This window comes from Enterococcus sp. DIV1298c (assembly GCF_017316315.1).
Classification (GTDB): Bacteria; Bacillota; Bacilli; order Lactobacillales; family Enterococcaceae; genus Enterococcus_B; species Enterococcus_B mangumiae.
This window is the reverse complement of sequence record NZ_JAFLWG010000003.1, coordinates 1-57,671: the sequence shown is the minus strand read 5'-3', so window position 1 is coordinate 57,671 and position 57,671 is coordinate 1. Positions and strand designations below refer to the sequence as shown.

General features: G+C 39.9%; 52 protein-coding genes (1 of these 52 running past the window's edge). 35 read left to right on the top strand and 17 right to left on the bottom strand.

The window, feature by feature from the left end; translation table 11 throughout:
• The 6 genes in view from JZO83_RS00740 to JZO83_RS00715 are tightly spaced (at most 25 nt apart) and all read left to right on the top strand, a layout consistent with a single transcriptional unit that may run on beyond the window.
• Nucleotides 1-1,564, top strand: partial view of a PTS sugar transporter subunit IIA gene (locus JZO83_RS00740; RefSeq protein WP_206856795.1) — the 3' portion only. The gene continues 518 nt to the left of window position 1, outside the view; only the last 1,564 of its 2,082 coding nucleotides appear in the window; its start codon lies off the left edge, out of view; its stop codon occupies nucleotides 1,562-1,564.
• Nucleotides 1,565-1,582: 18 nt separating this feature from the next.
• Nucleotides 1,583-1,885, top strand: a complete 303-nt coding sequence (locus JZO83_RS00735) for a PTS sugar transporter subunit IIB (RefSeq protein WP_206856788.1) — start codon at nucleotides 1,583-1,585, stop codon at nucleotides 1,883-1,885.
• A 25-nt stretch (nucleotides 1,886-1,910) separates the two neighbouring features.
• A complete protein-coding gene (locus JZO83_RS00730; protein WP_206856786.1) occupies nucleotides 1,911-3,200 on the top strand; it encodes a PTS sugar transporter subunit IIC in 1,290 nt (429 codons plus the stop codon).
• 19 nt (nucleotides 3,201-3,219) lie between these two features.
• Nucleotides 3,220-3,612: a tetratricopeptide repeat protein gene (locus JZO83_RS00725; protein WP_206856852.1), complete on the top strand. Its 393-nt coding sequence runs from the start codon at nucleotides 3,220-3,222 to the stop codon at nucleotides 3,610-3,612.
• A 23-nt stretch (nucleotides 3,613-3,635) separates the two neighbouring features.
• Nucleotides 3,636-4,505, top strand: coding sequence for a class II fructose-bisphosphate aldolase (locus JZO83_RS00720; RefSeq protein ID WP_206856784.1), 870 nt, complete (start codon nucleotides 3,636-3,638; stop codon nucleotides 4,503-4,505).
• Complete coding sequence (locus JZO83_RS00715; protein ID WP_207114767.1) at nucleotides 4,489-5,127, top strand: AAA family ATPase; 639 nt, start codon at nucleotides 4,489-4,491, stop codon at nucleotides 5,125-5,127. Before JZO83_RS00720 ends, JZO83_RS00715 begins: the two co-directional genes overlap by 17 nt.
• A gap of 111 nt (nucleotides 5,128-5,238) precedes the next feature.
• On the opposite strand, the gene JZO83_RS00710 is transcribed toward JZO83_RS00715, so the two are convergent.
• On the bottom strand, nucleotides 5,239-6,063 hold the full coding sequence (locus JZO83_RS00710; protein ID WP_207114766.1) for an alpha/beta hydrolase: 825 nt from the start codon (nucleotides 6,061-6,063) through the stop codon (nucleotides 5,239-5,241).
• Nucleotides 6,038-7,630 carry a PucR family transcriptional regulator gene (locus JZO83_RS00705; RefSeq protein ID WP_207114765.1) on the bottom strand — a complete coding sequence of 531 codons (1,593 nt, stop codon included), beginning with the start codon at nucleotides 7,628-7,630 and terminating at the stop codon, nucleotides 6,038-6,040. The genes JZO83_RS00710 and JZO83_RS00705 overlap by 26 nt, the downstream gene beginning before the upstream one ends.
• Before the next feature lie 121 nt (nucleotides 7,631-7,751).
• Between JZO83_RS00705 and fdrA the strand changes: the two genes are divergently transcribed.
• The 10 genes from fdrA to JZO83_RS00655 all read left to right on the top strand — a co-directional run bounded on the left by fdrA (nucleotide 7,752) and on the right by JZO83_RS00655 (nucleotide 20,540).
• Nucleotides 7,752-10,763 (top strand): DUF1116 domain-containing protein, encoded by a 3,012-nt coding sequence (gene fdrA, locus JZO83_RS00700; RefSeq protein ID WP_207114764.1) that lies wholly within the window; start codon nucleotides 7,752-7,754, stop codon nucleotides 10,761-10,763.
• Complete coding sequence (locus tag JZO83_RS00695) at nucleotides 10,756-11,613, top strand: DUF2877 domain-containing protein (RefSeq protein WP_242542330.1); 858 nt, start codon at nucleotides 10,756-10,758, stop codon at nucleotides 11,611-11,613. The genes fdrA and JZO83_RS00695 overlap by 8 nt, the downstream gene beginning before the upstream one ends.
• Nucleotides 11,600-12,844 (top strand): MFS transporter, encoded by a 1,245-nt coding sequence (locus tag JZO83_RS00690; RefSeq protein ID WP_207114780.1) that lies wholly within the window; start codon nucleotides 11,600-11,602, stop codon nucleotides 12,842-12,844. Before JZO83_RS00695 ends, JZO83_RS00690 begins: the two co-directional genes overlap by 14 nt.
• Before the next feature lie 22 nt (nucleotides 12,845-12,866).
• The gene (gene arcC / locus JZO83_RS00685; protein ID WP_207114762.1) at nucleotides 12,867-13,805 is read left to right on the top strand and encodes a carbamate kinase; all 939 of its coding nucleotides are present in this window, start codon (nucleotides 12,867-12,869) and stop codon (nucleotides 13,803-13,805) included.
• Between the two features lie 6 nt (nucleotides 13,806-13,811).
• A complete protein-coding gene (locus tag JZO83_RS00680) occupies nucleotides 13,812-15,026 on the top strand; it encodes a dicarboxylate/amino acid:cation symporter (protein ID WP_207114761.1) in 1,215 nt (404 codons plus the stop codon).
• A gap of 543 nt (nucleotides 15,027-15,569) precedes the next feature.
• Nucleotides 15,570-16,508 carry a 2-dehydropantoate 2-reductase gene (locus JZO83_RS00675; RefSeq protein ID WP_207114760.1) on the top strand — a complete coding sequence of 313 codons (939 nt, stop codon included), beginning with the start codon at nucleotides 15,570-15,572 and terminating at the stop codon, nucleotides 16,506-16,508.
• A 13-nt stretch (nucleotides 16,509-16,521) separates the two neighbouring features.
• Complete coding sequence (locus JZO83_RS00670) at nucleotides 16,522-17,574, top strand: PTS sugar transporter subunit IIC (RefSeq protein ID WP_207114759.1); 1,053 nt, start codon at nucleotides 16,522-16,524, stop codon at nucleotides 17,572-17,574.
• 143 nt (nucleotides 17,575-17,717) lie between these two features.
• Nucleotides 17,718-18,455, top strand: a complete 738-nt coding sequence (gene truA / locus JZO83_RS00665) for a tRNA pseudouridine(38-40) synthase TruA (RefSeq protein ID WP_207114758.1) — start codon at nucleotides 17,718-17,720, stop codon at nucleotides 18,453-18,455.
• Nucleotides 18,456-18,588: 133 nt separating this feature from the next.
• The gene (msrA, locus tag JZO83_RS00660) at nucleotides 18,589-19,404 is read left to right on the top strand and encodes a peptide-methionine (S)-S-oxide reductase MsrA (protein WP_207114757.1); all 816 of its coding nucleotides are present in this window, start codon (nucleotides 18,589-18,591) and stop codon (nucleotides 19,402-19,404) included.
• 143 nt (nucleotides 19,405-19,547) lie between these two features.
• Nucleotides 19,548-20,540, top strand: a complete 993-nt coding sequence (locus JZO83_RS00655; protein ID WP_207114756.1) for an aldo/keto reductase — start codon at nucleotides 19,548-19,550, stop codon at nucleotides 20,538-20,540.
• A 120-nt stretch (nucleotides 20,541-20,660) separates the two neighbouring features.
• On the opposite strand, the gene JZO83_RS00650 is transcribed toward JZO83_RS00655, so the two are convergent.
• The 6 genes from JZO83_RS00650 to JZO83_RS00625 form a co-directional block, all read right to left on the bottom strand.
• Complete coding sequence (locus JZO83_RS00650) at nucleotides 20,661-21,044, bottom strand: hypothetical protein (RefSeq protein WP_207114755.1); 384 nt, start codon at nucleotides 21,042-21,044, stop codon at nucleotides 20,661-20,663.
• 138 nt (nucleotides 21,045-21,182) lie between these two features.
• Nucleotides 21,183-21,503, bottom strand: a complete 321-nt coding sequence (locus tag JZO83_RS00645) for a hypothetical protein (RefSeq protein WP_207114754.1) — start codon at nucleotides 21,501-21,503, stop codon at nucleotides 21,183-21,185.
• A 232-nt stretch (nucleotides 21,504-21,735) separates the two neighbouring features.
• Nucleotides 21,736-22,434, bottom strand: a complete 699-nt coding sequence (locus JZO83_RS00640) for a pilin N-terminal domain-containing protein (RefSeq protein ID WP_207114753.1) — start codon at nucleotides 22,432-22,434, stop codon at nucleotides 21,736-21,738.
• Nucleotides 22,427-27,391 carry a SpaA isopeptide-forming pilin-related protein gene (locus tag JZO83_RS00635; RefSeq protein WP_207114752.1) on the bottom strand — a complete coding sequence of 1,655 codons (4,965 nt, stop codon included), beginning with the start codon at nucleotides 27,389-27,391 and terminating at the stop codon, nucleotides 22,427-22,429. Before JZO83_RS00635 ends, JZO83_RS00640 begins: the two co-directional genes overlap by 8 nt.
• Before the next feature lie 23 nt (nucleotides 27,392-27,414).
• A complete protein-coding gene (locus JZO83_RS00630; RefSeq protein WP_207114751.1) occupies nucleotides 27,415-29,136 on the bottom strand; it encodes a SpaH/EbpB family LPXTG-anchored major pilin in 1,722 nt (573 codons plus the stop codon).
• A 347-nt stretch (nucleotides 29,137-29,483) separates the two neighbouring features.
• The gene (locus tag JZO83_RS00625) at nucleotides 29,484-30,410 is read right to left on the bottom strand and encodes a helix-turn-helix transcriptional regulator (protein WP_207114750.1); all 927 of its coding nucleotides are present in this window, start codon (nucleotides 30,408-30,410) and stop codon (nucleotides 29,484-29,486) included.
• 614 nt (nucleotides 30,411-31,024) lie between these two features.
• On the opposite strand from JZO83_RS00625, the gene JZO83_RS00620 reads away from it, so the two are divergent.
• The 4 genes from JZO83_RS00620 to JZO83_RS00605 all read left to right on the top strand — a co-directional run bounded on the left by JZO83_RS00620 (nucleotide 31,025) and on the right by JZO83_RS00605 (nucleotide 33,487).
• A complete protein-coding gene (locus JZO83_RS00620; protein WP_206855584.1) occupies nucleotides 31,025-31,345 on the top strand; it encodes a PTS sugar transporter subunit IIB in 321 nt (106 codons plus the stop codon).
• Between the two features lie 19 nt (nucleotides 31,346-31,364).
• Nucleotides 31,365-31,682: a PTS lactose/cellobiose transporter subunit IIA gene (locus JZO83_RS00615; protein ID WP_019723249.1), complete on the top strand. Its 318-nt coding sequence runs from the start codon at nucleotides 31,365-31,367 to the stop codon at nucleotides 31,680-31,682.
• 28 nt (nucleotides 31,683-31,710) lie between these two features.
• Complete coding sequence (locus JZO83_RS00610; RefSeq protein ID WP_206855586.1) at nucleotides 31,711-32,964, top strand: PTS sugar transporter subunit IIC; 1,254 nt, start codon at nucleotides 31,711-31,713, stop codon at nucleotides 32,962-32,964.
• A 121-nt stretch (nucleotides 32,965-33,085) separates the two neighbouring features.
• A complete protein-coding gene (locus JZO83_RS00605) occupies nucleotides 33,086-33,487 on the top strand; it encodes an MmcQ/YjbR family DNA-binding protein (RefSeq protein WP_207114749.1) in 402 nt (133 codons plus the stop codon).
• Between the two features lie 124 nt (nucleotides 33,488-33,611).
• On the opposite strand, the gene JZO83_RS00600 is transcribed toward JZO83_RS00605, so the two are convergent.
• Entirely contained in the window at nucleotides 33,612-34,340 is a 729-nt protein-coding gene (locus tag JZO83_RS00600) for a class I SAM-dependent methyltransferase (RefSeq protein ID WP_207114748.1), read from the bottom strand.
• Nucleotides 34,341-34,535: 195 nt separating this feature from the next.
• On the opposite strand from JZO83_RS00600, the gene JZO83_RS00595 reads away from it, so the two are divergent.
• Nucleotides 34,536-35,000, top strand: coding sequence for a GNAT family N-acetyltransferase (locus JZO83_RS00595; protein WP_206855595.1), 465 nt, complete (start codon nucleotides 34,536-34,538; stop codon nucleotides 34,998-35,000).
• A gap of 159 nt (nucleotides 35,001-35,159) precedes the next feature.
• On the opposite strand, the gene JZO83_RS00590 is transcribed toward JZO83_RS00595, so the two are convergent.
• Nucleotides 35,160-35,474 (bottom strand): YrhK family protein, encoded by a 315-nt coding sequence (locus JZO83_RS00590; RefSeq protein ID WP_206855597.1) that lies wholly within the window; start codon nucleotides 35,472-35,474, stop codon nucleotides 35,160-35,162.
• Between the two features lie 25 nt (nucleotides 35,475-35,499).
• A complete protein-coding gene (locus tag JZO83_RS00585) occupies nucleotides 35,500-36,633 on the bottom strand; it encodes an alcohol dehydrogenase catalytic domain-containing protein (RefSeq protein WP_207114747.1) in 1,134 nt (377 codons plus the stop codon).
• Between the two features lie 245 nt (nucleotides 36,634-36,878).
• Here JZO83_RS00585 and JZO83_RS00580 point away from each other — a divergent pair, with 245 nt between their 5' ends.
• The gene (locus tag JZO83_RS00580) at nucleotides 36,879-37,706 is read left to right on the top strand and encodes a hypothetical protein (protein WP_207114746.1); all 828 of its coding nucleotides are present in this window, start codon (nucleotides 36,879-36,881) and stop codon (nucleotides 37,704-37,706) included.
• A 117-nt stretch (nucleotides 37,707-37,823) separates the two neighbouring features.
• On the opposite strand, the gene JZO83_RS00575 is transcribed toward JZO83_RS00580, so the two are convergent.
• Complete coding sequence (locus JZO83_RS00575) at nucleotides 37,824-39,548, bottom strand: oleate hydratase (protein ID WP_277990886.1); 1,725 nt, start codon at nucleotides 39,546-39,548, stop codon at nucleotides 37,824-37,826.
• A gap of 18 nt (nucleotides 39,549-39,566) precedes the next feature.
• Complete coding sequence (locus tag JZO83_RS00570; RefSeq protein ID WP_206855610.1) at nucleotides 39,567-39,695, bottom strand: methanol dehydrogenase; 129 nt, start codon at nucleotides 39,693-39,695, stop codon at nucleotides 39,567-39,569.
• Nucleotides 39,696-39,918: 223 nt separating this feature from the next.
• Here JZO83_RS00570 and JZO83_RS00565 point away from each other — a divergent pair, with 223 nt between their 5' ends.
• The 3 genes from JZO83_RS00565 (at nucleotide 39,919) to JZO83_RS00555 (ending at nucleotide 41,150) form a co-directional block, all read left to right on the top strand.
• Nucleotides 39,919-40,170 (top strand): AbrB family transcriptional regulator, encoded by a 252-nt coding sequence (locus JZO83_RS00565; protein WP_207114744.1) that lies wholly within the window; start codon nucleotides 39,919-39,921, stop codon nucleotides 40,168-40,170.
• Nucleotides 40,171-40,431: 261 nt separating this feature from the next.
• Nucleotides 40,432-40,794, top strand: a complete 363-nt coding sequence (locus JZO83_RS00560) for a DUF1622 domain-containing protein (RefSeq protein WP_207114743.1) — start codon at nucleotides 40,432-40,434, stop codon at nucleotides 40,792-40,794.
• Nucleotides 40,794-41,150, top strand: coding sequence for a DUF1622 domain-containing protein (locus JZO83_RS00555; RefSeq protein ID WP_207114742.1), 357 nt, complete (start codon nucleotides 40,794-40,796; stop codon nucleotides 41,148-41,150). Before JZO83_RS00560 ends, JZO83_RS00555 begins: the two co-directional genes overlap by 1 nt.
• A 201-nt stretch (nucleotides 41,151-41,351) precedes the next feature.
• On the opposite strand, the gene JZO83_RS00550 is transcribed toward JZO83_RS00555, so the two are convergent.
• The 3 genes from JZO83_RS00550 to JZO83_RS00540 are packed head-to-tail and all read right to left on the bottom strand — an operon-like array spanning nucleotide 41,352 to nucleotide 43,287.
• Nucleotides 41,352-42,347 carry a PTS glucitol/sorbitol transporter subunit IIB gene (locus JZO83_RS00550; protein WP_207114741.1) on the bottom strand — a complete coding sequence of 332 codons (996 nt, stop codon included), beginning with the start codon at nucleotides 42,345-42,347 and terminating at the stop codon, nucleotides 41,352-41,354.
• A 26-nt stretch (nucleotides 42,348-42,373) separates the two neighbouring features.
• The gene (locus JZO83_RS00545; protein ID WP_207114740.1) at nucleotides 42,374-42,895 is read right to left on the bottom strand and encodes a PTS glucitol/sorbitol transporter subunit IIC; all 522 of its coding nucleotides are present in this window, start codon (nucleotides 42,893-42,895) and stop codon (nucleotides 42,374-42,376) included.
• Entirely contained in the window at nucleotides 42,895-43,287 is a 393-nt protein-coding gene (locus JZO83_RS00540; RefSeq protein WP_207114739.1) for a transcriptional regulator GutM, read from the bottom strand. The genes JZO83_RS00545 and JZO83_RS00540 overlap by 1 nt, the downstream gene beginning before the upstream one ends.
• 264 nt (nucleotides 43,288-43,551) lie before the next feature.
• Between JZO83_RS00540 and JZO83_RS00535 the strand changes: the two genes are divergently transcribed.
• The 7 genes from JZO83_RS00535 (at nucleotide 43,552) to JZO83_RS00505 (ending at nucleotide 50,884) form a co-directional block, all read left to right on the top strand.
• Complete coding sequence (locus tag JZO83_RS00535; RefSeq protein WP_207114738.1) at nucleotides 43,552-44,793, top strand: SAF domain-containing protein; 1,242 nt, start codon at nucleotides 43,552-43,554, stop codon at nucleotides 44,791-44,793.
• Nucleotides 44,794-44,876: 83 nt separating this feature from the next.
• The gene (locus tag JZO83_RS00530) at nucleotides 44,877-45,830 is read left to right on the top strand and encodes a sugar-binding transcriptional regulator (protein WP_207114737.1); all 954 of its coding nucleotides are present in this window, start codon (nucleotides 44,877-44,879) and stop codon (nucleotides 45,828-45,830) included.
• A 31-nt stretch (nucleotides 45,831-45,861) separates the two neighbouring features.
• Nucleotides 45,862-46,863: a thiamine pyrophosphate-dependent dehydrogenase E1 component subunit alpha gene (locus JZO83_RS00525; RefSeq protein WP_207114736.1), complete on the top strand. Its 1,002-nt coding sequence runs from the start codon at nucleotides 45,862-45,864 to the stop codon at nucleotides 46,861-46,863.
• 9 nt (nucleotides 46,864-46,872) lie between these two features.
• The gene (locus JZO83_RS00520) at nucleotides 46,873-47,856 is read left to right on the top strand and encodes an alpha-ketoacid dehydrogenase subunit beta (protein ID WP_207114735.1); all 984 of its coding nucleotides are present in this window, start codon (nucleotides 46,873-46,875) and stop codon (nucleotides 47,854-47,856) included.
• Between the two features lie 10 nt (nucleotides 47,857-47,866).
• Complete coding sequence (locus JZO83_RS00515; protein WP_207114734.1) at nucleotides 47,867-49,078, top strand: dihydrolipoamide acetyltransferase family protein; 1,212 nt, start codon at nucleotides 47,867-47,869, stop codon at nucleotides 49,076-49,078.
• Between the two features lie 15 nt (nucleotides 49,079-49,093).
• The gene (gene lpdA, locus JZO83_RS00510; protein WP_207114733.1) at nucleotides 49,094-50,485 is read left to right on the top strand and encodes a dihydrolipoyl dehydrogenase; all 1,392 of its coding nucleotides are present in this window, start codon (nucleotides 49,094-49,096) and stop codon (nucleotides 50,483-50,485) included.
• Nucleotides 50,486-50,527: 42 nt separating this feature from the next.
• Nucleotides 50,528-50,884, top strand: coding sequence for a PTS glucitol/sorbitol transporter subunit IIA (locus JZO83_RS00505; protein ID WP_206855637.1), 357 nt, complete (start codon nucleotides 50,528-50,530; stop codon nucleotides 50,882-50,884).
• A gap of 123 nt (nucleotides 50,885-51,007) precedes the next feature.
• On the opposite strand, the gene JZO83_RS00500 is transcribed toward JZO83_RS00505, so the two are convergent.
• Nucleotides 51,008-52,438: a DNA-binding protein gene (locus JZO83_RS00500; RefSeq protein WP_207114732.1), complete on the bottom strand. Its 1,431-nt coding sequence runs from the start codon at nucleotides 52,436-52,438 to the stop codon at nucleotides 51,008-51,010.
• A gap of 499 nt (nucleotides 52,439-52,937) precedes the next feature.
• Here JZO83_RS00500 and tdc point away from each other — a divergent pair, with 499 nt between their 5' ends.
• The 3 genes from tdc to JZO83_RS00485 all read left to right on the top strand — a co-directional run.
• On the top strand, nucleotides 52,938-54,773 hold the full coding sequence (gene tdc, locus JZO83_RS00495; RefSeq protein ID WP_207114731.1) for a tyrosine decarboxylase: 1,836 nt from the start codon (nucleotides 52,938-52,940) through the stop codon (nucleotides 54,771-54,773).
• 27 nt (nucleotides 54,774-54,800) lie between these two features.
• Nucleotides 54,801-56,255 carry an amino acid permease gene (locus tag JZO83_RS00490; protein ID WP_207114730.1) on the top strand — a complete coding sequence of 485 codons (1,455 nt, stop codon included), beginning with the start codon at nucleotides 54,801-54,803 and terminating at the stop codon, nucleotides 56,253-56,255.
• Nucleotides 56,256-56,466: 211 nt separating this feature from the next.
• A partial coding sequence (locus tag JZO83_RS00485; protein WP_242542329.1) for a transposase occupies nucleotides 56,467-57,671 on the top strand: 1,205 nt, incomplete at its 3' end.

Below are 57,671 nucleotides of genomic sequence, written 5' to 3'. Positions count from 1 at the left end.
TTTTTCAGCAAGAAATGACACGAAAGTCACAGCAGCTCAAAAAATTTTCCATCGCTATTTTCCGCTGTCAGAAATCAAAAAATTAGAAGCAATCTATACAAACACTATGGTGAAACAAGAAGATGATATTTATAAAAATCAGTTACTGTTGTTTACGATGATTTGGATACAACGAGTCAGAAAGCATGAATTGATCTCAGCTATCAATTGGAAAAATCTCGCTGATGAGGAAAATCGTTTTTCTGAGTTTATTGAGCAGGTCATTGTTGACTTTGAATTGACGGACATTCCCCCTGTTGAACGAAACTATCTACGCTTTACGATTGAGACATTTAGCACAAAAGATATCAACAATTCTCTTGAATGGGTCCAAGCCCAATTGTTAACGATCCAACTGATCAAGTTCGTGGAGGAACAAACCCATATTCCGTTTCATTTGAAAGAAGAAATACTGTGTGAAAATCTTTATAAACATATGACGGCTCTGATTGTTCGAATCAAACATCGCATCCAAGTGACGAATCCATTGAAAGAAAATATCCGAGTGAATTACGGTCCAATCTATGATGCCGTTGCTCTATTTGTGCCAACAATCGAAGAAGTAGTTGGTGGGCGGGTGATTGACGATGAACTGGCTTTTCTAGTCATCCATTTTTCAACGATCGCAAGCTCGATCAAACAGAATATTACGTATATTTATAAATCAGTGGTGGTTTGTAACCATGGAGTGGCGACAGGCAATCTATTAGCAGAAAATTTAAAAGAGAAATTCCCGCAGATTGAAGTTGTTGCTGTATTGAGTTCAAAAGAAGCGGAGTTAGTCGATAAGTTAGATGTCGACCTGATTTTCAGTACGTTTCAATTGTCTGGTCAGAATAAACCGCTGCTTGTGTTGGAGCCTATTTTAACCGATGCGAATCGACCAATCGTCGCAGAATTTTTGTCCCTTCATCAAAAGGTCCAGCGGATGATTCCAACAGAAAATGGACAAACGGAACTATTCGCCAATGTTTTACGAATCGTGGAAGAAAGCGGCGGCAAGATCGATCGTCCAATCTATACCAAACTAGAAACATTATTTGAGCAAAATCATTTAGAAATCAATAAAAGGGAGATCCAACCAATGCTAAAAGACATTTTGACAGATAACCATATATTGATCCAAGAACACGCGGAAAATTGGCAAGAAGCTATTGAACGAGTGGCTAAGCCATTACTGAAAGAAAACATCATTGAATCGAGTTACGTCGATGCGATGGTCCATGCAGTGGAAGAGTATGGGGCCTATATCGTCATCGGTAAACACCTGGCATTAGCGCATGCGAGACCAGAAGATGGTGTCAATAAGTTAGGGGTGAGTGTCGCTACGATCCGTCAGCCTATCGCTTTTGGAAATGACGAGATGGATCCAGTAAAAATCATTTTCTGTTTAGCAGCAGTCGACTCGTATTCCCATCTGACGATCATGAAAGAGCTGATCGAGTTGATCAACGATGAAACGAAATTGAATCGTTTGATCGAAAGTTCGAATGTGGATTCATTTAAACAACTACTATTTAAGTAGATAGAAGGAGAGAGTGAAATGAATAAATTGAATATTTTATTTGTATGTGGAGCAGGACTAGGAAGTAGTTTTGCGGCTCAAATGTCAGCCGAGGATGTATTGAACAAACTAGGGGTAACAGCCAAGCTGGATCACTGCGATATTTCTTCAGCGGTTTCAATGAAACCAGATGTGATCATTACCGCTGAGAATTTCCGTTCGCAATTTGAAAAATTTACGATTGATCCGACAACAGCCATGGTTTATTTAAAAAATATCGTGTCAAAAGTTGAGATCGAAGAAAAATTAACACCCGTTTTACAAAGTAAAGGAGCCATTTAATTAAGAAAAATTAGGGGGAGAGACTATGGGCGTTATCAATTTCATCATTGAGAACATTCTGACACAAGCGTCAATCACGATTGCTTTGATTGCAATGTTAGGGCTGATTCTACAAAAGAAGTCAACTGGTCAAATTATTTCAGGTACGTTGAAAACATTGTTAGGGTTTCAAGTTTTAAGTGCCGGTTCAAGTATCATTGTTGGTAGCTTGACGTATTTTGGACAAATTTTTACAGAAGGATTCCAAATGGAGGGGATCATTCCATCCATTGAAGCCATCAACGGTCAAGCGATGAATGAATTAGGCTTAGGTAGAGATATCGCATTAACATTTTTAGCTATTTTTGTCTTTAATATTCTACTTGCTCGTTTTACTCGATGGAAATATATTTTCTTGACTGGCCAGGCAATCTTATGGATGGCAACTATGACTACAGTATTTGGGTATTTCGCCGGCTTACGTGGCTTGGTCTTGATTTTAGTTGGTGGTTTTGTTGGAGCGGTTTTTGCTGTGGCGATGCCAGCAATCGCTCAACCAATCATTCGTAAGGTCACTGGTTCAAATGATATCGCTTTGGGGCATTTTTGTACGATCGGTTATTTATTTGAGGCTGGAGTAGCGAAAATCTTTGGTGAAAAAGGCGAGAACAAGAAATCGATTGAAGATATCAAGTTACCGGCTCATTTTGAATTTTTACAGGACACGTATTTATCGGTCATGGTGGTGATGGTGCCACTTTATATCGTGACAGTATTGTTTGCGGGTGAGACGTTTGCCGCGGAGTTATCTGGTGGTCAAAACTATATCATGTTTGCCTTCTTACAAGCCATCCAGTTTGTTGTAGGTGTCTATGTATTGCTTTCGGGTGTCCGTTTATTATTAGGTGAAATCGTGCCAGCATTTCGTGGAATTGCGATGAAACTAGTTCCTGATGCCATTCCAGCGTTGGACTGTCCTGTCTTTTTCCCATATAGTCCGAACGCAGTGATTTTAGGATTCATCACCACTACGATCGGAACGGTCATTGCAATGTTTGTGTTACCAATGTTTGGTCTAGCGATGATTCTTCCAGGTATGTTGACGAATTTCTTTGCTGGTGGAACTGCAGGTATTTTCGGTAATGCAGTTGGTGGACGACGAGGGGCAATCATCGGTGGTATCGCTCATGGATTCTTTATCACGTTGTTGCCAGCGTTACTGGTAACGATCTTCAATTCGATGGGTTTTGTCAGTGCTACTGCAACGGATGTCGATACGGTAGTGGCGGCGTTACTTTACGCTTGGATCTTGAGTCCGATTTTAAAAGCATTCTAAAATGAAAGTGGGAATCATGATGTTTGGCTTCTTAAAAAAGAAAAAAGAGCAACCAGTAGAAATCGAGGAGCTTTCAATTGAAGAGAAAGAAGCGCTTCTTGCCGCAATCGAACAATTGAAAAAAGAAATCGATCAGACAGAAGAAATAGACCGATTAGCTAAATTATTCGAGGAAGTTGGGCTTAAATCCGCTGAGTTGGGGGACAAAGACCAAGCAATCGAGCAATTAGAAAAAAGTTTGTCATTGAAAAAAAGTATCAATGACGGCTATAAGAAATTGATGTCTTTATACAATGAAAAAAGAGCAGAAGCTGCGCGAGCAGGAGATGACCAAGGGATTGATCGCTACATGAGTAAAATGGACGACATGCGACAAATCGCTAAAAAACTAACGATTACTGGAAATAAATAAGAATAAAGGTGGCTATATAAGAGATGTATACGACATTAAAAGAAGTAACGAAAACAGCAGAAGCATTGAATTTCACAGTGGGGGCATTCAACACCCATAATTTAGAGATGTTGCCGGAAATGTTACGGGCAGCAAAAGAAATGGGTGCGCCGATCATTATTCAAACAAGCGTGGATACGGCAAAATATATTGGGATGAATGTTTTAGTCAATGTGGTTAAAACGATTGCTGAGGAAGAAATGGTTGACGCTGTCCTTCATCTGGATCATGCACGTGATTTCTCTGATATCAAACAAGCAATCGACAGTGGGTATACTTCGGTGATGTATGATGGTTCGCATCTGCCTTTTAAAGAGAATATCCTGAAAACAAAAGCGGTGGTTGAGTATGCCCATGCACACGGTGTATCAGTAGAAGGAGAACTAGGAACGATCGGTGGGACAGAAGAAGGAATCCATGTAGCAGAAGATGATAAAGTCTATACGAAGCCTGAAGATGCAGTGGAATTTGTGGCAGCAACTGGGGTAGACGCATTGGCGATTGCCATTGGAACGAATCATGGGCAATTCAAATCAAAAACAGAAGTCAATCTTCCACTATTGAAAGAAATCAACGCAGTGGTGGATGTTCCTTTAGTGATCCATGGCGGTACTGGTGTGAAAGAGGAAGATTATCCGGAGTTGATCAATCATGGCATCCGCAAATTCAATGTTGGGACAGAGTTGCTAGTCAATTGGACCAAAACAGCAAAAGAAAGCTTTGGTGAAACGGAAGTCAGCAAGTCGTTGCGACATAATGTGATTCCAGCCAACGAAGCAGTAAAAGCAATCATTAAGCACAAGATAGGACTGTTTTTGAATACAGGAAGTGAGATTTATGCAGGAAAGAGCTAATAAGAAAAAATACTTGCTTCTTTTGGCAGGAAGTCCTGGGACAGGGAAAACCTATTTGATGGAACGACTCTTCGAACGGTTTCCGACGATGTATCGTCTTACTTTAGATGAAATCAAGGAATATTATGCCGAATCTCTTGGTTTTGATGATCTAGCTGAACGAGCAGAGCAGGAAAAAAAGAAGGTGTATCCATTCTTTTATCAGGCGTTGGAGTTATATATGGAAGCAGGAAAGAAAGTGATTGCTTCTGAGTATCCATTTAGTGAAAAACAAAAAGGTCCCTTACAAGCACTAGCTGAAAAATATGGTTATGAAGTGATTACGATTCGTTTGCATGCAGACTTTGATGTATTATGGCAACGACGTTACAAAAGAGATCGTGATCCAGAGCGTCATTTGAGCTATATCATGGACCATTACCATTACGGAGATACCTTAGCAGATCGATCGTTAGGAACGAATCATATTACGAAAGAAGAGTTTCGCGCGATCATCGATAAACGGCAATATGAACAATTTGAATTGGGGACGCTCTATACATTCGATGTGACTGATTTTAGCAAAGTAGATTATACGCCGTTGCTAGATAAGTTAGAATGGCAAGTGAAGAATGACCAATAACAATTAATGTCTAGTTGATTGATACAAGGTTTAAATAAAGCGTAAAAAGAGAAAGCCTATCCTGTTTATTGAGGGATAGGCTTTTTTATTCCTAGCTTGATGTGAAATTGGTCAAAATGATTCTTTGGCGGATAACCAATCGGATAACTCCTTTAAGACTGTCTGGACTTGTGGTTCGCTTGTTTGTTTCAAAAAATCATGTTCTAAATCATAAACAGGTTTGAATCGACTATCCGGGATCTGTTTGCTCAACCTCTTACTCGAAGCAAAAGGGACTTCTTGATCTGTGGTGCTGGCTGTACTAAAGCAAGGGGGAAAATCAGCGAGTTCCTCTTCACGGATGGCATAATTTGACCAATCCTGTGATTTTGGTAACCCATAGTAGTCGGCTAAGATACCTTGTTGTTGACCATAATGATAAAGTAAGGCACGAGTCATCAATGGATCATCTGCCAGTGGTGTTTCTTGATCGATTCCAGTAAGGACTTCAGCTGTCAATGTTCTCTCTGTGGGAGAAGGGGCTTTTTTCAAGAATTCAAAATCAGTATAACCATAAAAATTGATCAAGAAATTTGGTGTGATTTCTTTATTCCTACCTAAATGTTTGGTTAAATGGAACATCAAATAACTCCCAGCAGAACGCCCACAAATACCAAAGGGCTGTTCTTGGATGATCATTTTTCCTAAGACCGAAAAACTTTTATTCAACGTTTCAATGATCTCTGCTACCGACGTATTTGGAGCCAATAAGTAATCAAGAGATAAAATCGTATAGCCTTGATCTAGAAATCGATTTTTTAGCGCATGTGGTAAATCGTTTTTTGATCCATAAATAAGTCCGCCACCGTGCAGGTAAAGGATATATTTTGGGGTATTGCTTTGAGCGTGTTCGATCGTTACCGTAATGTCATCAAGTAATTGTTTGGTTTCTTTCATTTGCTTGTCTCCTCATCTTGATAATATAAGCACCAATCTCATGATTGACCATTTGTAACGGATTCGTTAAATCGATGGATAAATAGTCTGAAATTTTTTGGAGACGATAACGAATCGTTTTGGCATGTAAAAACATGGCTTCTGCTGTTTGTTTGTAGTTACGATTGTGTTGTAAAAAACAATAAAAAGTTTCAAATAAGTCGTGGTCTGTTTGGGCTAGTTGCTCTAATCTCGCAGGGATTGCTTCTTGCAATGTCGCTAGCTTGTTTTCTCGAATAAAATGTTTGAATATACCAATATCTTCGGATATCACGATTGGTCCGTTGTAGAAGGAGGTGTTGAATTTCAAAATATCCAAACACTCAATTAACAATTCCTTGATTTCTTGTCGTGGCTTTGATTGGCTGATGGCAAATGTTACTTGTTCATTTTCTGCAAGAATCTCTGTCATTAGATGTGCAAGCTGACTTTTAGTGATTGATCCTTCCGTTTGATCAAAGTTATATAAAACAGCAGAATACTGGTGTTGGTCAAAAAAGATTGCTTCTTTTTTCAATGTCCGCAACAGTGTAAGGATGCGATTTTTCATCAACTGTGTTGGTATTTCTTTTGTTGAAAAAACAATTGTTTGATAGGAATCTTTTGACTGCATATGCGCTTCTTGCAACAAGCTATCGAGTTCTTCGGGATTGCGTGGGGTATTCTGTAAGATGGCATCAGCCAAATTATTCAGTCGTGTATAACGCTCTTTCTTCAATAAACTTTCTGTATTGAATTTTTCTTGTAATGCATCAATGGCATTTTCGATGATGACTAAGTCAGTTTCTTTGACTTGCTGATCGTTTAGATAAACAAGCAACAAACAGTTGAGAGAATAGTTATTGAAGATAGTGATCTCTAATGCGTAATATTTCCGCGAGTCTGTTTGAGAATAAAGTGTTAGTAAAGAGTAATCATTTTTCATGAAATCTGTCTGTAGAAGAATCTCCCTTGAGAGTACGATCGCATTCGTAGGAATCGGACCGTCACTGATTTCGATTTCTTTATCAAGTAATTTTAAGGAAAAAGGAAGTTTGATGATTTGATAAAACTCTTGCATGATTGTTTCTAAAGAAGAAAACTGTTTTTCTAAGCGATTGAATCTCTGTCTTGCTTCATAATAAGTTCGCAAAGTACGGGCATGTGCATTGAGTAAGGGTTCATAAATCGTTAATAGGATTTTTTCATAGCTGATTTCTTGACTGATCTTGATCAAGGGGATTTCATATTTGAAGCACAACTTAATAAACCATTCGGGAATCACTTTAATGAACCGATCTGTTTTTAAGACAAGTCCACTGATTCCGATTTGACACATCTTGATAAAAAAATCTTCTAATTCTTTTTCTGCCAAGTCATTCAATGCATAAAACGAGGTTAGTATCAGTTGATTTCGTTTACTCCAATTTTCGATGTCAATGGCTTCCAAGACCATCGCAGTCTCAACTTCATTATCCAAACCAATCTCGTTAGTTAGGATCTTACCTTTTTTCAGCTCCCCTAGCGACAATAACTCCCTTAATTTCATCGTATTCTCCTTTTTTCCTTTTATGGATAAAAAGTATAGCATTATTTTAGAAATACGTCCGATGTAAACGCTTTCTTATTCTTCTACAATGAGAATGTAAGAATGATTAAGGAGGTCTATTATGTTAGAAACGGTTGTTTTACCCAATAATTATCAAGATTCCATCAACTTGATGCTATTGACCAATCAAATCAATTCTCTTGAAGAAGTCAATATGAGTCAGATCATGATGGGAACAGATGCCAATAAAGATATTTTGAATAACACGTCACTCCTAACCGAAAAAGCCAAGACTGCTTCTGCAAACGATCTGATGATCGTTGTAGAGAGTGAAGATAAGGCGATTATGGAGAAGGTACTGCCGATGATCGATGATTTTTTAGCGGATCTATCGGCAAAAGAAACGGCACAAACGAAAAAGTCAGTAACGACTTGGAAAGAAGCACTAGAAGAATTGCCAGATGCTAATGTAGCTTTGTTTAGTATTCCAGGAGAATACGGCGCATCAGAAATGGAACGTGCGCTGAAAAACAATCTACATGTATTTTCCTTTACGGATAATATCGCAATCGAGGATGAAGTACGTCTAAAAAAATTAGCCCACGAAAAAGGGTTGCTGATGATGGGACCGGATTGCGGGACAGGAATTTTATCCAGTATTCCGATTGCATTTACAAATGTTGTAGCACCAGGGAATATTGGTGTGGTTGGTGCATCTGGTACAGGAATCCAAGAAGTGACGACGATCATTGATCGCCTTGGTGGCGGCGTGGTCCATGCCATTGGTACAGGCGGTCGAGACCTTAGTGATCCTGTGGGGGCAATCACCATGAAAGATGCCATCATCGCACTTGAAAAGCATGAACCTACAGATGTGATTTGTGTGATCTCTAAGCCACCTGCAAAAGAAGTACGAGATGAAGTCGTGCAATTGTTACAAAGTATTTCGAAGCCGGTCGTCGCTATTTTCTTAGGAGAAAAACCAACGAATCACGAAGGAAAGGTTTATCTCGCGCATACATTAGAGGAAGCCGCACATATTTCCGTTGATCTAGCAAATGAAGCAACAGTGAAAAAGAATTATTTTGAACCAATGGAAAAGCCAGACACTGTCACACTTGCTGAAAGTAAAGTTGTTAAAGGCTTGTATTCAGGTGGGACACTTGCTGCTGAAGCAGGGATGTTGATTTCTGAAGTATTAGATTTGGGTGGGTTGGTCAAAGCGGATGGGTTCATCCTAAAATCTCAAGGATACGAAGTGATCGATTTAGGGGATGATCGTTATACGCAAGGTAAACCACATCCAATGATCGATCCGGAAGTCCGTATCCATAAAATCGAAGAGTATGCCAAGCAAGAAGAAACTGGTGTGATTTTGTTTGATGTTGTTTTAGGGTATGGTGCCCATGAGGATATGGTTGGTGCATTGTTGCCAGCGATTAAGGCTGCGCAGTCACAAGCAGAAATGGCAGGGCGTGAACTTTATTTTGTAGCGACCGTGTGTGGAACGAAGAATGATCCACAAGACTATCAAAAATCGGTCGATCGTCTGAAAGAGGCGAGAGTTTTTGTTGCAGAAAGCAATGCAAAAGCTGTTCAATTGGCGCTGTTGTTGAAAGGAATCACTTTGTCGGAAGAGGATAAAGAGGTTATTCCATACAAAGGAGAGACAGTAACTATTCCTCAGCCAAGTGAGCGTGTAATAGAATTATTGACGACGAAACCTCGTGTTATCAATATTGGTTTGAAAAGTTTCACTGAATCGATTGATACTTACGGTGGACAAACTGTCCAGCTGGATTGGCGTCCTCGTGCGAGTGGAAATAAGAAAATGATCAAAATCTTGGATGCATTAGAAGAATATCAAGACAACATTGAAGAAGAGAATCAGAAAGTGACAGAGAAAATCAAGAATGCACAGCCATTTCTGACGGATGTAGTTCCTGCAAAAACTGTGATACCAGAATTAAATGATCCGAAGCAAAAAACACTTTTACATGCAGGTCCGCCAATCTCATGGGCTGAAATGACCGGTCCGATGCGTGGCGCGTGTCTAGGCGCGGCATTATTCGAACGGTGGGCAGAAACGGAAGACGAGGCAATGGCACTTTTTGAAGCAAATAAAGTCCGTTTTATTCCTTGCCATCATGTGCAAGCAGTTGGGCCAATGGGAGGGATCACTTCGGGTGAGATGCCTGTCTTTATTGTTAAGAATCGTAAAGAAGGGAATCAAGCATACTGTATTTTGAATGAAGGTATAGGGAAAGTCTTACGTTTTGGTGCGTATTCACAAGAAGTCGTTGATCGTTTGGATTGGATCAAAGATGTCTTAGGTCCAACAATCAGTCAAGCCTTGGCATTAACAGAGGAGGGATTGAATCTGAATGTTTTGATTGCCCGTTCGATTACAATGGGCGATGAGTTTCATCAAAGAAACATTGCGGCCTCACTGAATTTCTTAAAAGAAATCGCCCCACTAATCATTAAAACGGAGATTGCAGAAGAACAAAAGTATGAAGTAATCAAGTTCTTAGCAGATACCGATCAGTTCTTCTTGAATATTATGATGGCAACTGGTAAAGCAATCGTTGATGGTGCGCGTAAAGGGACTAAAGGTACGATCGTCACTACGATGACACGTAATGGTGTTGACTTTGGTGTTCGAATCGCAGAAACAGGCGATACATGGCATTGTGCGCCAGTAAATACTCCGAAGGGATTGTATTTTACAGGCTTTAATGAAGAAGACGGCAATCCAGATATTGGTGACAGTGCCATCACAGAAACGGTTGGTGTAGGTGGTATGGCTATGGTGGCAGCCCCTGGAGTAACACGCTTTGTTGGCGCAGGTGGCTTTGAAGACGCATTAGCAACATCGAATGAAATGGCCAAAATCTGTGAAGGGCATAACCCAACTTTTTCCATACCGACTTGGGATTTCCAAGGCACTTGTTTAGGGATCGATATACGAAAAGTTGTCGAAACAGGAATCACGCCGGTCATAAACACTGGCATTGCACATAAAAATCCTGGGGTAGGTCAAATTGGTGCGGGGACGGTCCGAGCGCCATTGGCATGTTTCGAGAAAGCACTAGAAGCCTATGCGAAAGAACTAGGAATCAATGTTGAGTAAAAAAGAAATCTACCTGAGCGAGTATCTTGTCCCTCTTCAACAATTTGGAAAAACAGGTATGATCCACAGCGTATTCGATCGTTCATTCAATCTTGAAATCAATGGGCAATTGATTAACATTGCATGTTTTCACGATTATCTGTCCAGCTTTGGAATCAATCTTCCTGAGGAGCGATTCCAATCTCTTTCCCCGTTTGTTCAGATAGGAAATCGAGTAAAGATAAGTCAAGACATGTTGATGATCTACAGCACACAAGGTGTAAAAAAAATCGCGCTTCAACCGTATCAGTCGGTTGCGCTAAATATATTCTCACTAGGTATAGCCAAAAAGCAATTACTCGTGTTGAAAAAAAAGTTGGCGAAAAAAAACTTGCAGGCAAAAATCGGTTTGCCAGTGGATCACCGTGCAAGTACCTTGTTTACCAATATGGCACAGTCAGATAAAGAGTGGACACCAACTGAGTGGCAAGAAGTCGTTAGCTATTTATTAGGAAGAGGGAAAGGCTTGACGCCTAGCGGTGATGACATATTGATGGCTTATCAGCTTGTTTTAGGGGCACTTTCAGATCCTAGAGGAGCAGCGTTAACTGTTGCTCTAGGAGAAGTGCAAACGGGAACGACCGCTATTAGTCAAGCCTACTTGACCTGTGCAATAAAAGGATATGCTAACTCTTTAGTATATGGATTATTTGCAGATTTAGCACAAAATAAAGAAGAAAAAATAGATGAACAGTTGGAGAAAATCATGCAGATTGGACATTCTTCGGGAAAGGATCTGGCTTTTGGCATCTGGTTGGCGTTACAAGCAATCGAAGGAGAAGAAAGTGGGGAAAAACATGGAAGCGAGTAAACAGAAACAAGCAGTAAGGGTCAGCAATACTTATTGGATCAAAGTAGTGGCAATCTTTTTTATTGGTTGGGTTTTGATGTATGCTACGCGGACGATATTCAACCCGATCATGGGTGTCGTAGGCGAAGAATTTGGTTTAAGCAATACACAATTAGGATTAGCAAATAGTATTTTCTTTCTGACCTATGCGATTGCTCAGATTCCTTTTGGGATCATTGGCGACAAAATCGGTAGAAAATTAGTGATCACAGTAGGTTTTCTGCTTTTAGCAGTAGCTACTTATTTCACTGGATTAGCCACAACTTTTATTCTATTTTTAGTCATTCGCGCGATTGCTGGGATTGGTCAAGGTGCCTATTATGGGCCACAGTTTGCGTTATCAACAGAAGCAATCCCAAAAAGTAAACGAACGATCGGGAATGCTATCATCAACAGCGGTATGGCATTTGGAACATCAGGAGGCTATCTTCTATCAAGTAAATTAGTCTTGGAAAATGGGGATGATTGGAGTCGCCCTTTCTACCTTATGGCGATTCCCACATTGATTGTCGGGATTTTATTCTATGTGTTACTGAAAGAAAAAGTGATCCGTCCGGGTGAAGAAGCAGAAGTGGAAGAAGGTCCAAAAGAAAAGATTTCTTTAAAGCAGATTTTTACGAATCGCAATTTGGTTGCAGCCTTTATTTTATGTTTTACCAGCATTTATGCTAATTTTGTGATACTTACTTGGCTGCCGCAGTTTTTGATTGCAGAACGTGGATTTACTGGAGCGAGCGTCGGCTTTATCTCCTCTTTAGTACCTTGGGCATCGATTCCAGGAGCCTTACTCTTTGCACGAATCAATGATAAAACAGGGGCAACGAAAAAATTGGTCTTTCTTCTGGTGCCATTAGCAATCGTTTCGGTTTTTGCCATTGCTTTTGTCACTGATCGAACGTTATTGATCACGGTGTTGATCCTTTATGGATTAACTGGGAAGTTGGCGCTTGACCCGATCATGGTGACATTTGTTACAAAACATGCACCAAGAGCAGCATTAGGGACGACGTTAAGTGCATATAATTTTATCGGGATGTCAGGTTCGATTTTGGCTCCTTACGTTACTGGTTATTTAGCAGATACTTCAGGATCGATGCAAGTTGGTTTTTACCTTTCTTGTGTCTTGTTGATTATCGGTTTGATTCTCTTTGCAATATTGGCAAAAGAAGAGCACAAACAAACGATAGAATAATGAAAAGAGGTGTAACAAAGAGATGAGTTTAAATGTGATTGCTTTGGGTGGGAATGCTATTTTGGAAACAGATCCCACCGATAAAGGACAAAAAGCAGTAGTGGAACAGGCGGCGGAAGCCATTGCGGCTTTCGTTGAACAAGGGGAACAAGTCATCCTTTGTCATGGCAATGGTCCGCAAGTTGGAAATTTATTGTTGCAACAACAAGCAGCAGTAAGCGAAAAAAATCCTCCGATGGATTTGGATACATGTGTAGCGATGACGCAAGGAAGTATTGGCTATTGGCTGCAACAAGCATTGACCAACGCTTTTATACATCGTGGAATCAAACAACCGGTTGTCTCGATTGTGACACAAGTGCAAGTCGATCCAAACGATCCCTCGTTTCGTAAGCCAACAAAACCAATTGGCCCATTTTATACAGAAGAAGAGGCAAAAAAAGCGTTACAACAGGATGGTGGGAAATTCGTTGAAGACGCAGGACGTGGCTATCGTAAAGTCGTCGCTTCTCCCCAACCCCAAAAAATCGTTGAAAAAGAAGCCCTACAAGCTTTGGTGGCAGCCAATGTTGTGACGATTTGTGCAGGTGGCGGTGGGATTCCGGTGATCAATGAATCGGGAAATTATCAAGGTGTTGAAGCAGTCAATGATAAAGACTTTTCAGCCGCCCTATTAGCAGACACTATTGGTGCTGATCGTTTGATTATTTTGACAGGTGTTGATTCTATCTATATCAACTATGGGAAACCGGAAGAACAAGCTCTACAGATGATAACCCCGGAAGAAGCAAAAGAATATGTGAAGGCGGGTCATTTTGCCGCTGGAAGTATGTTGCCGAAAGTAGAGGCAGCAATTCGTTTTGTTGAAAAAGATGTGAGGTGCCAAGCGATCATCACTTCTATTGAACAATTGAACCATCTGACTGAAGGCGTGGGGACAGTGATTCAACAAACGAGGTAAATAGAGATGAAAAAAAATGCCATGATTATTCAAATTAGTCTTGCGTTGGTTTTTGGTATTCTGGTTGGAACATTTCTGCCGATGAGTGGTCCTTTGTTAAAACCAATTGGGGAAGTATTTTTACGATTGATGCAAATGACGATTCCAATATTGATTCTTGGTCAAATCGTTCAAGCTTTAGGTAGCATTGATTTGAAAGAACTAACAAGTATTGGGACCCGCACATTGCTCATCTTCGGTATCTCCTCTTTATTAGCAGCCTTGTGGGGCGTATTATTCGCCGTGCTGTTTGCCCCTGGCACAGGGATGGAACAAATGGATCGTTTAAGCCCAGTAATCGAGGTACAGGAGTTGTCACTGCAAGAAACTTTCCTCCAATTTGTACCTGACAATATTTTTGACTCTCTTACGCAAGGTTCGATTATTCAAATCATCGTTTTTGCTATTTTTTTCGGACTGGCACTCAATCACTATACACAAAAACAGCCTGAATCGCAGTTGTTTCAACTAATTATTGATTTCAACGAAGTGATCATCAAAGTTATCAACTATGTGATGCGTCTTGCACCTATTGGAATATTTGCATTAGTGAGTAGTAGTATCAGTCAACTAGGAACGCAAGTCATTTTGCCAATGGTGAAATATCTATTAGTCTACACATTAGCCACACTATTGTTTTTATTAGTATGGTTAATCATTGTCAGTATTTACGGTCGATTACATCCATTAAAACTGATAATAAATATGAAGAATATATCGATCATGGCCCTTGCAACGACTTCTTCAGCAATCACATTACCCATCGAACTAGAAGAATCGCAATATAAATTAGGTTTGAGTAAGCGAATCAGCCACTTAGTCTTGCCATTAGGGATGTCACTGAATAGTAACGGGTCAGCAATGCACATGGCGCTCACCGTAATAACAATTGCCCAGATGTACCAAATCGATTTCAAATGGACGACCATGATCTATCTTGCAATCTTGGCCACTTTTATTTCCTTAGCCAATGCAGTAGTTCCTGGCGCAGGATTAGTTTCTTTAGCCATTATTGTCCCACAAATGGGGTTACCCATCGAAAGTATTGCTATTTTTGGTGGCGTCGAATGGCTAGTAGGGATGCTGCGGACAATCTTGAATGTCAATTCTGACGTCTATTCCGCAATCTTAGTGGCGAAATCAGTGGATGAAATTGATTATGAGGTTTTTGAACAGACATGAGTACGAAGAGATGATAAAAAACTATTAAAATAGATAAATATGTAAAAAAAATTATTCTGTAGTTAAACCCCTTGTGTTAGTTCCAAAATCTAACCTAGGGGTATTTTTGAAATGAGTCGTATGGGCTCGCTTTTTATTCGTAAATAAAATTCATCCCACCCCCACCATGAATTAAAAACAATATCGTTCAAATATTCACATCTCGGTCAACAAAATTATATAACTGTACCAATTTAAAAAATTAACTAAAATAATCTCTGTTATATATGAAAAACTACTGGATTTTAGTGTATAATGTTGCTTAGTGCAATACGAGATTCCTTGAGTACCATGCTATAAATAAAAGATAACGCTTTTATTCGTGAATTTTCAATCAGAGTATTTGAAATAACGACAGGTAAATGGGAAAATGAAGCAAGGAAATGATTTAAATAATCGATAAATCATGGATAGTCACTAGATATTGTGAATGTTTGAATTATTTTATTTAGAAAATTTTTTGTGGATTGTTTGTATTGTCAAAAAAAGGGGGAGAACAAAGAAATGAAGATAGCAATTGCTGGAGCAGGTGCAATGGGGAGTCGTTTTGGACTCATGTTGCAAAAAGGTGGAAATGATGTAACGTTGATCGATGGGTGGAAAGACCACGTAGAAGCGATCAAAGAGAACGGATTGAAAGCAAACTTTAACGGAGAAGACATCGTTGTTGATATTCCAGTTGTCCTTCAATCAGAAATCAATGATGCAGAAAAAGTTGATTTGATCGTCTTATTCACTAAAGCAATGCAATTAGAAAAAATGCTGGAAGATATTCGCCCAATGATCAAAGACGATACAAAAGTTCTTTGTTTATTGAATGGGATCGGCCATGAAGATATTATTGAGAAATTTGTACCAATGAAAAATATTTTCATCGGGAATACGATGTGGACAGCAGGCTTAGAAGGTCCTGGTCGCGTGAAATTATTCGGTAGTGGTTCAGTAGAACTACAAAACTTAGGAGATGGACAAGAAGACGCTGCGAAAGCATTGGCTGATACGTTAGCTGAATCTGGGTTGAATGCGAAGTATTCAAGTAATATCCATTACTCGATTTACCGTAAAGCATGTGTCAACGGAACGATGAATGGCTTGTGTACGATTTTAGACGTCAATATGGCGGGACTTGGCAGCACTTCTACCGCTCATGAGATGGTTGTTGCAATCGTAAACGAATTCGGTCAAGTAGCTAAAGCAGAAAATATTGATCTAGATGTGGAAGAAGCAGTCGCACATTGCGAAACTTGTTTTGATCCTGAAACGATTGGGATGCATTTCCCATCTATGCACCAAGACTTGATCAAAAACAATCGTTTAACAGAAATCGATTATATTAATGGAGCAATTTCTCGTAAAGGGAAAAAATATGGAATTGCCACTCCTTATTGTGACTTCTTAACAGCGCTCGTTCATGCAAAAGAGCAGATTTTAAAGGCGAAATAGGAGGAACATAAGAATGGAAACGACAAGCAAATTAACCCCAAAAATTTTCTTGAATAAAGTATTAGCCGGAACAGCAACTGGAATCATCGTAGGGTTGATCCCGAATGCTGTACTTGGAGCAATTTTAAAGTATTTTAGTGATTATCCTGTTGCAGTAACAATTTCACAACTTGCTGTGATTTTCCAATTAGCGACTCCTTTGATTATCGGCGCATTGATCGGTTTACAATTTGGATTGAACCCGATGCAAATGATGGTTGTGTCAGGAGCAGCGTTTGTCGGATCAGGTGTTGTACGCTTTATGCCTGATCTTGGCGAAGGTGGCGTTTATGTCGGCTCTGGAACTGGTGATATCATCAATACGATGATCACTGCTTCGATCGCTGTTGGGATGATCTTATTGATCGGAACGGCCTTTGGTTCAGTAGCAATCGTCTTAACACCGATCGTTGTTGGTGTAGGTGCAGGTCTGATCGGTTTCTATTTATTCCCGTTTGTGACATCTATCACATCAGCGATTGGTGAAGGAATCAACAACTTTACGACATTACAACCTATTTTGATGTCAATTTTGATCGGTTGTTCATTTGCTTTCTTGATTATTTCACCAATTTCTACCGTGGCGATCGGATTGGCGATCCAATTGAATGGCGTTTCTGCCGGAGCAGCAGCGATGGGTGTTGCTGCAACAACATTTGTCTTGATTGTTAATTCTTGGCGTGTCAACAAATCAGGCGTGACGATCGCTATTGCGTTAGGTGCAATGAAAATGATGATGCCTAACTTGTTCCGCAAACCGATCATTTTAGTACCATGTCTGATCAGTGCGGTCATTACTGCAATCCCTGTAGCAGTGTTTGAAGTTTCAGGAACACCTGCTTCAGCTGGATTTGGTATAGTTGGCTTGGTAGGACCCTTAGCTTCTTTAGATGCTGGATTGAATATCGTGATGGTACTTGTGTGCTGGTTAGTTATACCAGTAGCAGCTGCATTATTCACACAATTTTTATGTGAAAAAGTCTTGAAACTTTATGACCGTGAAGAAGTCTTTAAGTTCTTAGGATAATCAAAAAAAAGATCAAATAAGAAAGCCGCAAAGCAGAGAAATTTCTGCTTTGCGTTTTTTTCTTGAGAAGGATCTGCTGTAATCTGCTATACTGTCACTAAATGAAAGCAATGGATGAATGGGTCCAGTAAGAAGGAGAACACATGAGAAATATAAAATTAACGATCGAGTATGATGGGAAAAGATATTCTGGTTGGCAACGACTAGGTAATGACGAAAAAACGATCCAAGGAAAAATTGAAGCAATCATTTCGCAAATGACGGGTGAAACGATTGAAATCATTGGTTCTGGCCGTACAGATGCTGGCACACATGCAAGAGGACAAGTGGCTAACTTTAAGACAGCTAGTACGATGAGTCGAATGGAAATGTTAGATTTCCTTAATCGTTATTTGCCTAGAGATATCGTGGTGAAAGAAGTGGAAGAAGTGCCTGAACGCTTCCATGCCAGATACAATGCAAAAGGCAAAAAATATAGTTATTATGTCTGGAATGCACCAATCCCAACAGTTTTTGAGCGGAATCACAGCTTTGATTATCCAAAACACCTTGACCTGCAAAAAATGGAAGAAGCTTGTCAAAAACTAGTAGGCAAACATGACTTTATTGGTTTTTCAGCATTGAAGAAAACAAAAAAATCAACGGTACGTACGATTGAAGAACTGTCGATTCAACAAGAAGGCAATATGCTTCATTTTACATTCGTGGGGGATGGTTTTTTATATAAAATGGTCCGGATATTGATGGGCACGATTTTAGATATCGGTTCAGGCAAAGCAGAGTTGTCATTGATCGATACGGTTTTTGAAACGAAAATCAGACAGCAAGCAGGCGAGACAGTTCCCGCACACGCACTTTTTTTAGATGAAGTGTATTATTAAGATAAGCTAACAACAATTCAAGCCAGATGAGGTTGTATTTGGAATACCATTCAAGCAATTGGGCTTCCGATCGGACGAATGTCACAACCTCTCTCTTGGATAGATAGCGGACGCTTTGAGAGGGGGAAACCCGATGAAGAAAGATGAGGAAATCACGACGCTCTATAATTTGATTTTAAACCCTAATACACGCGACTGGGAGCGAGAACAGCTAATCAAGGCGAAAGAAGAATTAGCAACTTCTGGTTCTTTGAAAGAAGTTCTTGACCGATTAGAAGTCTCTTTCCGACCATTGGCATTGCGACAAAATCTGACGCCAGACGTCATGGATTTTTATTTGCGTATGGTAGGTGATCCGTTAGGTGAAGCGCAGTATGATTTTGCTCAACATGAGATAACCGATGCGACTGTGCAAGAACGAGCAGTATTTGCTGGCGGTTGTTTTTGGTGTATGGTGGAACCTTTTGAGACACAAGAAGGGATTATTTCTGTCTTATCCGGCTACACAGGAGGGGATGTAGTACAGCCAAATTATGATCAAGTCAGTGGTGGTTACACTGGACATGTCGAGGCTGTGGAAATCATTTTTGATACTCGAAAAATCAGCTATCAGGACTTGGTCGAGATTTATTGGCAAGTGACTGATCCTACAGATGAATTTGGCCAATTCCAAGATCGTGGCGCACAATATCGTCCAATCATCTTTGTCCAAAATGAAGAGCAACGAAAAATCGCTGAAGCATCAAGACAAGCGCTGAGTGAATCTGGGCGGTATGCAAAGCCGATTGTTACATCTATCTTGCCTGCACAACCTTTTTGGCCAGCAGAAAATTATCATCAGCAATTTTATCGTAAGCAACCAAAACGCTACAAAAAAATAAAACAGACACGCCATCAATTAGCAGTTATGCAAAAATTAACGAAGGTGTGGAGAAAACCAAAGAATTGATGCAAAATGTAGTACAATTATGATAGCGTTTTCTAATCATTAGAGATTGTGTCTCTGAAAGAGAAGCTGTGCCGTATAAGCTATAAAATAGCAGAAAGTTATGGGATGTACTTTATTGATTTATTATAAAAGGAGTGAATGCGATGTACGTGGCGGATAAAACACGTTATGAAAACATGCAGTATCGAAAAAGTGGTCAATCAGGCTTGAAGTTGCCCTTACTATCATTAGGATTATGGCAAAATTTCGGCGACTATGATCCAATCAGTAAGCAACGTGAAATATTGCGAGGAGCTTTTGATTTAGGGATCACTCATTTTGACTTAGCCAACAACTATGGTGGACCTGCTGGGGCAGCGGAGAAAAACTTTGGGCAGATTTTTAAAGAGGATCTCAAACCATATCGTGACGAATTGATCATTTCGAGTAAAGCTGGCTATTATATGTGGGAAGGACCATACGGTGATTGGGGCTCTCGCAAATCGATCATTGCCAGCTGTGATCAAAGCTTGCAACGGATGGGCTTAGAATATGTTGATATTTTCTATCATCATCGCCCAGATCCGGAAACACCCTTGGAGGAAACTGCTGAGGCGTTGATGCAATTGGTCCGCCAAGGGAAGGCACTTTATATCGGTATCTCTAACTATAATGGGGCTGATACACAACGTATGACGGAGATTTTACGTAAGAAAGATGCGCCATTTGTCATCCATCAAATGCGCTACAATATGTTTTCTAGAGAATTGTTAGAAAACGATTTAGCGCCAGTTCTTGAAGAAAATGGTTTAGGAGCGATCACGTTCAGTCCATTAGCACAAGGCTTATTAACGAATCGCTACTTACATGGTATTCCGGAAGACTCGCGCGCGCACCGGAAAGAAATCCCATTTCTTTCAGAGGAACAAATCGAGCCGACCTTACGAAAAATCAGTCGCCTGCAAGAAATTGCAGAGGCGAGAGGACAAACATTGGCACAAATGGCATTGGCTTGGAATGTCCGACAACCATCCGTTACGAGTGTATTAGTTGGCGCAAGCCGTCTCACTCAATTACAGGAAAGTGTCAAAATGATGGACTGTCTAGGATTTTCGACTGAAGAAGAAGCAAAAATCGAAGCAATTCTAGCAGAGTAATTAGAAAAAAATGAAGTCGGTCAACAAGAGAGAAAAAAGACACTAGCCTAAGTCCTTAGACTTTGGCTAGTGTCTTTTTTTCGGGGAAGATTTCCAGATATTTTACGTTTTTCGTATTAGCTATTTACCAGGATTTTTTGCCTGATATAAGAGCTTGCCTTCATGTGGTTCTAAGGTGAAGGATTCACTGTTCTGCAAGTTTTCTTTGGTTTCGTCTTGTTTCGCACTTGTTTCGGGTCGAAGCGGACTTGATTTAACATATAAAATAGGCGCAGCATTTTCAGGTTCTGTTGAACCTTCAAGAAAAGAGGCAGGTCTATCTTCTTCTTTTTTTATTTCTGGTATTTCTAAATCATTCACTGTAGGCAAGTCACTGGTTTCAATGACGTATTCCTGTAATTCTTGTTCATTTTCCAAGTCGATTTCTTTTTCGATCGGGATTTGATAGATTTCATCTAATAAACTTTTTGAAAAAAACCACCCGTCTTTTTTTTGTTTACTCATACTATTCCACACGTCCTTTTAATAAAAGAATAATTTTTCCCTAGGTAGCACCGATAACTAACAAAGCGCTACAATCAGCTATTTCATAAATATCGATCATGTTGTTCAAATCTAAATAGGTTTTTACTGGATATTTGCTTATTCAACTGCATTTAACTCTCGGATACGTTCGACTAAATTGAGAATGGTTCGGTGATCGTTGATTCTAGCATTTTGTAGTTCAAATAACATATAAATACAAAAGACTAACGCAATAGTGATCAAGCAATTGATGACTAAGAGATAAAAAAATTGTTTTTTGAATAATTTCAGTTCATAAATACTGATTTTTTTGTATAAGTCCGGTTGATCAACAGCATTCTTTTTCAGTGAAATCAGTCTAAGCTGTTTGATGATCTGAATACTTAAGAATACTAAAAGTGTTAACACAACAAGAGACAAGATACTATTCACAAGCATAAGTCACGCCTCCTTTTTAAACTAGATAGTGATGGATCATCAAAAGATCTCCATGATTTTTTGTGAATTTTTTAGATTTTTGAAAAAAGCAAAGAAATGAATCTTTTCTGCTTTCGAAAATATAAAAAAGATGAATGGAAGGTTGAAATAAGTTAGAAATTCACAAAAATCATGGATTGATTTTTGTGAATTTCTGCTTATTTTTCAAGCTGAGTCTTTCGTTTCAGCAGGTCTAAGGTTTCTTTTTCCTTTTAGGTCTAAAATTAACGATTACGACAATACCAAGCAAAACAATAAGAGCAATCGTTAAATAGATCGGAAAAAGTGAACTGAGTGCACCACCTGTTTGTGGAATCCTTTTTGGGGAAGTTTGGCCCGCTCGAGCTGGACTCGTTGGGGGATCGATTCCTTCAACAGGGGAAACGAGTACACTTGATTTTGGATAAACAAATAATTCTTCTAAGCGAGTTCCTTCATCTGTAATGGTTGGCAATTGTACAACGACTGGTTCAGCTGGGGAAGCTAATTCATCATTTGCCAGTTCTGTGATCTCGTACAACCCTTCAGATAATGAAATAGTCGCTTGACCATTTGTTCCTGTAGTTATTTCGATTGGTTCGACTCCCGAAATTTCAGTAAAAGGGTCAGAGCTGTTATTACTAGGAGTAACCTTAACGATCCGATAACGAATACCAGGAAATGGCGCCAACGCTTGTCCACTTTCGTCTGTGATATCCGTTTCCAATTTGTCTGTTGGTTCAGCAGGTAAGAGATCCTTGTCGATATCTTGTGCTGAAAGTTTATATTTGACAATAGTCAGTTGAAAGTTGCCATCTTCGGCGTAGACAGGAATAGTCAAACCATTGAAAATAAATAGTAGAACGAAAAGAGAAATAAATAAAATAGAGTATTTGTTTTTTCCATTACTCATCTTTTTTCCCTCCTCCTTTTTTTCGCTCCATTCCTTCTCGAGAATACTTCACGCCTACACCAATCAACCCGACGAGCGCTAGACTTGCAGCGATAATCAATAGGAGCTGCATGATCGAGTTGTTACCAGCAAATGGCAATTCAGTGATCAAGTCATCTTCAGCGAAAAGGTGAACGACCATGTTGTCCGCATCTACCGTGACATCGATTTGTTGTTTCAATAATTCATAACCGTCTGGTGCTTTGGTTTCGATCAATTCATACTCACCGAATGGAACATCTTCAAAGTAGATGCGGCCATTGGCATCGGTTGTCATCGTCTGAACAGCATCGCCTGTTTCTTTCTCTTGCAAGACGAATTCAGCACCTGCAAGTTTCGTCCCACCAACCAGCTGATTTTCTTCATCGATATCTGGCTGACCATCATTGTTCTCATCTTGTGTTGTACCTGTTTCAAATTTATACAAGTAGATGTCCCCTAAGGTGCTAAGGATTCCTAGATTTAAATGAGGAATATGGAAGACTGGATCTTCGCTTGTAGTCATTCCAGGGAGATTTTCTAAAGGTTCCGCAAGATATTCATTGGTCTTAAAATTCGTTTGGTGCGCTTTCGAATTGATTGCAGGATCACTACCGACCATCGGTGTGGTTACTGCAATCTCTCGCCGTTGGATTTTATCTTCGATTTGGAATTCAACCACATAGATTCCTTCTGGGAGATGTTTAAAGATGTATTTACCTTCAGCATCTGTTGTAATCGTTGAATTCCCTAATTCGTCAATCAACACATTGCCTTTTAGATCATGTTCCACAAGAACATCAGTGATTTCATCGGGATGTAATGAACTCGTGCGATAAAGTTTTACCGGAATATCTGGTAATAACACTTCATCATTATTGAATAAACCGTCCCGATTTGTATCTTCCCAAACAATGCCGCTTAGATCACGACCGTACACATGAGTGACTGTTTTTTGTGAATGGACAGGCAGATCAACGAGCGCATTCATGGTTGCAATATTTTCATAATGGTCTCCGGCTAGTTGACCGTCTGGCTGAACAGTGATTGACAAGGTCACTGTTTCTCCGACGGCTAGATTATCTTTCGTCAGCATGATCGCTCTAGCTTGCTGGATTTCATTTGGTGAACTACTTCCGGGCATATATTGCGACCAGCCCGACAAATCGACTGCATTCGGGTTGATCGTATCGTCGATTGCACTAGTTGTGTAGTAGATTTGATACTCACCCGTTGTGTCGACAGAAACGGAAGCAATTTCTAATGTACCATTGAAGGAAGAGCCACGAGAGTCCCCGTTGTACGGTAAGACATCCAACAAGCGGAAATCCTGCGCCAACTGCGTGGCACTATTGGTTGCCGCCATCGTATAAGTGAAAGCGGTCTCCGCATCAATTGAGGTCAAGGGAGCCATCTCATGATTGCCTTCTTCAATGGCTAACTTATCCACTCGCTTATTGATTGACAGAATCTGGATCAATTCTTCGACAAACTGATCTTGAGAAGAACGAGAATTCTCCACACGAATATCCTGTAGGGATGGATCATCAGAAACCCACATTTCTCCGACGGTTCGTACAACAAGTGATGGAGTGATCCCTAAATCGTTAAAGGTGAGTTGGGACATATCACTCTCTGCCAGGAAATTGACCTCTGTGCCCGTAGCTAAAGAAGAATCTGGGAAGACCCAGCGCAAGGTTGTTGTGCCATCTTCATTTTCCGTAATATATGGATCTGCTAAAGGTTGATCAAAGGCATCTTTCGCTGAACCAGCTAGATAATTGATTCCTATAGGTAGAGTGGTGTTTAGTGCGGTATCATAGTTAGTTTCTTCTGCACCTTCCAGCATTCCTCGAACTTTTATAGCAATGGTCTCTGTTGTTTCGTACAAGGATTTTTCCACTTCCGTACTTGTTGTAATACCAAAATCTAGAATAAAGGCATTGGTACCTATATTGGAGGCGAGTGTTTCAGTTGTGGTGTCATAAGGGATTTCAACATCACTACCATCTGCTTTCCATACAGCAGGGATAAAAGTAGCTTCCTCAACGTGAGGAACAGCCCTAATAATTGTATCATCGGTGTTTTTAAGTGCTGAGGAAGCTAAAACAACATAAGGATTCCCATCATCATCTTGTGAACCGGGATTCCCAATCACAGTCACTGGTACACCATTCCAAGTACTAAGTAGAGTTACGTCACTAAGTTGATACTGGAATCTTACTGCACTGATTTCACCAGCTGCTTGCGCTTCTTCTACCGTAGGATACCAAGTGTATGCCTCAGCGAGTTCAGTAGTATTAGAGACCGTTAGGCTAGGCATCGCGTTCCCGTCTTTTCTAACACCGTAAGTCAAATACGATCGTGTGGAATTATCTGGTTCAAATCGTTGAGTGTAAGGTTGTCTAGAATCATCATATCTGTATCCATTGGTATTCCATTGAATAATTTGATCTGATTTCGTATTTTCAGGTAGATAACTTTGTATGTGCCAACCGCCAACATACGTCTTTTGTCCACGCATCAGCAATGGCTTTCCCATATTATTTGCCCAGTCACCAAAGCCAATATCTTGATTCATTCCTGATAGACGGATATTAGTAACTGGATCAGGTAAATTAAAATCAACAATATTCGGTCCGGCAGTCATTGCTCCAGGTGGGATATAGAAGCTACTGAAGTTTAGTTCTGTATTATTTGCTGTGGTGGTGCCATCGTAAGTGAGTGAGGGGATACTTATACTCAAAGTATAATATTCCCATTGATCGTCAACCATTAATTGTTTCAGGTTGGTGTCATCCCAATTGTAGATAAATTCAGCACTGATAAACGCTTGATTGGTAAATGTATTACCCACAGTCGTGTAGGTATATGGATTTTTAATTCCAACATAATTATTGATTTGCCAAGTTTCTTGATAAGATCCTAAGCTGACTGCTAGATTACCAGAATCGAAGACTCCCACTTTTGTTCGATCACCTACTGGTTCATCATAATAGATCGTGTCAGTTTTTCCATGAGGAATAGCTAACGGATGTTCCAGTAGAGTCGGATCGAAAGTGGTTTCATACGGAATACCAGCGGAAGTCGGTTGCCAAATGGCATCAGTTCGATCCGCATTCGTTACCGAATAAAAACGTGTTTGTGCTGCATCGTATAAACTAGGATCAACTGGAGAAATAGCCCCATCTTTTGTACTAGTGACCTGTTGGTTGAGATCAAAGCTGATTGGGCCTTCCGGATAGGCAGAGCCTCGGATATCTCCAGAGATGCGACCAGGGAGATTATTCAATTTGATAACTAATCCAATATTATAAACGAGGTCTTCCTCTGTTGCATTGGGGTCATAAATCTGATAGTCCGTTGTTTCTCCACGAACCAATTCGGCAGAAATTGATGCAGTGGAGGAGACGATAGTTTCAGGGACATCTAATGTGGGTATTTGTTCATTGGTATAACTTTGATTAAATGTTTCGATTTGCCCTGTCTCTTCATTGAACGCATCAATGAGTTGCAATTCAAATGTCGGTTTCAGCACTGTTCCGTGTTCTGCTGCGAAAGTGTTGATGACGATAGGGACAAATACTTGACCAGACTCATGAATAGTCGATTCGACTATACCTTGAGAAATGACCGTGCCATCTCCTTGTCCGGAATCATTAAGGGTCCCATTACTGATTTCGCCATTGATAAAAGGAGAGCCATCTACTAAAGTGGATGTATTCGGCAATGTACTGATCACCCGGTAACGAATGTTGGTATAGTTGCTTGTCGGTAACGCTTGGATCGAAAAACCGAGACGATAGAAAATTTGATCATTTGAGCGGACAATGTTATTGTCCGGAGAACTATCATAGCCAGGATCATCATTGCTATCGAAGCTTGCGGTTCCTGTCGCCACCGTTAACTTTGCATCAGAGATCGTGACTGGATTCGTCGTTGTCGCATTGATTTCTTCAGCAGCATCTGCTGCTAATCTCGGTGTGACTAAAGAATCTTCTTCCTGATAATCACGTGCTAAAAGCTCATCTAGTTCCAAGTCTGTTTCTTCTGTTTCTACAACTAAGATATTTTCATTAGATGTATCTGCTTCAAATGGTGGGGGAGAGGAGTTACTAGGCGCTTCTTGATCAGGCGCTTCTGTTGCTTCTGTTTGTTCTTCTTGATCAGGCTCTCCTGTTCCATCAGTCGACTCATCTTGAGTAGTTTCTGCTGTTCCCTCAGTCGGTTCTTCCTCAACCACACTTTCTTCAGAAGGCGGCTCGTTTGTCGTTACCGTTTCGTTCGTAGGCTCTTCTGGTAGCAACCATTGGAACAGGGTTTGATAATTCTGTGAGTAGACATCCGTCAAGACGATACTCATATCTTTAGTCGGTTCACGAAAGACAAGAGTGACGGGCTGATCTTTCACTAGACGCAAGTAAGTCATTGCTTGTGAATCGTCTTCGGCGGACGCCACCTGAATGACATCACTAGCTGTTGCTAATTCAACTGCTTCAGCTGTTGTTTCACTAGTGGATTCTGTTGTCTCATCAGTAGTGTGATCCGTTGCATCTTCTCCCGTGTCAGCCGGCAGGTCGCCGATGCCTAAGCGAAGTAATTCTTCGTCCTGCACAAAGGAATCAGCAGGGTAGAGAGGAATCGGTTGTTCTCTACCCTCTTCGGAAAGGGAAATCGCATAATCTTCACTCGCTGGAAGAACGAGTAGGCGATTTTCGCTACTTCTGATCGTGATCATTGCGGGATCATCCGAAATTTGGGTATCTTTGGTCAGCATTGTTTGGTCACTATTGGTGACTTCAACTAAAGTTGCGTCTTCTTGGGCTCTAAGTAGTCCCCCTATAATAATGAGTTTAACGATTATACCGAGGATAATCGCTAAAGCAACGACTATTAACATCGGAGGTTTTACTTTGAGGCTAGAAAATCTAGAATTCATAGTAATCTCCTTTCAGTATGACTTTATGCTTGCTTCCATTTTTTGTAGAGAAAGCTTACTGTTGCACCAGCCACAATGGCGATAAGTGCAACTGAGATCAAAGCAGTTCTTCCCGTTCCGCCTGTAAAGGGTAAGCTTGTTTGTGGCCGGTTGAGAACAGTCAGCTCAATGGTGACATCATCTGCGGTAGTTAAGTCAACGGTGACTTTTTGTGCTTCTTTTAATAACTCGTAGCCTTGTGGAGCGGTTGTTTCGACTACCCAGTAATCCCGTGAGACTTCACCATTTTCCACATAGTTATTATCATTCGCATCTGTCCAATCTAAGGCTAATCCATCAAACGTAGCGTGGCCATTTTCATCGGAAGTCGTTGTTAAGAAGGTGACTCCTGTTGGTAGATTGGCATCTTCCGCATAACTATTTCCGTTACTGGCAATAAAAATTTTATTGTTTGCATTGCTTTCTGATATGGCAAGTTTGAACTCTGCACCAGCTAGGCCTTCTTCGCTATTTTCTTCAATTTTTTCAATATCAAAACCACCGGTATAGTACTTTGGATTTGTTGTTTCTGGAGGCGTCGTACTTTTCGGACGCTGCCCAGGAATCTGGTGGTTGACGGTAAAGGTGTTTTCAACGATATTGTTCCAACCTTCAGGAACATGGGTACTCAATAAGGTCCGAATATCCGTATAACCGTTTGCTACCGATCCCACTTTGCTCAGCCCTGCCTCTGTCAAGGTAGTGGTTACTGTATTTGTACTACTTTCAAATGAAACGGTGTAATCCTCAGATGCTAAATCGATCCATTCTCCGCCAGCTTGTCTTACTTGCATTTTGGCGCTGTCAGGAATATAGGTCAGATCACTGTTCAGTTCGTCCACCATCGAAAAATTTGGTTGTACTAAATTGCTACCATTACGATAAACGATGGGTTGTCCTGCGACCATCTCAACCGAAGCCACCGCATTCCCGGTTTCATCTAAGATGTCAATGGTGCCTGTTTGACTTGCAATTTGCCAGAGACCGGCAGGGATGTTCGTCGTTAATTCCCATCTAAAGGTTTGCCCAGCTTGTACCGAATCACCTTTTTTATCATTGATAGTCTTGTCTGGGTGAAGCAAATCTTCCAAAATGTTTTTGGGCTCAACTTGAACATCATAAATCAACGAAGATAGATCTGAACGGCTGGTTTGTGGAATATACACAAAGAATGGATAAACAGGCGTTTCAATCTTTTTCCCATCGGTAGCGGCTAAATCAGCACCTGTACGATTATCTGGCAATTCAGTAACTAAATAGATTCCATCATTGGCACGACCGGTGCCTAAATCAAGTATGGCTTTTCCTGTACTATCTGTTGTGATCGTCTGTGCAGTAAAAGTGGAATCGATTTCATAATTCGTTCCTAAGGTTTGTACTTTTGGATCGGTCAAAGAAGCGCCACCGTTTATCTTGTTCACACGCTCTACTTTAAACTGGATTCCAGGGATCAACTCTCGACTTGGATTGGTGACGGTACCGTCACCGCGAGGCTCTAGTTGGCTGAAATCAGTGATTGCATATTTCCAAATCGTTAATGTACGCTGGGATGTTTCATTTGCTATTGCATTGTCCAAGGTTTCGGCATGGATGATTTGGTTATCCTGTAATAATAAATTGCTACCTGAAGATAAACCAGCGGATAATAACAAAGTGGTAAATAATAGCTTAGATAATTGTCTTACTGAAAAAAATTTTTTCTTCATGTTCTCCCTCCTCAACGATTAAGTATTGAATATTTGTTACCGGTTTTGCGCATCTATAGATAAGTGTATCGATTGAACGTCACTCCTTTTTCTTTTCCATACATAGTTTAAGAGTAGTTGAATAAAGACAAATGATTCATAAAAGTTTCATAGATGACACTCTTATTATTAGAAAAAGATTAATTTTACATGAGTAAATAAATATATTATAATGAATATAAAGTGGTGATTTAAAACCTCTCAAGAAAAAAAGAATCGATCTAAGCTTGTTTTCGCTTAGATCGATTCTTAAAAAAGTACGTACTTCAAGAACAGAAATTCATCGATAGAGTGAAAGGGGGAGTCGTTCATGTGGTGACTGTTTCAGACAAGTTTTCTTGATGAACGATGACCTGAACCTTTTTCCACATTTCTTGCAGTGCATTCAATTCAAATTCTCCTGTAAAATCTTCTTTAAAAATATAGACGATGATTCTTTGCAGTTGTTCAAATTTTTTTAAGCCGAGATCGTAATCTTTAGTTAAGGAAATTCTGGCTGCATGAACGAATAATCGCCAAATTCTAAAGCGATAATTATGCCTGTTAGGTTTTCTTTTTAAAACAAATCGAGTCGCACGTTCTACATTCAATTTATTTTTTGAATTCAAGGCTGTGTCATAATAACCGAAATAAAGTAGATCTAATACGATTGGATCAAGTTGTTCTTCGTGGTTTTTACGACGCAGTAAAAACTGTTTGAAAAAATATTCATATTCTTCGTACGATAAAGTTTCGGTGATCGAGGAGAAAAGCAGGAGCTCACCATTTGTCCATAAATCAATACTGTCTAAGTAATCTTTGATTTGCCTAATGACTAGAAGGAGCTGTTGGCTATTGCCTGTCCACTTGTTATACATAATTTCAGCACGTAAAAAAATATATCGATACTTCAGTTCATTTGTTTCTTTAAATCTTAATAACGCCTTCTTTTTTATTTTTTTTAAGGCTGTAGCATCCATTGCAGAGATTGCATCGGTCAGTTCATTCTCCAAGAGGCGTGTTTCAGGCATAAGTATAGGGATCACCGCTTCTAATTCACTCAACTCAATGCCAAGAATATGCAATAGTTTAAGAAAATTGATCAAGTTGATTTCACCTTCCCCTCGAACAAAACGATAGTAAGCGGGACGTGTGATTCCTGAAGAAAAGATTGTTTTTGTCGATATTTTTTTCTCTTTCCGTATGTCGTTCAGTAGCTCACCGAGAGTAAAATCTTGATAACCATTGTTAGTCACTGATTATAGCCTGCCTTTCATCCCTGTATTTACGTAACAGTTATTTTCTTTTCATGATAAAGTTATTCAAAAATCGAGTATAGACGATGTTTATCACAGATGACCTGTTAATTATATTATATTTACCTTATCTATTAGCAATCTTATTTTCCTTGAAAATTAATCAAAAATTAATAATGAGGTAGGTATTTCAATAGTTACAAACGTTATGTTTGACAAACGAAGTGAGATCAACAAAAAAGTCGCCACTTAGAGAGTCTAGAGTAGATGTTTTAAAAATAAAAAATCTAAGGTTCTGAAACAATTTAATCCCGCTAGATTTAGGAAAAACAGCTGGAAAACGGTTGTTAGAAGGAGAATTTGTACGAATAGAAAGGAAAGAAGGATAAAAGCGTGGGCAAACAGGAAGATAAGGCAGGTAAGGTGATAAGTGAAATCTATTTCTATGATTCAAATAAACGCACACTAAAATTAGTGTGCAGAAGAAAAATCAGTGTGTGTTGAAACCGTTCTCTTTGAAAACCCTTTATTTATCAAGGAATTGAGTAATTTAAAAGTTGGCACGGTAATTGCTTATATAAAAGTGTAAGAATAAGAAAAGGAAGTGTTCGAAAATGGAAAAAAGAACAATCATGCTTGTCTGCTCTGCAGGAATGAGTACAAGTTTATTAGTGACAAAAATGCAAAAAGCAGCAGAAGAAAAAGGCGTAGAAGCAGACATCTTTGCAGTCTCAGCATCAGAAGCAGATAGCCAATTAGAATCAAAAAATGTAGACGTTTTATTATTAGGCCCACAAGTACGTTTCATGCAAAGTCAATTTGCTGAAAAATTAGCACCAAAAGGAATTCCATTAGATGTCATCAACATGCAAGACTACGGAATGATGAATGGTGCCAAAGTCTTAGAACAAGCAGAAACGTTGATTAATAAATAATAGAAAAAGAGGGAAGAAAATGGAAGATCAAAAAAATCTAGAAGCCATCATGGGATTGATCATGTTTGGCGGGAACGCAAAAAGCGATGCAATGGAAGCGATTGCTGCTGCGAAAAAAGGCGACTTTGAATTAGCAGATGCAAAAATCAAAGATGCAGAAGAGTCACTTGTTCAAGCGCATCATTCACAAACTGGCTTATTAACACAAGAAGCGCAAGGCGAACATATGGAAGTGACATTATTGACTGTCCACAGTCAGGATCACTTGATGACTTCAATCGCTTTTACTGATTTAGCGAAAGAAATCATCGATCTATATCGTCGAATTGAGGCGTAGATTTTAAAAAAGAAAAGAGGAGAAAGATATGGATAGCTTTGTAGCATTTATGGAAAAACATTTTATACCAGTCGCATCGAAGATCGGTGCGCAACGTCATTTAGTGGCGATTCGTGACGCGTTTATGGTCAGCATGCCATTGATGATTTTAGGCGCTTTAGCTGTTATGATCAATAACTTGCCAATTCCTGGTTTCCAAGAATTGATGAATTCGATTTTTGGCGGCGAAGCATGGAAAGGATTCGGTGCAGCTGCATGGAACGGAACGTTCGCGATTCTTTCTGTATTGATTGCTTTCTTATTAGCATATCATTTAGCAAATGGTTACCGTAAAGACGGCGTATCTGCCGGAGTGATTTCTTTAGGTTCATTTTTCGCACTAGGCGGCGCTCTAGGTATGAGTTCAAACGGATTATTTATTGCAATTATTGTGGGTATTATTTCAACAGAGATTTTTGTACGTTTAAGCGGAAATGAAAAATTGATCATCAAAATGCCAGACGGAGTGCCACCAGCAGTTGCGAAAGCATTTGCGTCATTGCTACCAGCAATGATCACGATCTCAGTATTTGCACTAGTCGCTGCGATTTTCGCTGCATTTGGTGTTGCTGATATTGTCGGTGCATTCTACACAGTAGTTCAAGAACCATTTATGGGTCTTGCTAACTCTTATCCATCTGCATTATTACTTGCATTTATTACACCGTTCCTTTGGTTCTTCGGACTTCACGGAGCAAACATGGTCGATCCATTGATGCAAACAATCAATGCACCAGCGATCCAAGCAAACGTAGAAGCGATTGCTAATGGACAAAACGCACCATTTATCGTCAACAAACCTTTCTTTGACAGCTTTGTCAACTTAGGTGGTACAGGTGCGACACTAGGATTATTGATTGCGATCTACTTAGTAGGACGTAGAAATAAACCTTATATGGTCGTAACAAACTTATCGATTGCACCGGGTATTTTCAACATCAATGAGCCAACGATGTTTGGTTTACCAATCGTGTTGAATCCAGTGATGTTCATTCCATTCATTTTAACACCAATGGTTTTAGTAACTGTTGCGTACTTTGCGACATCAACAGGACTTGTGCCAGCAGCTACAGTGATGCCACCATGGGTAACACCACCAGTGATCGGCGGATTCTTAGCAACAAACAGTTTATCTGGCGCAGTATTATCTGCGGTCAACTTATTGATCTCAATTTTGATCTACCTACCGTTTGTTAAAGTAGCAACGATCCAAGAGATGAAAAAAGAAACATTAAAAGCTTAATAAAAATGCGGAGAGCCAATGCGTGCTCTCCGTTTTTTGCATTACTACTGTTATCGTTGCTATTTTTGGGAAAGCAACGTATAGTTTTTGTAAGCATTTTATTTCGTTAGGAGGCTAGTGTATGAATACTTTAGATATCCAAAAAAGGATCGAGCGATTCCAAGAATATGGTCGTTCTTTACCGGCTGCAAAAGTGTATTTTCGTGAAGACTGGGAGACGCTTTATTTTGATTTATTAGGCAAGCAGTTTGGGATGATGAGCCCAGAAGCAAATGAAAAAGCACTGATCACGCTAAAACATTTTCCTGAAAAAAATGAAGAATTGCGGACGCTATATCCTGAGATCATTATTCCTGGTTACTATGCGAATAAGAAACATTGGAATTCGATCATGTTAGCTAAAGATGAGCTATCAGATGAAGAAATCGAAAAAATGATTTTGATTTCTTATGAATTAGTGCTAGCGAAATTCTCTAAAAAACAACAAGAAGAAATCAAACACTCAGTGATAGAAGAGGATTGAATCCTTGAATCGGCAGAAATCATATTTTAGTTGATAAAAAAGGTCTGGAAATAGGGAAAACCTATTTCCAGACGCTTAATAAGATTTGGGTATAGCTAGACTAGTTGATATCGATGATGTGACTCTACATTTTTGTCACAGAAATGATCAGCATCATCGGACGACGTAATTCCTCTTTCATCCCAGGTAAATCTAGCATGTGAGTAGGTGGCATAGGTTCCAATACATGGTTGATCTGAAAGCCATTGGACAATAAAGTCTCAAGATAACTGGTGATCGTTCGATGGTATTTTTTTACAGGAGAGCCTAAGAAATTCGTGTGGCGCTCGCCTTCGTCAAAATAATGATCAACCGGAAAGTGCATGATCTGGTCCTCTTCGCCATAAATCCAATCTTGTCGACCGTCTGCTGTAAAAACAGGATGTTCAACGGAAAAAAGAAATTGTCCATGCGGTTTTAGAAAATGATGGACATGTTTGACGAGTTGCGCCCAATTCGCCACATAATGGATAGCCAAAGAGCTGAATACGAAATCAAACGAGTCTTTCTCAAATTGAATCGTTGAAATATTGTCTTGTCGATAACTGATCTTGGGATCGTTGGTTCGAGCGCGTGCTTCTTCTAGCATTTTCTCAGATAAATCGACACCGATGATTTTTTTTGCTCCCTGTGAAGCGGCGTAACGACAGTGCCAGCCGTAGCCACATCCAAGATCAAGGACTGTTTGGTCATGAAGATCTGGAAAGATACTAGCAAGCGTTGGCCATTCGCCAGCACCTTGTAATCCTTTTTTGCTGCGAGGCATTTCTTTGTATTGGTCAAAAAATTGTTGATCGTCGTAAATATTAGTCATGATTGATTCCTCCATGTAATTTTTTATTGGCTTAAACTACATGGAGCTCATCTCTTTTGTGTGCAATCATCTCGCTCACTCCTTTGACCCCTATTTTAGCTTAGCTCAGAAAAAGAAGCAAAAATTCACAATCAATAAAAAATGATGAATCATTTATTTGTCGAACGCATGGATAACGAATGGAGGGTGAAAAAGTTGAATACGTATAAATGGATCAGATTAAGTGAACATCCAGAACTATTAAAAGAAACTGCCCGCTGGTTTTCTTCAAAGTGGGGGATTCCTGTTGCTGTTTATGAAGAAAGCATTCATACGGGTATCGTTAAAAAGGACAGCATTCCACAATGGTACGTGGTTCTGGATGAAAATGAAGCAATTGTTGGGGGCGCCGGTGTCATCGAAAATGATTTCCATGATCGTCCTGATTTGGCTCCTAATCTTTGTGCCTTGTACGTTGAGCCAGAAAAACGAAAACAACGGTTAGCAAAGTGGATACTAGAACAAAGCAGAAAAGAAATGTATCGATTAGGATTCAAAAAACTGTATTTGATCACAGATCATACGTCCTTTTATGAACGATACGATTGGTCGTTTTTGACCACGGTCAAGGAAGAAGGCGGAACATCCACTCGTTTATATCAAAGTGACACCATTGGATAAAAAGAGAAACGAGCCTGAAATAGTAGTGCCTTTGTACTTCCTATAACCGTATAAACGGTGTTCCAGAAGTAGCTCCTACAGAAATAAGCGTGAACCCCCAAAAATTTGAAGAACAATTTTTTGGGGGTCACGCTTATTTCTCGGAGTTGAGCACTTCTGTCACAACCTCTTTGCTTGTTCTCTCCGTTGTTTCTTTTCATCGTAAATAAAGATATTCCGTACGATACGCAAGATGGGGCGAGTGGTCAAGAAGATGGCGCCTGCCAAATATAAGTAATTGCTGTAATAATCAGGGATTTTTGTGATCAAAGCAATACTTCCTAAGACATAAAAGATTCCTGTGAGTAAATCAACCGCTAAGGAAATCAATGTATAGCGGTTTTGGAAATACAGACGAAAACGCCGCCCACGAATCTCAATATCTTCTTCTTTGCCAATCTCGACATCATGGGTATTTCGTTTGATTTTTGGCATGTAAATCACCTAACTAATTTTTGTTCTAAGGTTTCAAGACAACTTTGATGTTTTTATCTTCTTTTTTATCAAAAATCTCGTATGCTCGAGCCGCTTCTTCTAATGGCATAGAATGAGTAATGATTTGCGTTGGATCAAATAATCCTTCTGCGATCATGTTATAAATTTTCGGCATCAAATGAACGACCGGTGCTTGTCCATGTTTTACATCGATATTTCGCATAAAGAATTCTTGAAGCGGATACGACGAAGCAGGTGTCATATATACACCTGTGATTTGAACCGTACCAAATTTTTTCACCGCTTTCGCTGCCATTTGGATCGGTGAGATCGTACCACTTTGTAGACTGACTAGATTTTTAGCTTTTTCTTTTGTGGGTTCTAGACCATCCATTCCGACACAGTCAATGATGACATCTGCGCCACCACGAGCTAATTCGTATAAGTCATCTCCAGCTTGGTTTATATCATCTAATAGATATGTTTCGATTTGGTTGTAACGAACTGCTTTGTCTAATCGGTGTTCCACCGGATCAACAGCAATGACACGCTTTGCTCCTGCCATAACAGCAAATTTTTGTGCAAATAAACCGACTGGACCTGAACCCAAAACGACAACAGTGGCATCTTTTTTCACGCCAGCATTTGCGACACTCCAATAGGCAGTTGGTAAAATATCAGATAAAAATAAGACTTTTTCATCAGGCAAATCATTATCTGGAACGACAAATGACGTAGAATCGGCGAAAGGTACGCGCAGATACTCTGCTTGCCCGCCCCAGTGATTCCCATTCAATTTACCGAAACCGAATAAGCCACCGTACAATTCTTCTTGATTGGAATTGTCACACTGACTTTCCATGTGGTTTGCACAAAAATGACAATGACCACAACTAATATTAAAAGGAATAACGACACGTTGTCCTTTTTTCAACTTCTTCACTTCAGAACCAACTTCTTCAACGATCCCCATAGGCTCATGCCCAACGACATAACCTTTTTCCATTACGGATTCCCCATGGTGATAAAGATGGAGATCAGATCCACAAATCGCTGTTGCAGTGATACGGATGATTGCATCCGTGGGTGCTAAAATTTTTGGATCATCGACATTTCTAATTTCCATTTTTTGCTTTCCTTGCCAAGTAACTGCTTTCATCGTAGTGCTCCTCTCCTGTTTTCGTTCATAAAGCTAACAATAGTTATTTATAAATTCATTCTAAGGGAATCTCACTATTTTTCACAATGATACGCGCTTTTAGCTTTTGGAAAAAAGAGTAAAATAACTGTTATTAAAAAAAGAAAGTTGTAGATTTATCCAGTGAAAGTTATAATTATAGTAGTTGATTTTTAGTAAAATCAATCGTAAAACAACACTTTTTGTTGGAATAGGAAAGGAGAGAAATGAGAAATAATCGAATCATCAAGATAATTATAGGATTCATATGTACAGTTCTGTTGTTTTTTTTATCTATCGGAGGTAGTTTTTACACGGCTTTAGCCAACGAAGAATTCATGAATGAACAAATGAAACAAGCAAACTACATAGAAAAAGTAACGAGAGAGATCAATGGGCGTGTCCAGAGCTACCACCAAGAAGCTCGAGTTGCCCCAGAGGTGCTTGCGGACAGTGTGTCCGAAGACTTGGTCAAAAAGAATATCGAACATTTTGTGAAAGAAACCTATCGGGACGGACAGCCAGAGTTGATCCAAGTGACCGAATTGGAAGAACACATCAAAGAGATGATCCATACATATAAAACAGAACATGACATCGATATTGAAGAAGGGGTCGCAGGTGAAGAATTAGCTTTACATATGATTATCGGCATTTTTGAACGAAGTGTGCAACCAAGCTATCTGTATCTTTTCATTCAAGGGATCAATGAGTTGAGGGAACAGGTCCATACCTATGCTTGGGTCATTGCTAGTGTGAGTGTTTTGATTTTCGTAGGTTTCATTTATTTGAATCCTGGTTCTATCCGCTCACGAATCAAGAAATTTTCGTTTAGTTTGGTTGGGGCAGGGGTGATAAGTTTAGCGTTTGCCGCCACTTTATACTATGCGCAAATTTTGCAGATCGAAGAACAGATGGATTCACTTCAAGACTTGATGAGAACGTATCTTACTAATTTTGCATTTGTTTTATTATTCATCGGCGGAAGTGAGATCTTAGTTGGTGGCTTCGCTTGGATCATTACGAAAAGAGAAAAAAAGAAAGCGAAGCAATGAGATATCAATAGAAAAAAAGATGAAACACCAAAAGTCCGCCACCTAGTTAAACAGGTGGCAGACTTTTTAGACTGAAGCGGCTTGAAATAGCTATTTTTGACGGACTATACCATACCCTCAATCAAACATTTTTTTCGCTGCACGCAATAATGTAGGGATATCTTTGTCATAGCGGGGTGTTTTCACCAAACGTGACATAGGAATACCTGCAAAGTGGAATGCGGCAATTTCGCCCGAGCGGACAGCACTTTGTTCAGTAAAGATCATTTGATACGGCTGTTCAACGAACTCACCCGTAAAGGCAAGGTTTGTTGAATGTTTAGGAATGACTTTTGGTCGATCACTTTTCGCACGATTGTTGAACAAAGCAGAAGCGTACGGCATGTAGACTGGGATGTTATTGATGACACTATCATAGATCTCAGTTTCTTTTTCACGAATATTTATTGGACCAGGATCAACTTTTGATAGCTGGCCAAGCAATTCTTCCAGCATTTCTTTCCCGTTCATTTTAATATATTCTTTGTCGACAAATTCACCACGACGTCTTGGGTATAAGAAGTAACCCCAAATAACTGTTTCATTCGGTTTTTGTGAAGTGAAATGTGGTTGGTGATGAACGACGATCGACATATTGACATCTTTATGACCAAGCGGTGTGATCGGTGTCGTTGAAATAAATGAATTCAATGCATTACCTGGTTCTTGGGTGGTGATACGAGTGATCTCGTTTAGCAATACATGATTTTTCGTTGTCAACGTAAAGCTGACCCATTCACTTGCGTCTCGGTCGGCGAAAAATTTATCTGGATTACCAAGATTATAAAATTTTTCACTGGCTTTTTTCCATAAACTTGAAGCAGCACCATAATCCATATTTTCCGCTGCTGGTGTTTCATAGTCGCCAAGTGTGGCAGAATCCGTAATTGACCCATTCGTAAATAATACACCCGTATCTCCGTCGACTACGACATGTTCTTCTTCTTGTGTTTTTGTATTGATCATTTTCAAACCTGTGACTGTGATTTCATCTTGCATCGCTGTTTCTTTGAATTCCCAATCAACCACGCGACGATTCAAAATGATTTTACAGCCTTGTTCTTTCAAATAGTTGATCAATGGTAACATGATACTTTCGTATTGATTGTAGCGTGTTCGATTAACACCGACTAAATGCTCGATTTGAGTAAATTCATAAATCATTTGGTGCATATAGCGACGTAATTCTTGTGCGGAGCTACGTGTCCGAAACGCAAAAGTGGTTTCCCACATAAACCAGAAATTTGTTTCAAAGAAATGAGGATCGTCTTTGAAATATTCAGCGATAGTCACGTTATCCAATTTTTCTTCTTCTGAATCCGGCATAGCGATCAGTTTTGTTAGTAATACGCGATCTTTATTGTTAAAGCCTAATTTACCGCCATCAATGATTCCTTTACCGCCTTCCAATAACCGTGCTTTATCGAAAGACGGATGTTTTGCATCAAAATCACGTGTATCTTCTTCCGCAGTCATGCCCGGTTCTGTCGCAGAAGGGATACGACTGAGTAAGTCCATCAAATCGACATACGTCCGGTAGTTCAACATACGTCCACCACGTGCCACGTATCCTTTTTGATTTTCTAAAGGATGATTTTTGTTCCAATATTCATCGGTAACAGTATCAACAGGAGCACCATCATTTGATCCATGATCATCCAAGGAGTAGAAAGTGATTTGGTCTCCCCGCCATTTTCCTTCTTGGATCAAATAAACAGCCGCTGCCATATTTGCGATACCTGCGCCAATCATAATTGCTTTCTTTTTTTGCATTGTCCGTTCCTCCAATATCTCCTCATTCATTGCATTCAAGCGATGGGTCTAGATTGATTCGAATTCATCATAAAGGTGACTATCATCTTCTAGTAAGCCTGTTTTTTTGCCAAGATAAACAGCTCCTAAAGCGACTAATCCTAAGCTAATGCCTACTTTTAACCATTTTTTGTTCATCAAAAAAACCTCCTTTTGGTTTGTGAACTATTTCTACTTAAAAGCATAGAGCGTTTGAAAAAATATGCCAAATGATAGGGTAAGTGAGTAGCTAGGATTTTTGACAGTTTGCAGGAAGTGTCTGTTTTTCAGTGTGTTTTGTAATAGATTCTTAAGAAAGAGGGAAAGAAATTTTTTTGAAGACAAGTTATAATCTATTTGAATCAGAAAGGTGTGGGAAAAGATGAAGAGTCCAAAGGTAAGAAAAATAGGAAACAGTGTCGGTGTCATGTTGCCTAAGGAACTTGAGTTGCATGAGGATGCCATTTTGAGTTATCCGACAGAGGGCACAATTTTGATGATCGAAGCAAAGGAAGTGGTGAGAGACCGAGAACGTAAAGAAATAGAAAAAGCATTTGCTGATTTTTCAAAAGGCTTAGTAGTTTCCGAGACTGAAATGAAAGATACTTTTAGTACATATGGTTGGGGTGAGTAGATGAGTTGATCAATGAAGGGGAAAATGAATTATTTTTATCTGAAGAAAATATAAGTCATTTTGTCAGTACGATCTATCAAGCAATAGAAGTTATCTATCGGGTGTCAAGTTTTAGATCTATAGCAAATGAACTACCACTACAATCTACACTATATCTAAAAAAAGAAAACACAAGCATCCGTGTTTTCTTTTTTTACTTAAACTGGACGAAACTCCTTACTCTTAGTAGGATAGGAGTAGAAGAAAAAGTGGGGTGTCAGGATGTTTAATGAAACGTTAGTCCATTTGTTGGAATGGTTGATTGCGATTTTGAATGTGTTCTCGATTTTAGTCTTGCTTGTAGGTATTTTTTTAGTTTTAAAAAATTTGATGATGGAGCGTCCATTGATCAAAGATTATGCGACACGCAATCGGCGGAATGCAGAGGCTCGAAAACTGCTTGCTAGTTATATTTTATTGAGTTTAGAGGTGTTGGTTGTTGCCGATATCATTGAATCTGTGATCAAACCAACTTGGACAGATATTTTGAAATTGGCATTGATCATCATCATTCGCACGATCATCTCTTATTTCTTGAATTTAGAAATAGCAGGACATGTATCGCATGAAAGAAGGGAAGTATGATGGAAATTAGCTGGATGACGCTTCTTTATCCATACCTTGAATGGCTCGTCTTGATTTTAGATATTTTCGCTATTGTGATTTTATTATGGGGAGGATTTCTTTCAGTCAAAGATTTTTTGAAAGATTCCTTGAACCGGTCATTTAAACAGAATGAACGAGTCCATCAAAACAATGGGATCAAAAAAATGTTAGGTGGCTATATCTTGTTGAGTTTAGAGGTCTTGATTTCTGCTGGGATCATTGAGTCGATCATCAAACCAACATTACAGGATATTTTTCAGTTGGCTGCATTAGTGGTGATTCGTACGATCATCTCTTATTTCTTGAATAAAGAAATCGGCCCAGCGGATGTCTGAGAGTAATGGTCAAATGAAGAGAAAAGACAAGAGAATAAAGCTGTAACAGAAGAGTTCAGCGTCAAAAATAAGCGCTAAATCCCCAAAATCAGATGAACGATTTTCGGGACTTAGCGCTTTTTTTTAAGGGATTGCATATTACTAAGACAATCATCTAATGACGATTATTCAAACCAGCATCGGTTTTCCGATCTGTTTGGCTTAATACAAGCCAAAACTAGCTAACCAAGCTAGGATCACTGCTAAAGGACCAGTTAATAATCGAGAGAAAAGAACCGCAGGTACACCAATTTCAACGGTATAAGGTTCTGCTTCGGCAAGGGTCAAACCAACTGGTGTGAAATCTGCGCCTGCTTGAGAGTTGATGGCAAAAAGGGCAGGCAAGGCCATCGCAGGGGCGATCGTTCCTTTGCCGATCTCCACACCGAGCAATACGCCAACGACTTGAGCAATAACAGCTCCAGGACCTAGAACGGGTGATAAAACAGGGATCGAACAAATCAGCGAAAGAATCACTAAACCGACGACACTGCCAGATAAAGGTTTGACACCACTTGCAATGATATCACCGATACCTGTGTAGTTGATAATTCCTACTAACATACTGACAAATGCCATAAAAGGCAAGATATTTTTGATGACGATATCAATCGTGTCACGACCTGCTTGATAGAAAATTCCGACGACATTCCCGACGGATCGACCGAGTCTATTGATCAGACCTAAAAAGCCGCCTTGGGTTTCAGCAACTTTAGCTTTTGCTTCAGCTACCTGTTCTTTTTTCGTTGGCACAGGTTCTGCTGCGGGTGCTACAGGAGTAGCGGTTTCTTCACCCGCGACCACGATATCTTCTAGTGTGACACCTGAAACAAAGTTCTTTTCGTTGATGAATTTCATTAGAGGCCCAGAAGGTGTGGTCGGATGCAAATTAACGGTCATCACATTCAACTTTGGATAGACGCCACAACGAGCTGTTCCTCCACAGTCGACAACCGCACAAATCATTTTTTCAGGTTCGACTTTTTCTTTAAAACCGTCAACGGCCTCTACACCTAGCAAATCAGCGATTTTTTGAGCAACTGGATGGACGCCGCCACCAGTGACTGAAGCGACCACGGTTTTTTCTTCTGTTGGTTGTAAAGTTAATGGACCTCCCCAACCTTTCGTACCTTGACTTACAATGACTTTATTGGACATAAATTTTCCTCCCTTTCGATGACAGTTTATTCAGCTGTTTCTTTCCACATGATTTTTGTCAATAATTCTGTAACGATACCGCGAATCGTAATGACAACCATTCCCACTAAAAAGTAGCGAACAGCTAAAGGCATCACGGATAGACCTAAAGTTGTCAATCCTGAAGCGATTCCCGTCCAGACAAAGAGTTCTCCAGCATTTGCGTGGGGAAATAGTCCAGTGATCGGGTGAACCAATGAAACAGCTGAATCATAGAAAGCGGGTTTTTGTTTCTCTTTTAAGAAACGTCCAAAAGAATAACACATTGGATTTGTTAAGAAGAAGACAGCTAAAAGGGGGAAGACGCTATAACGTAAAATAATATTTTTCGTACAGAATTGAGCGAATGCTGATACACGCTCTTCACCAACTAGAGCGATGAGAGCATTTACAAATGTCAATAAAACAATTAAGGTTGGAAGAATACCAGTGATCAACCCCATAAAGTTCTCGCCACCAGCATCAAAAACTCCGATAAAATTTTCTGCAATCGATACTAAAAAATCCATTACACTACCTCCAGTCTATTTTTTTCAATTTGGATCAATTGAAGTGCTTGTTCAAATGCTGCTTTTCTTTGCTTATTAGAAAGTAAGCTAAATGTTTCATTTGTTTTCTTTCCAATAAACTCTTTTTTCTCTTTGAATCGAGCGAATATTGTGATCCCTGACATTTCCCTACAGGATAGGATCAGGCCGTTTTGATCCGTTACTAATAAAAGAATCACGCCTCTTCCTAAATTAAACTTCGCTTTTGCGACTCCTACGCCTAAAAAACCAGTGTGGCGTTTTTTGATCTCGTTTAACTCTTTACGGTAGTTGATATGCTGCAAATAAGATAATAGGATCTGGATCACCCAACAAGCAGCGAGCAAGAAAATAAGTGATTTATATTGGAGCATCAGATAAATCTCCTTCCCTGTGTTATTTGTAAGCGCTTTATAATTAAAATACTAAATTGCTAAATTGTGAAAGTCAACCATTAATTCACATATTCTTTATTATGGAACAAATGTGAACTTTGTGAATTTTGAGGAACATTAGGTAAAGATGAGGGTGTACACACTTTATTTTAATGTAAGCGTTGACAATTGGTAAGCAAACATTTTACTATTGGATTGTATCAAATGTTACGTCAAGTATATTTTGTTAAGGGAGAGCTGAGAATGACTATTTATCAACAATTATTAGAAAGAGAGAACCAAGGAGCACCAATTAAAATCGGAGTGATCGGTGCAGGTCAAATGGGCTTTGGTATGATTGCACAAATCGCTACGATTCCTGGAATGGCTGTAACAGGCATCAGTGATATTCGTCTAGATTTTGCACAAAGTGCGGCGGCGGCTTACCAAGCTTCAAGCACACGCCAACATAAAGTTTTAACAGTCACTGATTTTAAAGAAGTTATTTATTCAGAGGATGTTGAAGTGATTGTTGATGCAACCGGTGTACCAGAAGTAGGGGCGAAAATCGCTATGGAAACCTTGGTAGCTAAGAAACATCTAGTACTGTTGAATGTTGAAATTGATATTACCGTAGGTTCTTTGATGCACAAACTGTATCAGACAGCGAATTTAGTTTACACGGGGTCAGATGGGGATGAGCCAGCTGCGACAACGGAACTCTTCGAATTTGCCAAATCAATGGGGATGGAAGTATTAGTTGCAGGTAAAGGGAAGAACAACAAACTGAATATTTCTGCAAATCCGGATACATGCCGCGAAGAAGCATTGAAGAAAAAAATGGCACCTCATATGTTAGCTGCGTTTAAAGATGGTACAAAAACAATGGCAGAAATGAACTTATTATCAAATGCGATTGGATTTGTACCAGATAAAGTGGGAATGCATGGAATCGCTGGCGATCAAACTTCAGTAGTTAAAGATCTGGATATTAAAGAAAATGGTGGGATCCTTGATAAATTTGGGGTAGTCGAATATGTAGATGGTTTGGCTCCTGGTGTCTTTGTCATTGTAAAAGGTCAAAATGACGGAGTGAAGCATGAGTTGAATTATCTGATGCAAAAAGAGGGCGATCATCATCTATTATACCGTCCGTTCCATTTAGCAAGTTTAGAAACACCTATCACGATTGCCAAAGCGGTCTTACGAAATGACCATGCAATCGTTCCTCTTGGCGCACCGATTTCAGAAACTGTGGCAGTTGCGAAAAAGACGATCAAAGAAGGCGAGCGCTTAGATGGTATTGGTGGTTATAGTGTTCGCGGCGTGTTAGAGACGCATGTCGACATGGTCAGCGAAGGACATATCCCAATCGGTTTGATTTCAGGAGAAGTCGTAGCAAAACGCACAATCAAGGAAGGCACATTTATCACAGAAGAGGATGTTGAATTAGACCAATCAACGACAGTTTGGAAACTTAGAAAGCTACAAGATAGCATGTTCTAATCGTTGATTTTGGAGATAGTCAGCAATTTGAAGTGTGTTAAAATCAATAGTAATCAAGCATTCATACTATTGGAGGGATTCAAATGGGGTATTCAGATGACAAGCGATTATTAGTGGAACTCGCATCCATGTATTATAACGAAGGAGCCAAGCAAGAAGAAATCGCTAAAAAATTCAGTATCAGCCGCTCTCTTGTATCCAAGTATCTAGCAAAAGCACGTAGTCTAGGTTTAGTAGAGATCATTATTCACGATGATTTGATTCACCCATTCCAACGTCTAGAACAAAAGGTCCAAAAGAAATATCAATTGAAAGAGGTCATTTGTGTCCATTCGATTGGAGAAGAATCACTAAACAAACGATTAGGAATTGCGACTGCGAGATATCTTTCTAGGATCATCAAGGCGGATACAACGATTGCAATTTCAGCAGGCACGACGCTCCACGAAGCCGCAGTGATTTTTTCAGTGAAAAATCATCTGCCTAATGTACGGTTTATCCCTATGGTAGGAGGATTGGGTCGGGAGCATGTCAGTTTGCAATCCAATGTGATTTGCGAATTGCTTGCCAATAAATGTGGGGGGATCGCACTTGAACTCCATGCGCCGATCACTGTGGATTCAGCGGAAGCAAAACAGGTCTTTTTAAGTCAATCTTTTATCAAGAATGTGTTAGAAGAAGCTAAACATGCCGATATTTCCTTAGTTGGGATTGGGGGCACACCTGTCTATTCCACAATGACGAAAGCGTATTTAGCCAAAGAAGATGGGATGAAGGTTGACTTTACAAATGGTGAGATCATTGGCGATATTTGTTATAACTTCATCGATGAAGAAGGCTCTGTCGTAGACTGTGAATGGAATAAGCGTGTTTTGTCGCTAGAAATAGCTGATTTAAAGAAGATTCCGTTGAAGATTGCTGCTGCTGGAGGAAAAGATAAAATCAAAGGAATCAAAGCAGCTTTAACGAATCGTTTGATCGATGTGTTGATCATCGATGAAGATACTGCAAAATTTCTTTTAAATGAATATATCTGACCCCTATAGGCATAATAGAAGGAGAGCATAAATGGAAAAAAATAAATCGATGTCTATTGAAAATAGTGCAAATCTTACAGATGAAGATTTGAAGGATATTTTTTATAAAATGTGGGAGATCCGTTTTTTTGATGAAAAGGTAGATGAACTTTTTGCACGTGGCCTGATTCATGGTACTACCCATTTAGCGGTAGGACAAGAAGCGACAGCGGCTGGTAGTGGGGCAGTGTTAAGAAAAACGGATTGGATCACCTCTACGCACCGTGGGCATGGTCACACGATTGCTAAAGGGACTAATGTGAACGAAATGATGGCAGAGCTATTCGGCCGCACGACGGGAACGAATAACGGTAAAGGTGGCTCGATGCATATCGCCGATTTGGATACCGGGAACTTAGGTGCAAATGGTATTGTTGGCGGTGGCTATCCGATTGCTGTAGGCGCTGCATTAACCTCGAAAATGAAGGAAACAAATCAAGTTGCCTTGTCTTATGGAGGCGACGGTTCGACAAATGAAGGGAGTTTCCATGAAGCGTTGAATTTGGCGGCAATCTGGGATTTACCTGTCGTTTTCTTCATTGAAAACAATAAATATGGGATGAGTGGCCCGATTGAAAAAATGACAAGAGTCCAAAACTTGTCTGAACGTGCTAAAGCGTATGGGATAGAAGGTGTAACGATTGATGGGAATAACTTACTTGAAGTGATTGAAACTACCTATCAAGCGGTAGAAAAAGCACGCCGTGGCGAAGGACCTACGTTGATCGAAGCGTTGACGTATCGTTGGAAAGGTCATTCGAAATCTGATGCTAAAAAGTACCGCACGAAACAAGAAGAAGAGCAGTGGCGAACAGAAAGAGATCCAATCGAGCGGACCAAAAACACCTTGGTTGCTGCGGGTATCTTTACTGAAGAAGAAGCTGAGGAAATCAGAAAACAGGCAAAACAGTCGATTGTTGATGCGGTGAAATTTGGCGAAACAAGTCCGATGGTTGCAGTAGAAACAATGTATGAAGATGTGTATGCAGAGTAGGAGGAAGTCATGAGAGAAATTACTTATGCAGAAGCTGTGAAAGAGGCACTTTCTGAGGCAATGAGAGAAAACGAAGATGTATTTATGTTAGGTGAAGATATCGGAGTTTATGGAGGCGCTTTCGGCGTAACCCGTGGGATGGTTGAAGAATTTGGAGAAGAACGCATACGTTCTACGCCTATCTCAGAATCAGCGATCGCAGGGGCGGCTGTTGGCTCAGCCATGACTGGCATGCGCCCAATCTTTGAGATCCAATTTTCTGATTTTATTCTGATCGCACTGGATCAAATCGTGAACCAAGCGGCAAAAATCCGCTATATGTATGGAGGGAAGGCAAGAATTCCGTTAGTAATGCGTACACCTGGTGGCTCAGGGACAGGCGCGGCTGCGCAACACTCACAAAGCTTAGAAAACTTGACGGCGCATATTCCAGGATTGAAAGTGATCCAACCAGCAACGGCGTATGATGCTAAAGGTTTATTACATGCAGCCATTGAAGACGATAATCCAGTCATGTTTTATGAACATAAATTATGTTATCGTACCACATCAGACGTGCCAGCAGAAAAATACACGATCCCGATCGGCGTAGCAGACATCAAAGAAGTTGGGACAGATATTACTGTAGTAGCAACCGGGATCATGGTCCATAAAGCAATCGAAGCCGCGAAAATTTTGAAAGAGAAAAAAATCAGCATTGAAGTAGTTGATCCGCGCACATTAGTACCGTTAGATAAAAAAACGATCACTCGTTCTGTGATGAAGACGGGACGTGCGGTCGTTGTGACAGAATCAGTGAAACGAAGTGGCTTTAGTGCAGAATTGGCAAGTGTGATTGCAGAAAGTGAATCGTTTGATTTCTTAGATGCACCGATCGTTCGCTTAGCAGGGGCGGAGATCCCGATGCCATACCATCCTGAGTTAGAGAAAAAAGCTGTCCCGCAAGTAGAAGATATTGTGGAAGCTTGTGAAAAGATGATGGCGAAAAAATAGGAGGTAGATTATGGCTCATGAAGTTTTGATGCCCAAACTGAGTTCAACGATGGCCGAAGGTACGATTACAATGTGGCTGAAAAATGAAGGGGATGCCATTGCGATTGGTGATCCAATCTTTGAAGTGATGACAGATAAAATAGCAATCGAGGTAGAAGCGTATGAAGAAGGCTATTTATTAAAGAAATATTTGAACGATGGAGAAAGTGCGCCAGTCAATTCGATTATCGCTTATATTGGTGAACAAAACGAAGAAGTTCCAGCACAGATGCCTGACTTCCAAGCAGAAACAACCGTGGAGACTCCTACTGAAGAAGCAAAATCGACAGAGATTGCAGAGGATTCACCAAAAGAGGTCGAAACAACGATCATCCGGGCGACACCATCGGCAAGACGTCTTGCAAGAGAACGAGACATTTCGTTAGCAGAAGTGACAGGAACAGGGCCTAGAGGGCGAATCCATCTTAGTGATGTTAAAAATTTCACCCCTAAACAAGAGCAAGTTGTTCAAGAACAGCCAGTTGCTGAAAGTAATCTTATCCCTTGGAAACCATTACGTAAAGCAATTGCCGATAAAATGGTCGCAAGCAAAACAGCTATTCCACATGTGACGATGACAGCTGAAGTTGATTTGACGAAAGTGACTGAATTACGTCAGCAGCTATTACCGATGATCGAACAGAAAACCAACGAACGCATTTCTTATTTAGAGATTTTTGCCAAAGCGGCAATGATTGCTTTGCGCGACTTCCCGATATTTAACGCCCACGCATTAGAAGAAGGAATCGCGGTCTTTCCAAACATTCATCTAGGAATCGCAGTTGCTTTGGAAGATGGTTTAGTCGTTCCAGTCATCCAATCAGCAGAACAACTTGGCTTAGCAGACTTGACGACATCAATCAAAGAAAAAACGAAGAAGGCGCGAGAAGGCACTTTGACGACTAAAGAAATGACTGGCGGTACGTTTACGATCAGCTCTTTAGGACGGTCAAGAGTCAAGCAATTCAATCCGATCATCAACAAGCCTGAAGTCGCTATTTTAGGAATAGGCGGCATCTATGATAAGGTCGTATTTGATCCAACATTGAATGAAGTGACCAATCGCTCATTCGTAGAATTGAGCTTGTCATTTGATCATCGTGTAGTCGATGGCGCACCAGCCTCCGCATTTCTTACCCAAATCGTTACCTTATTAGAAAATCCTCTTGGGTTTTTATTGTAGGGATTGGAGGGACAAATGGAAGAAAAAACAGAGACTTTAGTCATAGGATCTGGTCCTGGTGGCTATGTAGCAGCGATCAGAGCAGCCCAATTAGGTCAACAAGTGACAATTGTAGAAAGTAAGCATATCGGTGGTGTCTGCCTAAATGTCGGTTGTATTCCTTCGAAAGCACTGATCCATGCGGGGCATACCTATCAAGAATCAAAAAATAGTCAGTATTTTGGCATCATCAATAAAGAAACGGAAGTAGACTTTCGTGCTGTGCAACAATGGAAAGAGAACAAAGTGGTTCGTCCATTAACGACCGGTATCCGAGGGCTCTTGATGAAGAATAAAATCCGTATCATCGAAGGCTATGCGAGATTCACTTCGCCTCACCGGGCATTGGTTGATGGGAAAAACGGACAAACAGCGATTGACTTTGATCATGCGATCATTGCCACAGGTAGTCGACCAATTGAAATTCCTGGCTTCAAGTATGGGGGGCGGATACTTGATTCGACAGCGGCACTCTCGTTGGAAGCGGTTCCTAAAAAACTAGTGATTATTGGCGGAGGCGTCATTGGGACTGAACTAGGCAGTGCCTATGCGGATCTAGGTGCAGAAGTTACCATTCTGGAAGGAACCGATCAACTACTGCCAACCTACGAAAAAGATTTAGTCCAAGTAGTCGAGGAATCCTTTAAGAAAAAAGGCATCAAGGTGTTTACGGAGGCGCTCGCAAAGGAAGTAAGCGAAACTGCGACAAGTATTGATGTCACTTTTAGCACAAAAAATGCTGAACAAACGCTTTCGGCTGATTATGTGTTAGTTACGGTTGGAAGAAAGGCGAATACCGCAGATATCGGCTTAGCAGAGGCTGGTGTATCCGTCGAATCAAATGGGTTGGTGAAAGTGAACCAACAGTACCAGACAAGTCAAGCGCACATTTATGCGATCGGCGATGTGATTGCTGGACCAGCTCTCGCACATAAGGCAAGTTACGATGCAAAAGTGGCGGCAGAAGTCATTAGTGGGAAAAAGGTAGAAAAAGATTATCTAGCGATTCCAGCAATCTGCTTCACTGATCCTGAAATTGCAGTGGCTGGTCAGACACTTGCAGAAGCAAAAAGCCAAGGCTTATCTGTTAAAGCAGCAACATTTCCTTTACAAGCAAACGGGCGAGCATTGTCTCTGAATGCACCCGAAGGATTTGTTCGATTAATCGTTGAGCAAGAAACGGATACGATTGTCGGTGGACAAATCGTTGGTCAAGGGGCAAGTGACTTGATCGCAGAAATCACTTTAGCGATTGAAGCGAATTTGACGGTGGAAGATATTGCTTTGACGATCCATGGTCATCCAACGCTTTCTGAAACGATCATGGATGCGGCAGAATTGGCTTTAGGATTGCCGATCCATTTGTAATGAGAAGAGTAACTAATCATTTATTATCTAGGAGGGATTTTATTGTTAAAAAGTAAAGTAAAAGAAATTGGCGAATTAGTAGAAGCTTTTGAAGAAGAAATGCTTTTGATTTTATTTGGTCCCTCAGCCACAGAAGAATTAAAATCGATTTGTGTGATCCATGAAACGATGGATACAAAAAAGAATGTTCTTAGCCCAGGTACAGCAATCCAGTTTGGCGATACAAGTTACAAGATCACCAAGGTAGGCAATGCTGCCAATCAAAACTTTGACGAACTCGGGCATGTGTCGATCTATTTCCAAGAAGGCGAGAACGAAATTCTACCAGGAGCAATTTCTGTAGAACCGTCGATTTATCCCAAGTTAGCGATTGGCGATATGATAAAAATCGGCGGGTAGTGTGATTGTGAGAGAAGTACACAGATTCAAAAAATAAGCATAGATAAATAAGCCGAAATCCACAAGATCTGGAACAATTTTGTGGATTCCGGCTTATTTGGGTTGTTGGTTCGTTCTTTTTTCTCACGACCTATTTTTGACGAGCAGGATAATCGCTTGTTCCACTGTTTCGACGGAGATCGGAATGATATGATCCATTGACAAAGCAACTGGTGTATAGAGGGTTCGTTCACACAACAAGCGATGAGACGGTGCAGTCGCAAAGTCGATCGCTTCTTCGTTTAATCGGTTGTAGATCATGGGTTCAACAGAAATATCACACGTCGTCACGCCTTCCAATGCTTCGCGATAGATCAGATATTTGATATCCGAATGCGTCACGATACGTACAGATAATTTTTGTTTATCTAAGCGTAAAATACCAGTTAATTCAATCACAAATGAGCGCAGACAATTTGGGTTGATCTTTAATTGATAAGGCAATGTGTTCGTCCAATCGCTAACAATCTGTTTTACTTCTTCGAATAACTGTCGTTGTTCGTCGGTCAATAAGTGAAATTTTTCGGGTAAGAACAATTGGTAGTTTTTCCACGCAGAACGCAGAATGCGGATCAACGCACGCTCAAATGCTTTATTACCAAGAAAAGAATGGCCAAAGTGTTGCTCGAACTGTTGGATCAATTGTTTGGTCTCTGGATTATTTTCAATAAAGACTTGATGGAGTTGCGCAAAATCCTGCTCGATTGCTTCATAAGTAGCAAATCCATAATCACAGAGATTGAAGAGGATCAGAATAAAATAAAATTCATTTGGCTGAAAAAATTCTCTAAAAGGACTTTCTTCCCAAGCAACAAGAACAAAATCATAAATTGGTCTTTTTTTGATTTCATCAATGAAGGATTGATCGACAGATAGTGGAGAATTTTTTTGATAGAATAGGCTGATCAAAAAGCCTGTTTGTAAGATTTCTTGAGTATCGCGATCATAGATACGTCCACTTTTTTTAGTGACCGCTTGGATAAATTCCTGCGCTTGGACATCAAAAGAGGCAGGAATAGAGAACTCAGGCAACGTGCCTGTTCGATAACTCACATTTAGTAAAATCAACCGTCTTTCGATATCAGTGAAGCGAGGAGAGTGATATTCGATGGAGATATCACATGCTTGAAAGTAGTCTAATACTTGTTTCTTCAACGCATAGGCTTTGCTGACGGAAACAAACTCAAGCTCAGTCAGTTGGATATAATCAGGTTCATCTTCTAAGTAAAGAAGGCAGGTTTTTAAAAATAAAGACGGTCGAGAGATGCGTTGCATCAACTGGAAACGAGGAGTCGTTGGTTCGAAGTATAAAGAATAGGTTTCTTTTTCTTTTGAGTGGTAAATGATTTGGTCGCTCAGTTCTCTACTTAATGATTTGATATCATTCAACAAAGTTGTTTGGCAAACATGTAACAAAGTAGCTGTTGTTGGAAGATGGACTTCTTTATTTACATAAAACTGTCCACAGAGAAATAGTTGGCGTAAGAGATTTTTCTCGAGATAATGTTCAATCATGGGGAATCCTCCCTATTTGTATATTCATGCACAAGCACTTAGCTATTATGCCATGTTTTTCGTAGATGTGCATCTATCATTTGATGGGTCTTAGCAAAAGCAAGCCTATATTTAATTACTGTTGTTATTGTATCTGCTTTATCTAAAAAAATGAGGCTTTGATCAACAGAAAAAATCGAATTGAAAAAGAGATAGCGGTTTTCTTTCAGACGAATAAATGATTTTGTTTTCTTATTTTTGTTCGTGAGCTAAACGTTATAATCAATAAAACAAGTCATTTCTTGCTAAAAAGTTTAGCTGAATCGTTCGTTTTTTCGAGGTGAAAATACAGAATAATCAGACTTTATTTTTTTTATCTTCAAAGAAAGGGGCGTTAAGAGATGTTATTAAAAAAAATTTTTTAAAATTGGGGCGTATAGTCAAACACGTAAACTGATCAAGAAACAACAGCCGGCCGATTATTTCCTATGATCAGGTACCAAGAGAGGAGAAATACACAATGGATGATATGGATATCAAAGCCGTCTTTATTGGCGACAAAGCAGAAAATGGACAAGTTTATAAAATGTTATTGAACAAGATGGTCGATGAACATTTAGGTTGGCGTGAAAATTATTTACCAGGTGATCTACCTGCAATCAGTGAGGCAGACAAATCAAAGCCATCTTATCTTGCGACACGTCAACATATGATGGAAGTTTTAGATGAAGTGAGTGAACGGATGCGCGCTGGTTCAATCCCTTGGCATTCAGCCGGACGTTATTGGGGACAAATGAATGCAGAAACATTGATGCCAGCTTTATTGGCATATAACTTTGCGATGCTTTGGAATCCTAATAATGTGGCATTGGAATCATCAATGGCAACGTCACAAATGGAAGCAGAGATCGGTGAAGATTTTGCTAAACTCTTCAGTATGCCGAATGGCTGGGGACATTTGACAGCAGATGGCTCGATTGCGAATTTAGAAGGACTCTGGTATGCACGTTGCATCAAATCGATTCCTTTAGCGGTCAAAGAAACGTATCCGGAAAAAGTAAAAGACTTATCAGATTGGGCATTACTTAATTTATCTGTAGAAGAAATTTTAGAAATGATCGAAACATTTACTGATGAAGAATTGGATCGTGTCAAAGCAGCTTCATCACGAAGTGGGAAACACATCCAAGAATTAGGTAAGTGGATCGTCCCTCAAACGAAACACTATTCATGGATGAAAGCATTGGATATTTGTGGTGTTGGATTGGATCAAATGATTGCGATCCCCGTGGATGACTGCTACCGAATGGATGTCCAAGTATTGGAGAAAACGATTCGTGAGTTAGCGCAACAACAAATCCCTATTTTAGGCGTAGTCGCTGTTGTAGGTACAACAGAAGAAGGACAAGTCGATCGTGTCGATAAAATCGTTGAACTTAGAGAGAAATTGAAAGAGGAAGGAATATATTTCTATCTCCACGTGGATGCAGCTTATGGTGGTTATGCACGCTGTTTGTTCATGAATGAAGCGTATGAATTTGTTCCTTATGCCTCATTAGCAGATTTTTATCGAGAACATCATGTTTTCCACCACGAAGTGAAAATCGAGCGAAGTGTCTATGAAGGCTTCAAGGCAATCAGTGAAGCGGAATCAGTGACAGTTGATCCCCATAAGATGGGTTACGTTCCTTATGCGGCAGGTGGAATCACGATCAAACATAAAAGCATGCGCAATATCATTTCTTATTTTGCCCCTTATGTGTTTGAAAAATCCGTGAAAGCACCAGATATGTTAGGTGCCTATATCCTAGAAGGCTCAAAAGCTGGAGCAACAGCTGCGGCAGTGTGGACAGCTCATCACGTGCTACCGTTGAACGTCACAGGTTACGGTCAACTCATTGGTGCATCGATCGAAGCCGCACAACGTTTTAGAGAATTTCTTGGTCAATTAAGCTTTACAGTCAATGGGAAAACAATTGAAGTCTATCCGTTGAATCATCCAGATTTCAACATGGTCGATTGGGCATTCAAAGTGCAAGGCTGTACAGATCTAAAAGAAATCAATCGCTTGAATGAAAAAATGTTCGATGTGTCCTCTTATATGGACGGGGATGTGTACGATGAACGCTTCATCACGTCTCATACCACATTCACGCAAGCTGATTATGGCGATTCTCCTGTGGCATTTGTCGAAAGTATGGGTGTATCAAAAGAAGAATGGCAAAAAGAACAACAAGTCACTTTGTTGCGTGCTGCGATCATGACCCCTTATTTAACGGATGATAGCATCTTTGCTTATTACACCAAAGCCATCAAACACGCAATGGAAGAAAAACTAAAAGAAGTTCTTGCGTAGTTCTAGTGATAGAAAGAAGGATCGATCATGACAGACTCAAAATCTACAAAACAGCTGTCAACGTTAACATTTATTGGGATGACTTGCGCATTAGTCGCAAGCATCCGCAATATTCCTGATGTCGCTGCCACTGGTTGGACGATGTTGTTTTATATGTTAGTTGCTGTACTTTTTTATGCGTTTCCGATCTCTCTGATCTCAGGAGAATTTGCTGGGATGTTTCCTCAAAAAGGAGGGCCAGAACTATGGGTCTCTCAATCTCTCGGTAGAAAATGGGGATTTGTCGTCTCTTGGCTTTTATGGGTGCAGATGTTTCCCGGAATGGTCATGGTTGCCTCAGCACTTGCGCCTTTGTTTGGGAATATGGTCAATAATGTCCCATTAGGCTTGAATAGTAAATTTACGTTACTCGTGATCTTAGTCGTTTACTGGATCATCACAGTATTGAACCTAAAATTCGATATGGCAAAAATCGGAGGAAAGATCGGCGTCTGGTTGGGGTTATATATCCCATTGGCTTTGATGCTGCTGTTGGGTGTTGCCGCTTGGATCAAAGTTGGTATCATGCCAAATGGAACATTAGGAAAATTTTCGTGGGATCTACTCGTTCCAAATCCAAGCACTGCCAAATCATTCGTTTATTTTGCACCGATCATGTTCATTTTTACTGGTATCGAAATGTCTTCTGTTTATATCACTCGATTGAGCCATCCAGTTAAAACTTATATCCGCGGTATTTTCGCCGCCTTGGTCTTTTTGTTTGTAGTAAATACGTTGAATGCTTTAGTCGTCGCCAATGTCGTGCCAAAGGGCCAAATGGAATTGAACAACATTGCCCAATCGATTTCGATCGATTGCCAAATTCTTGGATTGCCACATATGATCGTCAATCTGTTTAGCTTACTCGTATTTGTCGGTGTCGCTGTCCAACTATCTGCTTGGGCTTCTGGTCCAGCAAAAACTGTCACAGAAAGCGCAAGAAAAGGAGCGTATCCTCCTCGCTTCAATTTTTGGAAAACCAATGAATTCGATGTATCCAAAGCAGTGATTTTGACACAATCCATTATCATTTCTGTATTTGCATTATTCTATTTGTTGATTCCTGGAGTCAACCAAGCATTTTTAATGCTAGTCAATGCAACGACAGTCATTTATTGTATTGTCTACATTATCATGGGCATCGCATTCTTACATTTTAGAAAAACAAATCCAGAGATTTCTCGTCCATTTCGGATTGGCAAAAAAGACGGAAAAGGAAATTTTGGGGCATGGCTGGTCGTTCTGATCTTATTTGCAGCAATCGTTTTTTCTGTCGGACTTACACTAAAAGCCGGCACATGGATCAACTTTGTGGCTGTCGCATTGATCAGCGGTATTCTTTTTGTGGCGCCATTATGTATTGAAAAAATCAGAAAACCATCATGGGAACAAGAAATAAAAAACAAATTAAGTGAACAAAAAACATCCAAACAATCGAAGTAAAAGAAGAACATGTCGTTTAAAAAACAAACGCTGAAGCCTGTCTCACATTAAATTACACTAATTATTTCATGTTTGCCTGAAATAATCGACAGGAGAAACTACCCTTCTTACGTATAATAAGTATATCAAATGAAATACAGGAGGGTAATAACAGTAAAATATATCAGTTAAACAAATCGACATGACGTATCTTACTATTGAGGTGAGAATAATGACAATCTATCCAGTCGAACAATTGATAACACAATCTGAAGGGACGTCTCAATTTTTAAGCACAGAGAAGAAAAAAGAGAAATTAACATCCGTCCATCCCTTAAAAGATAGAACTCATAAGAATCTTAGAGAACACCGAATGAATCATACACAAGGCAAGAAGCTGATACGAGCCAAGAAAGCCAGACTCCGGCCGACGAAAGATCAAGAACAACAACTGTGGCAGTCAGCTGGAACGGCTCGATGGGTGTTTAATTGGGTGTTGAATATGCAAGAAATGAATCATCGGTTTGGTGGGGGATTTCTCACCAACAATGTCTTACGAAAGCACGTCACTCAAATGAAAAAGCGACCAAAGTATGCTTGGTTGAACATAGTGTCAAATAATATTGCGAAACAGGCAGTAAAAGATGCCTGTTTCGCCTATCAAAAATGGTTCAATGGTCTTAGTGGAAAAATTTGTCTAAAAGTCGAGAAGCCATGTTTTAAGTCCAGAAAGAAGACAAAACCTGCTTTTTATAATGACAATGTCAAATTAAAAGTAAAAGCAAAATCCGTTCTACTTGAAAAAATTGGGTGGATAAAAACTAGTGAACAATTGCCAATGAAGACGAAATATATCAATCCACGAATCTCTTACGATGGCAAGTATTGGTATCTTTCTGTTGGCATTGAAAAACAATGTGACACACAAAAACTAACTAATGAAGTACTAGGTATTGATTTAGGGATCAAAAACTTAGCTGTTGTCTCAAATGGCAAAATCTACAAAAATATCAACAAGACAAAGAAAATAAGAAAGCTTGAGAAACGTTTACGTCGGTTACAGCGTAAAGTTTCTCGAAAATACGAGATGAATAAGGAGGGAACCCGATTTGTCAAAACATGTAACATCTATAAATTAGAAAAGAACATTCGACAGATACATCGAAAACTAGCAAATCTTCGTCAGAACCATATTCATCAAACAACGACTGAGATAGTGAAAACCAAACCATCGAAAATCGTTGTTGAAACTTTGAATGTAAAGGGCATGATGAAGAACAAGCACTTAGCGAAATCAGTCGCACAACAAAAATTCTATGAGTTCAAACGTCAACTTCAATACAAATGTGAAGAGTACGGCATTGAATTCGTCGAAGCAGATCGATTCTATCCAAGTTCTAAATTGTGTTACGAATGCGGGCATAGGAAAGTGAACTT

Excerpts from the sequence above, each read along its gene's own strand:
- JZO83_RS00530 (WP_207114737.1), top strand. The coding sequence starts at position 44,877 with ATGGGGTATTCAGATGACAAGCGATTATTAGTGGAACTCGCATCCATG.
- JZO83_RS00520 (WP_207114735.1), top strand. The coding sequence starts at position 46,873 with ATGAGAGAAATTACTTATGCAGAAGCTGTGAAAGAGGCACTTTCTGAG.
- tdc (WP_207114731.1), top strand. The coding sequence starts at position 52,938 with ATGGATGATATGGATATCAAAGCCGTCTTTATTGGCGACAAAGCAGAA.
- JZO83_RS00570 (WP_206855610.1), bottom strand. The coding sequence starts at position 39,695 with ATGAACAAAAAATGGTTAAAAGTAGGCATTAGCTTAGGATTAGTCGCT.
- JZO83_RS00600 (WP_207114748.1), bottom strand. The coding sequence starts at position 34,340 with ATGACTAATATTTACGACGATCAACAATTTTTTGACCAATACAAAGAA.
- JZO83_RS00535 (WP_207114738.1), top strand. The coding sequence starts at position 43,552 with ATGACTATTTATCAACAATTATTAGAAAGAGAGAACCAAGGAGCACCA.
- JZO83_RS00680 (WP_207114761.1), top strand. The coding sequence starts at position 13,812 with ATGAAAAAAAATGCCATGATTATTCAAATTAGTCTTGCGTTGGTTTTT.
- JZO83_RS00565 (WP_207114744.1), top strand. The coding sequence starts at position 39,919 with ATGAAGAGTCCAAAGGTAAGAAAAATAGGAAACAGTGTCGGTGTCATG.
- JZO83_RS00515 (WP_207114734.1), top strand. The coding sequence starts at position 47,867 with ATGGCTCATGAAGTTTTGATGCCCAAACTGAGTTCAACGATGGCCGAA.
- JZO83_RS00615 (WP_019723249.1), top strand. The coding sequence starts at position 31,365 with ATGGAAGATCAAAAAAATCTAGAAGCCATCATGGGATTGATCATGTTT.
- arcC (WP_207114762.1), top strand. The coding sequence starts at position 12,867 with ATGAGTTTAAATGTGATTGCTTTGGGTGGGAATGCTATTTTGGAAACA.
- JZO83_RS00735 (WP_206856788.1), top strand. The coding sequence starts at position 1,583 with ATGAATAAATTGAATATTTTATTTGTATGTGGAGCAGGACTAGGAAGT.
- JZO83_RS00730 (WP_206856786.1), top strand. The coding sequence starts at position 1,911 with ATGGGCGTTATCAATTTCATCATTGAGAACATTCTGACACAAGCGTCA.
- JZO83_RS00525 (WP_207114736.1), top strand. The coding sequence starts at position 45,862 with ATGGAAAAAAATAAATCGATGTCTATTGAAAATAGTGCAAATCTTACA.
- JZO83_RS00590 (WP_206855597.1), bottom strand. The coding sequence starts at position 35,474 with ATGCCAAAAATCAAACGAAATACCCATGATGTCGAGATTGGCAAAGAA.
- msrA (WP_207114757.1), top strand. The coding sequence starts at position 18,589 with ATGAAGAAAGATGAGGAAATCACGACGCTCTATAATTTGATTTTAAAC.
- JZO83_RS00620 (WP_206855584.1), top strand. The coding sequence starts at position 31,025 with ATGGAAAAAAGAACAATCATGCTTGTCTGCTCTGCAGGAATGAGTACA.
- lpdA (WP_207114733.1), top strand. The coding sequence starts at position 49,094 with ATGGAAGAAAAAACAGAGACTTTAGTCATAGGATCTGGTCCTGGTGGC.
- JZO83_RS00630 (WP_207114751.1), bottom strand. The coding sequence starts at position 29,136 with ATGAAGAAAAAATTTTTTTCAGTAAGACAATTATCTAAGCTATTATTT.
- JZO83_RS00650 (WP_207114755.1), bottom strand. The coding sequence starts at position 21,044 with ATGAGTAAACAAAAAAAAGACGGGTGGTTTTTTTCAAAAAGTTTATTA.
- JZO83_RS00720 (WP_206856784.1), top strand. The coding sequence starts at position 3,636 with ATGTATACGACATTAAAAGAAGTAACGAAAACAGCAGAAGCATTGAAT.
- JZO83_RS00560 (WP_207114743.1), top strand. The coding sequence starts at position 40,432 with ATGTTTAATGAAACGTTAGTCCATTTGTTGGAATGGTTGATTGCGATT.
- fdrA (WP_207114764.1), top strand. The coding sequence starts at position 7,752 with ATGTTAGAAACGGTTGTTTTACCCAATAATTATCAAGATTCCATCAAC.
- JZO83_RS00555 (WP_207114742.1), top strand. The coding sequence starts at position 40,794 with ATGGAAATTAGCTGGATGACGCTTCTTTATCCATACCTTGAATGGCTC.
- JZO83_RS00640 (WP_207114753.1), bottom strand. The coding sequence starts at position 22,434 with ATGAGTAATGGAAAAAACAAATACTCTATTTTATTTATTTCTCTTTTC.
- JZO83_RS00725 (WP_206856852.1), top strand. The coding sequence starts at position 3,220 with ATGTTTGGCTTCTTAAAAAAGAAAAAAGAGCAACCAGTAGAAATCGAG.
- JZO83_RS00500 (WP_207114732.1), bottom strand. The coding sequence starts at position 52,438 with ATGATTGAACATTATCTCGAGAAAAATCTCTTACGCCAACTATTTCTC.
- truA (WP_207114758.1), top strand. The coding sequence starts at position 17,718 with ATGAGAAATATAAAATTAACGATCGAGTATGATGGGAAAAGATATTCT.
- JZO83_RS00585 (WP_207114747.1), bottom strand. The coding sequence starts at position 36,633 with ATGAAAGCAGTTACTTGGCAAGGAAAGCAAAAAATGGAAATTAGAAAT.
- JZO83_RS00645 (WP_207114754.1), bottom strand. The coding sequence starts at position 21,503 with ATGCTTGTGAATAGTATCTTGTCTCTTGTTGTGTTAACACTTTTAGTA.
- JZO83_RS00655 (WP_207114756.1), top strand. The coding sequence starts at position 19,548 with ATGTACGTGGCGGATAAAACACGTTATGAAAACATGCAGTATCGAAAA.
- JZO83_RS00705 (WP_207114765.1), bottom strand. The coding sequence starts at position 7,630 with ATGAAATTAAGGGAGTTATTGTCGCTAGGGGAGCTGAAAAAAGGTAAG.
- JZO83_RS00670 (WP_207114759.1), top strand. The coding sequence starts at position 16,522 with ATGGAAACGACAAGCAAATTAACCCCAAAAATTTTCTTGAATAAAGTA.
- JZO83_RS00675 (WP_207114760.1), top strand. The coding sequence starts at position 15,570 with ATGAAGATAGCAATTGCTGGAGCAGGTGCAATGGGGAGTCGTTTTGGA.
- JZO83_RS00540 (WP_207114739.1), bottom strand. The coding sequence starts at position 43,287 with ATGCTCCAATATAAATCACTTATTTTCTTGCTCGCTGCTTGTTGGGTG.
- JZO83_RS00575 (WP_277990886.1), bottom strand. The coding sequence starts at position 39,548 with ATGAATGAGGAGATATTGGAGGAACGGACAATGCAAAAAAAGAAAGCA.
- JZO83_RS00545 (WP_207114740.1), bottom strand. The coding sequence starts at position 42,895 with ATGGATTTTTTAGTATCGATTGCAGAAAATTTTATCGGAGTTTTTGAT.
- JZO83_RS00690 (WP_207114780.1), top strand. The coding sequence starts at position 11,600 with ATGGAAGCGAGTAAACAGAAACAAGCAGTAAGGGTCAGCAATACTTAT.
- JZO83_RS00580 (WP_207114746.1), top strand. The coding sequence starts at position 36,879 with ATGAGAAATAATCGAATCATCAAGATAATTATAGGATTCATATGTACA.
- JZO83_RS00490 (WP_207114730.1), top strand. The coding sequence starts at position 54,801 with ATGACAGACTCAAAATCTACAAAACAGCTGTCAACGTTAACATTTATT.
- JZO83_RS00610 (WP_206855586.1), top strand. The coding sequence starts at position 31,711 with ATGGATAGCTTTGTAGCATTTATGGAAAAACATTTTATACCAGTCGCA.
- JZO83_RS00710 (WP_207114766.1), bottom strand. The coding sequence starts at position 6,063 with ATGAAAGAAACCAAACAATTACTTGATGACATTACGGTAACGATCGAA.
- JZO83_RS00605 (WP_207114749.1), top strand. The coding sequence starts at position 33,086 with ATGAATACTTTAGATATCCAAAAAAGGATCGAGCGATTCCAAGAATAT.
- JZO83_RS00635 (WP_207114752.1), bottom strand. The coding sequence starts at position 27,391 with ATGAATTCTAGATTTTCTAGCCTCAAAGTAAAACCTCCGATGTTAATA.
- JZO83_RS00715 (WP_207114767.1), top strand. The coding sequence starts at position 4,489 with ATGCAGGAAAGAGCTAATAAGAAAAAATACTTGCTTCTTTTGGCAGGA.
- JZO83_RS00550 (WP_207114741.1), bottom strand. The coding sequence starts at position 42,347 with ATGTCCAATAAAGTCATTGTAAGTCAAGGTACGAAAGGTTGGGGAGGT.